The following is a 56,030-nucleotide window of genomic DNA, read 5'->3' as shown; positions in this document are numbered from 1 at the left end:
GAAGGTCCGGTCATAGCCCTGTGCCAGCCAGTCCGCCCGTGCCTGGTCCGGGCTGATCGCCTCGAAACGCAGGTCGCGCCCGATCGCCGCGCCGATCGCGGCGACCTGCTCCGGCGGGGTGACCAGCCCGGGTCCGGTGAGCACGTACTTGGCGCCGTGGTGTCCGTCCTCGGTGAGCGCCGCGACCGCGACCGCGGCGATATCCGTCTCGTGCACCATCCCGGAGGCGATCTTGCCGAAGGGCGAGCGCACCACACCCGTGGTCCGGATGGCGGGTGCCCAGTCCAGCGTGTTGGCCATGAACTCCCCGGCCCGCACGTGCGTCCACTCAACCCCGGCGGCCTGCACCGCCTGTTCCACGGTCACCTCGTCGGCGTGGTGGTAGTCGGCGTCCCCATGGCCGGGTTCGTCCTCCACCACCGCACCCGAGGACAGCGTCACGACCCGCCGCACACCGGCGGTGGTCGCGGTCGCCAGCACGTCGTTCACCGTTGCCGACACAGCGAAAGCAGGTGCCAGGAAGAGCCGATCCACGTTCTTGAACACCCCGGTGAGGGTTTCCGGGGCGGTCAGGTCCCCGCGGAGGACCTCGGCGGCCTCGGGCAGGCCGGCCCGGTCCGGATCCCGGGTGAGTGCTCGCACCGTGTGTCCGGCGGCGAGCAGTTGCCGCAGGACCTCGCCGCCGATGGTTCCGCTGGCCCCGGTGACCAGAATGCGCATGACTCCCCCGTTACTCAAGTTTGAATGGAGCGCAACTGTAGCGACCACCGAGGCCCTGGACAAGCCATGGATTACCGGGCGGACCGGCGCAGCCCGACCACCTGCAGTTCAGCGAATACCGCCACCACTGCCGCCTGGACCAGCACAAACGCCACGCCCAGGCCGGTCGTCGGCAGGGTGGCCGCGACCGCCACGCTGGCCGCGACCCACAGGGCGTTGATCACCACGATCTCCCAGGCGCCGACCCGGCTGAGTTGCCGCCGCAGACCCACGGTGGCGACTCCGGCCGCGAACACGACCAGCACCACACCCGCCCCGAGCAGCAGCCCGGCGAGCAGGCCCAGCAACTCGGCGAGGAAGGAGCTGCCCAGCAGCAGAAGCACACCCATGGCGCCGGTGGCCACCGCGTCCAGCCGCAGGGCGAAGCGGAGCAGACCGGCGGGATTGGCGGTGGCGGCGGAAACCTGAGTGGTCATCGTGACTCCTTGATCGGAAGTTCGGCTGTCCTTGTGGACATGACGATCTCCCGTCACAGGTCAAGCTGTCGATTACCTCAGAGGTAATGCCGCAGGTCAGGAACTCACAAGTCCCTGATCACCCGGCAGGGGTTGCCGACGGCCAGCACCCGCTCAGGCAGATCCCTGGTCACCACGCTGCCCGCGCCGACCACGGTGTTCGCGCCGATGGTCACGCCGGGGCAGACGATGACCCCACCGCCGAGCCAGGCGTTGTCCCCGATGATGATCGGTGCCGCGGTCTCCCAGCGTTGCCGCCGCAGCTCGTGATCCTCGATCGGGTGCAACGAGGTGAGCAGCTGAGCCCGCGGGCCGATGGACACGTCGTTGCCGATAGTGATCGGCGCGCAGTCCATCAGGATCGCGTCGTAGTTGATGAAACTGTTGTCCCCCATGCGAATGAGGTAGCCAAAGTCACACTGGAACCGTGGCATGATCCACGATCCGGCGCCGATCCCGCCGAGCAGCTCGGTCAGGATCTGTTGCCGCGCCTCGTCCTCACCGGAGCGGGTCGCGTTGAACCGGTCCACCAACTGCTGGCAATGCCTGCGCTCGGCGACCAGCACGGGATCGTTGTCGCGGTACAGCTCGCCGCGCAGCATGCGTTCCTTTTGCTCGCTCATGATCACCCACACTAGCCAGCCGGATTGCTGGGCGGGCTCGGATCCCGTGATCGGGAACGCGCGGGCCCCGGGGAGTTCGATCACTCTCGGGGGCGGGGGGGAGGAGGAGTTCGACCACCCGGCTCCTGCGTGGCCCGGCCTAGGGTGCTTGCGTGCCGCGCGGTGTGGATCGGGCGGTTGGCGTCGTGCGACCGACTTGACTCCTCCGGCTAGGTGCGGTGGTCGGCGTGCTGATTAGGGCGCTGCGGTGGGATCCGTGGCGGTGGGATCCGGATCCGTGACCACGGCATCCGCGGCTGCGGTGTCTGAGACCGTGATGGCGGCGCCCGCCTCGCCTCTGGCCGTGCTGGCCGTGCTGGCCGTGGCCATGATGCCTGCGAGCGCGGTGGCGGTGCCCGGCTTACCCGTGAGCGCGGACAGGGTTTCCGTGAAACCGGTCCAGGCTCGTTCGGTGTCGGGGGTTCGGGCGTGTGGGGAGCGGAACCAGTGCAGGAACGCCGCCACGTCGTCGAGGGCCCAGCGTAGGCGGTACAGCTCCAGTGCCGAGCGATCGACCGGGCGGCCGCTGATCTCGGTGTAGTGGGCCAGGTCCTCATCGTCCTGGGCGACCAGCCAGAGGTCGCGTTCGGGGGTGGCCAGGCCGACGGTGTCCCAGTCGAGCAGGATGTGGCGGTTTTCCAGGCGCATCAGGTTGCCGGGGTGGGGTTCGCCGTGGGTGATCACAGGGGCGCCGTGCAGGGTGGCGGCTCCGCGGTCGAACTCGGTCAGGCGGTGGTGCAGGTGGGTGGCGTGCTGGGCGGTCAGGGCGCGGGCGGGTTCGGCGAAGGGGCCGCCGGTCCAGGGACTGTGCAGGGTGGCCAGGGCTGTGGTGAGGGTGGCGCGGGAGGGTAGGGCCGGTGGGAAGATCGGGGTGGTGGCTGGGGGTTTGGTGCAGTGGAGGTGGGCCAGCAGAGTGAGGGTGGCGGTGCGGTCGGGGCGGCTGACGGGGTCGCCGAAGTGGCCGGTGGTGCCGTCCAGGAATGGGAAAACGCTGAGGGCGTAGTGGACTCCGAGGCGGCGGAGGGTGTCGCCCTCGGGGGTGGGCACCGGGGCGGCGATGAAATCCAGGGGGAGGGCGGCCGCGGTGGTCATGGCTTGGTGGAGGCCGTGCCAGGCGGTGGCGGGGGTGGGGCCGCAGTGGGGTTTGGCGGTGAGGTCCGCGACGGTGATGAACCAGCGGCGGGTGTGCTGGTCGGTGACGGTCCAGTGGTGGTCGCCGAAGCCGACGGGGGCGTGGGTGAGGGTGGTGGCGGTGATGTTCCAGGCTTGCAGGGCCTGGTGCAGGGTGTGGTCGTCCAGGTCCGGTGGCCGGGCTTTCATGGCGGGGAAGCTAGCCGGTGGAGGCCGGTCAGGGCGCGCGGTTTTTGGGAGGGCGCATCGCGGTGAGGATGGTGGCGGCTGGGTTGGGCTTGGTGCCTGTGCCGGAGCTACCTCGACGCTGGTGGTTGATGCCGACGCCGGGACGGGGATCGGAGCCAGGCCGGACCGGGCCCGAGGCTGGGATCAGGACTGGGGCTGGGATCAGGACTGGGGCAGGGATCAGGACTGGGGCAAGGACTGGGGTAGGGACCGAGCCTGGGGCAGGGACCAGCGCGGGGCACCCGGCGCTTGGGCAGCGCAGCGCTGCGGGCCGACAGGCCGACGGGGCGGTGCGGCGACGGGGCGGCGGTGTGGCAGGGCGGTGCGGTGCGGCGGGGTAGCGCGGTGGGCCGAGCGGTGGGCCAGGTGCGGCTGCGGGGCCGGGTGGGCTGCGGAGGCCGGGTGTGCTGCTGGGGGGGGGCGGGGGCTGGGGGTCAGGCGGGGTATTGCAGGGCGATGTCGCGTTCGGTTTTGCCGCCGTCGAAGTCGGGGGGCTGGCTGGTGTCCTTGGCGGGGCTGGTTTCCGACAGGGGGATGCGGTCGGGGAGTTTGGCGAACTTCGGGTCCGGCTTGTGTTCGGTCATGGACTCAACCCCTTTCTGTCGAGGTTAGCCGACGCGCAGGCCCAGCGCCGTGACGATGACCAGGGCTTGTTCCGGGTCGATCAGGGCGCCTTCGAGTTCGGCGTTGCGCGGGTCCAGGGCGGACAGGTCGGTGCCGCGGAGGTCGGCTCGGGTGAGGTCGACGCGGTGCAGCAGGGCGTCGGTCAGGTCGACTCGGTGCAGGGTGGCGCTGGGGAGGCGGGCGGCGGTGAGGTCGGCCTCGTGCAGGCGGGTGCCGGTGAAGGTGGCGCGGCTGAGGTTGGCGCCGGGGAGGCCGACGTAGGACCAGTCGCCGCCGCTGACCTTGAACAGCTCGAAGGTGCAGTTGTCGAACATGCTGCCGGTGAGTTTGCAGTCGGTGAAGGTGGTGTCGAAGAAGCGGCTGCGGGTGAAGGTGCAGTTCAGGAAAGCCGTGCCGGTGTGTTCGGCGGCGTTGAAACGACACTGCCGGAAGGTGCAGTCGACAAAACTGGCCTGGCGGCTGGACATCTCGGACAGGTCGACGTCGAGGAAGGCGACTCTGGTGAAGGTCTGGCCGTCGAGGTCCTGGTCGATGTCCCAGTCGCGGTTGTGGACCGTGGTGTCGGTGGCGGGGGCGGGTGTGCCGCCGAGGCGCTCAGCCATGGGCGGGGATGACGCGCAAGCCGGTCGGGCTGTCGGTCAGGGCGGTGATCGGGTCGGGGGCGTCCAGGGTGAGGTTGTACTCGGCCAGGGAGCGGGTGAGGCGTTCGGCGGCGTTGCGACGGCCGGCGGGGCTGACCGCCATCACCAGGCTCACGGTCACCCCGCCGGGAATGGTGTCGACGCGGAAGGTGCCGGCGCGCATGGCGCGTAGCGCGTGCTGGACTAGCTCGACGGGGATGGCGGGTTCCGGTGGCACGGGTTCAGAATGCCCTGACCTGGATCTCAGCCGCGCACGGGGGCGGTGGCCAGGTGGCAGGCGACTTCGATGTCGGCCTGGCCGGTGAGGATGGGCAGGTCGCGGCGGCGGCAGGACTCGGCCACCGGGTCGGCTGCGCCGCTGGCCAGGGCGGGGCATCGGGGGTGGAAGCGGCAGCCGCCGGGCACGCGGGTCGGGTCGGGGGCCTCGCCGGTGAGCACCGTGGGCGTTTCGCCGAGCACGGAGAGCAGCGCCTGGGTGTAGGGGTGCTGGGGGTGGGTGAGGACCTGTTCGACCGGGCCCACCTCCACGATCCGGCCCAGGTACATCACCGCGACCCGGTCGGCGATGTTCCAGGCCAGGCCCAGGTCGTGGGTGACGACCAGGGCGGCCAGGTCGAGGTCGGCGCGGAGGGTGAGCAGCAGGGCCAGGATCTCGCCGCGGACGGAGGCGTCCAGGGACGCGACGGGCTCGTCGGCGATGAGCAGGCGGGGGTGCAGGGCGAGGGCGCCTGCGATGACCACGCGCTGGCGCTGGCCGCCGGAGAGTTCGTGTGGGAAGGAGCGGAAGAACCGTTCGGGTGGGCGCAGGCCCGCCCGGGAGAGGGCGTCGGCGACCTGGTCGGCCTCGTTGCCGGGGGTGCGGTGGATGCGCAGGCCCTCGGCGACGGCCTCGTAGACGGTCTGGCGCGGGTTGAGCGCGCCGGTGGGGTCCTGCAGGATGAGCTGGACCTGGCGGCGGTAGGCGCGCAGGCCCTTGGTGGTGTAGGGCAGCGGCTCGCCCTCGAAGCTGACCTGGCCGCGGGTGGGGCGTTCCAGGCCGAGCAGGGTGCGGGCCAAAGTGGTTTTGCCGCAGCCGGATTCGCCGACCAGGGCGGTGATCTCGCCGGCGTTGACGGTGAGGTTGACCCCGTCCACGGCGCGGGCGGTGGCGCCGTTGCGGGAGCGGAAGTGCACCGCGAGGTCCTCGGCGCGCAGCAGCGGGCTCATCGGGCGGCCTCCGGGGCGGGGATGTGGGCGTGCACGCAGGCGGCGGTGTGTTCGGGTCCGGCGGGCCGCAACTGGAGGTCCTGGGTGGCGCATTCCGGTTGGGCGACACCGCATCTGGGGTGGAACGGGCAGCCGCCGGGCAGGTCCGCGGGGTCGGGCGGGTCGCCGGGCAGGCCGCGTGGGGCCAGCCGGGAGGCCGGGTCGCCGACGGTGGGGAAGGCGGCCGACAGCGCGGCGCTGTAGGGGTGCACGGGGGCGGTGGTGACCTGGTGGGAGGGGCCGAGTTCGACGATGCGACCCGCGTACATCACGGCCAGCCGCTGGCAGGTCTGGGCGAGCACGGACAGGTCGTGGCTGATCATCATCAGGCCGATGCCGCGTTCGGCGACCAGTTCGGCCAGCAGGTCCAGGACCTGGGCCTGCACCATGACGTCCAGGGCGGTGGTGGGTTCGTCGGCGATGACCAGTCGTGGGGAGCAGGCCAGCGCGAGCGCGATCATCACGCGTTGTTTCTGCCCGCCGGAGAGTTCGTGCGGGTAGGCGCGGGCGTGCCGGGCGGGCAGTCCGACCCGTTCCAGGAGTTCGGCCACCGCTCTGTCCACATCGGACTGTCGGCTGGACGCCGCACCCGCGCCGTTGTGCAGCAGGATGGGTTCGGCGATCTGCTCGCCGATGCGCCGCACCGGGTTGAGCGCGTGCATCGCGCCCTGGAACACCACCGAGGCGGCGGCCCAGCGGACCGCGCGCAGCCGTCCCCAGGACATGCCGGTGACGTCCTCGCCGTCGAGGAGGATCTGGCCGCCGATGGTGGTGCTGCGCGGCAGCAGCCGCAGGATGGACATGGCCACGGTGGACTTCCCGCAGCCGGACTCCCCCGCCATACCGAGGGTCTGCCCGGCGTCCAGGGACAGGTTCACCCCGCGCACGGCGGGCACCGGGCCGCGGGCGGAGGCGTAGGTGATGGTGAGGTCGCGGAGTTCGAGCAGGGTCATCTCAGCGTCCCCCCGAGGTCCGCAGCCGTGGGTTGAGCACGGTTTCCAGGGCCCGCCCGCACAGGGTGAAGGCCAGCACGACCAGCACGATGCCGATACCGGGCGGGATCACGTACCACCACGCCCCTGCGGAGACCGCGCCGCTGTTGAGCGCGTTGCGCAGCATCGATCCCCAGGTGACCTGGGTCGGATCGCCCAGGCCGAGGAAGGACAGGGTGGACTCGGCCACGATCGCGCTGGCCACCTGCAGCGTGGTGTCGGCGAAGACCAGCGGCAGGGTGGAGGGCAGCACGTGTTTGGTGATCAGGTGGGTGTGGCCGCCGCCGAGGGCGCGGGCGCGTTCGATGTAGGGCCGGGCTTCCACCGCCAGGGTCTGCGCGCGGACCAGGCGGGCGGCGCTGGGCCAGGAGGTCAGGCCGATGGCGAAGACGATGGTGACCAGGCCGCGGTCGAGCACGCTGCTCAGCGCGATGGCCAGCACCAGCGAGGGCAGCACCAGGAAGAAGTCGGTGAAGCGCATCAGCACCGCCGACACCCAGCCGCCGAAGTGCCCGGCGAGCAGGCCGACCAGGGTGCCGATGAGCATGGTCAGCACCGCCGCGGCCAGGCCGACGGTCAGCGAGATCCGGGCCCCGCCGAGCACCAGCAGCAGCACCGACCGGCCGGTCTCGTCGGTGCCGAGCAGGTAGTCCGCGCCCGGCCCCTGCAACGGCCGGCCGGTGGTCTTGGTGACGTCGAGATCGGCCGGGTCGGTGAACAGTGGCGCGGCCACGGCCAGCAGCGCGAACAGGATCAGCCCGAGCAGGCCGACCAGGCCGCCGCGGTCGGTGCGGAACTGCCGCCAGACGCGGCCCGCGGCCTCGCGGCGGCGGGCCCAGGCCAGGGCACGCGCGGTCTCCGGGGCGCTCACGAGGCACGCACCCTGGGGTCGAGCACCCGGTAGAGCAGGTCGGCGGCCACGTTCATGGCCACCACGGTTCCGGCGAGCACGGTGAACACCCCTTGCAGCAGCGGCAGATCGGGCACGCTGAGCCCGTCGTAGAGCAGCAGGCCCAGGCCGGGCCAGGAGAACACGGTCTCCACGGTCACCGCGCCCTGCACCACCAGGCCCAGCCGCAGGAACACCAGGGTCACCGTGGGCAGCATGGCATTGGGCACGGCGTGCCGGCGGCGGACCGCGTCGTCGGTCAATCCCTTGGCGCGCGCGGTGTTGAGGTAGTCCGCGCCCATCTCCTCCAGCAGCGCCGAGCGCATCACCAGCTGGTACTGGGCGAAGACCACCGCGACGAAGGTCAGGCAGGGCAGCACCATGTGGTGGGCGATGTCGAGCACCTGCGGGAAGAACTCGTCCGGAGTGGACGGATCGAGCATGCCCCGGGAGGGGAAGGCGTTGCCGGTGGCCATCATCAGGATCAGGCCGAGCCAGAATGTGGGCACCGACCACAGGGTCAGCGAGATCCCGGTGGAGAACTGGTCGAAGCGGCTGCCGTGCCGCCAGGCGCTGCGGATGCCCAGGCTCAGCCCGATGACCACCGCGATCAGCGTGCCGGTGCCCACCAGCAACACGGTGGGCCCCAGGCGTTCCAGGATCAGCTCCCCCACCGGGCGGCGGTAGGTGTAGGAGGTGCCCAGCTCGCCTTGGAACAGCCCGCCGAGGTAGTCCAGGAACTGCATCCACAGTGGACGGTCCAGGCCGAATTCGGCGCGCAGCTGGGCGATCTGCTCGGCCCCGACCGGGCGGCCGCGGGTCATGGTCTGCACGGGGTCGCCGGGGATGACCCGGAACAGCAGGAACCCGAGCACCGCCACGAAGAACACGCTGAGCAGCGCGCCACCGAGTTTGCCGAGCAGATAGCGCGCGGTGCCGGTGGACTTCCTGGTTTTCTGGGCGGCTGGGTCCAGCTGCTCGGCCGGGGCGAGCAGGTCGCTCACGCGCTCACTCCCGGTCGTCGGCGCCGGCCTTGCGGCGGCGGGTCACCAGCAGCACGGCGCCACCGCCGAGCACGAGCACGCCGACCACGATGCCGATGATCAGCCCGGTGTTGCTCCCGGATCCGCTGTCTCCGGCGGCGCCTGCCGGGGTGGCGCTGTAGTAGCCCCACATGCCGTTCTGTTCCCGGATGACCCCGCCGGTGCTGGGCTGCAGGGCGAAGGCGGCGAACTTGTCGCTGCGGTAGGCCTCCAGGGCGTTCTCGTAGTACAGGACGATGCTGGCGGCCTGGTCGACGGCGACCTTCTGCATCCGCTTGACCAGTTCGCCGCGCTTGGCCCGGTCGAACTCGCTGAGCTGGGCCTTGTACAGCTCGTCGTAGGTCTTGTCACACAGGTAGGCGTCGGTGGTGGCGCCCTTGCCGTCCGGGCCGGGCCGCTGGTCGCAGGTGTGCAGGCCGAGGATGAAGTCCGGGTCGGGGTTGGTGCCCCAGCCGGAGAAGGCGATGTCGTACTGGCCGCCGGTGGTGCGCTCGTTCATCTGGTTGCTGGAGATGGTCTGCAGCTCCACGCCGACGCCGATGTCGGCCAGCCAGCTCTTGATGAACTCCGCGCCGGTGATGTCGTTGGGCCGGTCGTTGCGGGCGTAGAGCCGGAAGTTCAGCGGCTTGCCGTCGGGGCCGACGCGGATGTTGTTGGCGCCCTTGGCATAGCCTGCGGCGTCCAGGGCGGCGTTGGCCGCGCCCGGGTCGAACTTGGCGCCGGCGGCCTCGGGGGTGAGGTGGAAGTCGGGGAAGACCGGGGGCAGGAATCCGCCGCCGACCTGGCCGAAGCCCTGTAGCACCCGGTCGACCAGGGCCTTGGGGTCGATGGCCTTGGCGATGGCCTGGCGGACCCGGAGGTCCTTGAGCGCGGGGTGCCCGTCACCGATGGGCGCGCCCGCCTTGGTGGCCGCGCCGGGGTTGAGCACCAGTTCGGAGAAGCGGCGGCCGTTGGCCTTGTTCAGCGTGACCGTGCTGTCGCCCTGCAGTGACTGGTACTGGGCCGCGGTGAGCCGGTTGACCAGGTCCACCTCGCCCTTGCGCAGGGCCTGCACGGCGGCGTCGCTGTTCTTGAAGTAGAGGAAGTGCAGCTCGTCGATCTTGGGTGCGCCGCGCCAGTAGTTCTTGTTGGCCTTGAGCTTGACGTGCTGCTCGGGCTTGTGTTCCAGCAGGGTGAACGGCCCGCTGGAGACCACCGGCTGGGTCTCGTTGGTGAAGTCCTTGAGGTTGTTCACCTTGGACCACACGTGCTCGGGCACGATCGGCACGTCCAGGGCGAGCATGGTGGCCTGCGGCGTCTTGGTCCTGATCACCACCTGCTTGCCGTCGGCGGAGGCGGTCACCGACTCGAAGTTGGCGACGAAGTTGCCGTTGGCGGTGGCCGCGACCGGGTCGCGCAGCATCAGGTTGTAGGTGTAGGCGACGTCCTTGGCCGTGATCGGCGCGTCGTCGGACCACTTCGCGTTGTCCCGGAGGGTGAAGGTCCAGGTCAGCTTGTCCGGCGCGGTGGTCCATTCCTTGGCCAGACCTTCGCCGGGGCTGTTGTCCTCGACCTTGTAGGAGGTGAGGAAGTCATACATCAGCCTGCCGATCTCCGTGGAGGACTGCAGGCTGGCCAGGAACGGGTTGAGCGAGTCGATGCCCTGCAACAGCCCCACCCGCAGAACACTGCTCGCGGGTTGCTGCGCGGTGGCGGCTGGCGCTCCCGCGAGCATGGCGGGCGCGGCCATCACCGCACCGGCGAGCATCGCGCCGAGCAGTCCGCGCACCCTGCGTGCCGAGGTCATCGACTTCCCCTTCCAGGCTGGTGCCAAGAAATAACCATCTCGCCACATAACAAGTCAACGAGTACCGCGAAGTACTGACCAGGTCGTAACGTGATCAACCGTGCGCATTCTGATCTCGGCCGATATGGAGGGCGTCACCGGGGTGACCTGGGGCGCCGACGTCAAGCCCGGCACTCCCGGCTGGGAGCGGTTCCGGCCGGTGTTCACCGGTGATGTCAACGCCTGCGTCGCCGGCCTGGCCGCCGGTGGTGCCACCGACATCCTGGTCAATGAGGCCCACTCCTCGCAGCGGAATCTGCTGATCGAGGAATTGGATGTGCGGGCGCGGCTGCTCACCGGGCGGCACAAACCGCTGTCGATGATGCAGGGCATCGACTCCGGGGTGGACGGGGTGGTGTTCCTGGGCTACCACGCCGCGGCCGGTCAGCAGGGCGTGCTGGCGCACACCTACCTGGAAAACTCCATCACCGGGGTGTGGCTGGACGGGGTGCTGGCCAGCGAGGGCAGGCTCAACGCGGCCCTGGCCGCCGAGCACGGCGTCCCGGTGCTCATGATCACCGGGGACGACCGGTGCTGCGCGGACGCCGCCGAGTACGTGCCGGCGGCCGAACTTGTCGCGGTCAAGGAGTGCGTGAGCCGCTATGCCGCGATCTGCCTGCCGCCCACCCTGTCCTGGGAGCTGATCACCACTGGGGCGCGGCGGTCGATGAACCTGGCCGGGCGCCGGGCCCTCGCGCCGGGGCCGCACCGGATCGAGGTGGAGTTCGACGCGGCGCACCTGGCGATGGCCGCGGCGGTGATCCCCACCGTGGATCAGATCGGCGTGCTGCGGGTGGGTTTCGACGCGCCGGACATGACCGAGGCGATGAAGTGCTTCAAGATCGTCACCGCCATCGCGGGCGGGGCGACCGAGCCGGACTGGGGCTGAGTCAGCGGGACCCTGCGGGCGCGGTGACCGGGTAGTCGGGCAGGTCGACGGCGTGCGCGGCGCGCTGGATCTGCTCGTGCATCTTGGCCGCGATCCGGTTGCGGGCGCCCGACGGGGTGAGCTTGAGCAGCCGGAAGGAGAGTCCGCGCAGGCGGCGCTGCCAGGCGGTGTCGGTGATCATGCCCTTGGCGCCGTCCACGCCGAGCTGCTGGTTGACCTCGACGTAGGGCCGCATGATCCGCTCGTAGGCGGCGAAGGCGCTCGGGTGGTCGGCCTGCCTGGCCAGCTCCCCCGCCAGCACGTAGGCGCCGACGAGGGCGAGGCTGGTGCTCTGGCCGGAGGCCGGTGAGGCGCAGTAGGCCGCGTCGCCGAGCAGCACGGTCCGGCCGGTGCTCCAGCGCGGCAGGTGGATCTGGGCGACGGCGTCGAAGTAGAAGTCCGGCGCGGTCGCCATCTCGGCCAGCAGGTTGGGCGCCTGCCAGCCGATCCCGGCGAAGGCGGTGCGCAGGGCCCGCTGCTGGGCCTCGACGTCCCGGCCCACCTGGAGGTCCCCGGCGCCGAACATGAGCAGGCCCTTGGCAGGCTCGCTGACGCCGGTGCGGTAGATGCAGGCGGTGCCGCCGACGCCGTTGTGGAACAGCTCCCAGCGGTCCAGGTCCATGTGGTGCCGGGTGGTGAAGATCGAGATGTAGCGGCCGAGGTGGCGCAGGTAGTCCGATTCCGGGCCGAAGGCCAGCGCGCGGGTGCTGGAGTGCAGGCCGTCGGCGCCCACGACCAGGTCGAAGGTGCGCGGCGCGCCGTGCTCGAAGGTGACCTCGACGCCCTGGCCGGTCTCGGTGAAGGTGGTGGCGGAGTCGCCGTAGACGAACTCGACCTCGTCCCCGCAGGCTGCCACCAGGATGCGGCTGAGGTCGCCGCGCCAGAGTTCGGCGTCGCCGGTGCCGCGGCCGTACATGAAGTCGGCCTCCATGGTGGCGATCGGCTTGTTCTTCTCGGTGACGAAGGTGACGCCGCGGACCTTGGTGTCCACCGACTCGATGGCCGCGCGGATGCCCATCCGCTCGCAGACGGTGATCGCCGCGCCGCGGACGTCGATCTTGTAGCCGCCTTCGCGCGGGGCTGGGGCGCGCTCCACGACGGTGGGGCGGAAGCCGTGGCGGCGCAGCCAGTAGGCGAGGGCGGGACCGGCGATGCTGGCGCCGGAGATGAGCACGGTCTTGGTCATGGCCAGAACCATACAAACGTCTAGCACTGATGTCTAGTACATCTGTCTGAGACGTTCGTCTGGGACATGTGCGAGGATGCCCACCATGACCAATAACCGGGAATCACTGCTGGTGGGGGCCAAGCAGTGCCTGTACGACAAGGGTTATGCCCGCACCACCGCCCGGGACATCGCGCGCGCCTCCGGGGTGAGCCTGGCCGCGATCGGCTACCACTTCGGCTCCACCCAGGAGCTGATGAACCAGGCCCTCTACCTCACGATCCAGGACTGGGGCGATGAGCTGGAGGCCAATCTGGCCGCCGAACTGGACCCGGAAGCCACGGCGCGGCAACGCTTCGAGACCTACTGGGAGCGGGTGCTGGCCAGCTTCCACACGCACCGGCGGATGTGGGTGGCCACCTTCGAGATCTTCCCGCTCATCGACGAACTGCCCCAGGTGCGCGCCAGCCTGGCCCAGGGCATGGAGCACGCCCGGCTCGGCCTGGCCGAGTTGCTGCAGCAGGTCGGCGCGGGCAGCGGGGACGCCCGGCAGGTCGGCGCGGTCCACCAGGCGCTGCTCAGTGGCATCCTGGCCCAGTGGTTGATCGACCCCGAGGCCGTGCCCAGCGCCGCCGAACTCTCCGCGGGGCTGCGCCGGATCGCCAGGGATCTCGCCGATGACTGAGCTGCGGGTGACCCACACCGCCGACCTGGACGCCGGCACCCGGCGCGCGCTGCGGGCGTTGCTGGAGCTGACCTTCGACGGCGGATTCACCGAGGAGGACTGGTCGCACAGCCTGGGCGGCATGCACGCGCTGCTCTACGCCGAGGGCACGCTGATCGGGCACGCCGCGGTGGTGCAACGCCAGCTCCTGCACGCCGACCGGGTGCTGCGCACCGGCTACGTCGAAGGCGTCGCGGTGCACCCCGGCCACCAGCGCCAGGGCCACGGCGGCCGGCTGATGGCGCCCCTGGAACGGATCATCCGCGACGGCTACGAACTCGGCGCGCTCGGCGCCGCCGAGGACGCCCAGCGCCTCTACCGCGGCCGCGGCTGGCTACCCTGGCTGGGACCGACCGCCGCGCTGACCCCGGCCGGGATCGTGCGCACCCCGGAGGAGGACGACGCCATCCACGTCCTGCCCGTGGGTCCGCCACTGGATCGCACGAGCGAGCTGATCTGCGACTGGCGAGTGGGCGACGTGTGGTGAAAGTTCACCCGATCGCCGGATGTACGTAGTTACACCGACGCGGCCACCCCCCGACTGGGACGAGCATTCACCGGTGCCACCAGTCCGGGAGGGATCCGCCATGACCAGCACATTCATCGGCCACGACCTCGGCACGCTGCGCCCCGTCCCGCAGGTGGCGACCTGGGCGCCGACCGGCCACCCCGGTCTGCCCGAAGAACTGCCCGAACCGGGAGTGCTCGGCACCCACGACGGATTTCACTACACCGTCGATCCGGCCACCCCACGGTGGCTGCGCGCCCACCACCCGGAGTCACTGATCCCGGAACCCGGGCTGGACATCCCGCTGGGCCCGGCCCCGCTGCCGCTGACCGGGATCCGCGGCGGCGTCTTCACCCCGAACTCCCGCGTCCTGCTCATCGCCGCCGACCCGAACGCGGTGTTCTGCTTCGACCTGCTGCACGTCCCCGGCCAACCGCGCCCGGTCGGGGTGTGCACCGGCGCCCGCCTGCTGCCCGAGGTGCCGGGCCGGGCCACCGGGCTGGTGCTGCGGCCGTGGTGGCACGGCGGGGAGTACACGCCGCTGCACGTGCTCACCGCGCACGGCGGCGCACACGGACTGGCCGTGCCGGAGCCGATCGAGCTGTAAAACCGCCGACCCCGCGCCCGATGTCCGTAGTTTCCACGACGCACGGGCGCACACCGATGACAGAAGCTTGATGTGGTGGAGTCGCCCGCGCTTGGGGGTGGCGGGCGCCTCCCCATGTCAGCGCCGGCGCGGAAGGACCGTCATGGCCGAGTACAGCACAGAAACCCAGCCGCCCGGCTTGGCGCCCCCCGATGTGTCCGACTGGACCGAGGTCCGCACCGGCTCCGTGTGCTGCGAGCACGTCTGCTGGTACCTGCCCACCAGCACCGCCGGCGGCCCGGCCCTGGGCGCGCACGCCCACGACGGCGAGCACCTTGGCCTGCTCCACCCCGCCCCGCCCGTGCTGGCCACCGCGGGCGGCTTCGGCGCCCCGGTCTCCCACCGCGGCCACCTCGACGTCCCCGTCACCGGCCCCGCGGGCATCTGGCGGCTACGCCCCGACGGCACCGATCAGAGCTGGCTGCCCGCGAAGGAACTGCCCGAGGAGGGCCTGTTCACCTGGTGCGGCAACCAACTCGGCCTGCTCTACACCAGCGCCACCCACCACCCGCGCACCCTGCGCGCCTACGACCCCACCACCCTGAGCCACCTGCCCTACTGGGACATCGACCTGGGCCCCAGTCCCCTGCCGCTGACCGATATCCGCGGCGGCGTCTTCACCCCCAACCGCCGCCTGCTCCTGGTCGCCGGCGGCCCCGAGGGCGTGAACACCCTGGCCTGCTTCGACCTGGTGCAGAACCCCCGGCATCACCGGCGACCGCTGTCCGCCCGGTGCAGCGGAGCGCGGCTGCTGCCGGAGATCACCGGCGAGATCACCGGCCTGGCCATCCGCCCGGTCTGGATCGGCGACACCTATGCCCCGGTGCACATCCTGTCCACCGCGGGCTTCCCCGCGCACAGCTTCCGGGTGCCCGACCCCGACAACCTGTGACCCGGCTTCGGTCGGCGAGTTCCAGCCACCGCACCGATGACCCGCACGCAGCCGGGTCCGCACCGACCGTGATCGTCGCGTCCACCGCTGGTGGCAGGATGGGCGAGTGCCCACTCAACACGCCGTCGTCCTCGGCGGCGGTCTCGCCGGGATGCTCGCCGCGCACGTGCTCGCCGAGCATGTCGACGCGGTCACCATCATCGACCGCGACGAACTGCCCGAGGGCCCCGACCACCGCAAGGGCACCCCGCAGGCCCGGCACACGCACGTCTTCGTCGAAGGCGGCTACGCCGCGCTGGAGGACCTGCTGCCCGGGATCGTCGAGGAGCTGACCGGGCTCGGCGCGCAGCGACTCGACCACCCCACCACCATCCTCATGCGCAACCCCAAGGGCTGGCGCGAACGCCTGTCCCCGGAGGCCGGGGTGATCAGCGCCAGCCGCTCGCTCACCGACTGGGTGGTCCGCCGCCGCGTGCTCGCCCACCCGCGCATCACCGTGGCCGCACCGGCCACGGTGGTCGGTCTGCTCGGTGACCGCCGCCGGGTCAGCGGCGTCCGGCTGCGCGACCGCGGCGCCACCGACACCCGCCGCCTCACCGCCGACCTGGTCATCGACGCCACCGGCCGCTCCTCGCACACCCACGAGTGGCTGGCCGAGTTCAAGATGCCGACCGTGCACCGCGAGCACATCGACTCCGGCATCCGCTATTCCACCCGCGTCTACCAGGCCCCGCCCGGCACCCCGGCCGGATTCCCGATGCTGGTCGTGCAATCCGACCCGCACTCCGGCCGCCCCGCGGTGGCCGGGATGCTCTCGCCCATCGAGCACGACCGCTGGATCGTCACCGTGGTCGGCCCGAAACACGATCCGCCGCCCACCACCGAGGCGGAGTACCAGCCGTTCCTGCGTGGACTGCCCGATCCGGTGCTGGCCGACCTGGTCGCCGCGGCCACCCCGCTGACCCCGCCGCACGGCTTCGCCAACACCGCCAACCACCGCCACTTCTACGAACGCGCCCGGTTCTGGCCGGATGGGCTGCTGGTGCTCGGCGACGCCTACGCCACCTTCAACCCGATCTACGGTCACGGCATGGCCACCGCCGCGCTGGCCGCCCGCGCGCTGCGCCAGCGGTGGCAGCGTCACCATCCGCTGCTGCCCGGTTCGGCCCGCCGCGCCCAGCGCACCATCGCCAGGGTCACCGAACCGGCCTGGCGGCTGGCCACCGCCCAGGACCTGCGGCTGCCGCACACCACGACCACCGGCCGTCCGCCGGGCAAGCTGGCCCGGCTGCACTACCGCTACGCCGACCGGATGGTGGCCGCCATCCCCGGCCGCCCCGGCATCCTGCGCACCAACCTGCGTGTGCTCACCCTGCTCGCCTCGCCGTTGCGGCTGTTCAGCCCGCGGATGATCTGGCAGATCCTGCGCGGCCCGCGCGGCACTTACCTGCCCGAGGTGCCACTGACCCCGGCGGAGCGCAAGCTTCTCACTCCGGCGACCGGAACGACCGCCGATAGCTAGCCGGGGACACCCCGACCAGCAGCCGGAACCGGTCCCGGAACGCCGTCGGTGAGCCAAAACCGACCTGCGCGGCGATCCGGTCCACCGAGTGCCCGGTGGTTTCCAGGAGGTGCTGGGCCCGCCGCAACCGCTCCCGCATGATCCACTGCAATGGGGTGGTGCCGGTCTGCTCGCGGAAGCGGCGGCTCAGCGTCCGGGTGCTCAACCGCGCCTGCCGGGCCAGCTCGACCAGGCTCAGCCGCCGTTCCAGGTTCTCCGCCAGCCACACCAGCAGCGGTTGCAGTGAACCGCCGTCGGGCGCCGGGTCGGAGTGCGCGATGAACTGGGCCTGTCCGCCCGCGCGTTCCAGGGGCATCACCGAGACCCTGGCGATGTCGGCAGCCACCGCGGCACCGTGGTCCTTGCGCACCATGTGCAGGCACAGGTCCATGCCCGCGGCCGCACCGGCGGAGGTCAGGATCTGCCCGTTGTCCACAAAAAGCACATCCGGATCGACCTCGATCGAGGGATAACGGGCCGCCAGCGCGGCCGCGCCCAGCCAGTGCGTGGTGGCCCGCGCCCCGTCCAGCAAACCGGCCTCGGCCAGCACGAACGCCCCCGAACACACCGAGGCGATGCGGACCCCGGCGGCCGCGGCCGTGCGCAGCGCGGCCAGCACCGCGGGATCAGCCGGAACGGTGACATCGCGGACCCCGGGAACTATCACGGTGTCCGCACCGGCCAGCCCGCTCAGGTCCCAGCGGGTGCGCAACTCGAACAGCCCGGCGTCCACCACACCACCGGCCGAGCACACCCGCACCTGGTAGGCGGGATGCCCGTCGGGCAGCCGGGTCCGCTCGAACACCTCGCACGGAATGGCCAGATCCGAGGGCACCACATCGTTCAACGCCACAATGGCCACCACCCGCATAAGGCCACACCCTACCCATCACCGCAGCTCAGTGAAGTGGCTGAAACTCGGTGTTTATTGGCTTTCCAGCCACTCCTCTCCCGGCCCCGCTCCGGCCAAGGTGGTCATCGACCCCAAGAGGAAAGGATCACCATGCTCGTCCAGATCGTCCTGTTCGACGGCGTCGACCCACTCGACGCGATCGGCCCGCACGAGGTGTTCGCGGCCGCGAGCCAGTACACCCCGGGCCCACTCACCGCCGAACTGGCCACCGTTGGCGCGGCCCGGCCGGTGCTCAGCGGAACCGGCGTCACCCTGCACGCCCAAGCGGCCCTGGACCCCGGCCGCGCCGACATCCTGATCGTGCCCGGGACCGCGGGCTCCATGGCCGAGGACGCCGCCGAGATCGCCCAGCGACTCACCGCCGCCCTCACCCCCGAACTGCACCAGGCTTTGCACACCTTCGCCGCCCGCGCGGACACCGTGCTCGCCGCCGTCTGCGGCGGCTCCCTGCTGCTCGGCGCGGCCGGCCTGCTCACCCATCGCCCCGCGGTGACCCACCGCAGCGCCATGGCCCGCCTCGCCGACTTCGGCGCCACGGCCGTCCCCGCCCGGGTGGTCGACGACGGCGACCTGGTCACCGCCGGTGGCGTCACCTCCGGTCTGGACCTCGCGCTGCACCTGGTCGAGCGATTCCATGGCGCACCAACGGCTGTGGCCGTGGAAACCTTGTTCGAGCACGAACGCCGTGGCGTGGTATGGCGGGCCAACGCAGCGACGGCGGGCTGAGCCGATGACGAAGTTCCTGCTCAGCGTGCACGTGCTGGCCGCCATCGTGCTCATCGGCCCGGTCACCGTCGCCGCCAGCCTGTTCCCCCGCTACGCGGGCGCGGCCCTGCGCGCGGAGGCCGGCGCGGTGCCGGTGACGTTGCTGCTGCGGCGCATCACCCGGGGCTACCTGGTCGCCGGGATCGTGGTGCCGGTCTTCGGCCTGGCCACCGCGGTGCAGCTGAAGGTGCTCGGCGATGTGTGGCTGATCGTCTCGATCATCCTGACCGCACTGGCCGCGGCGGTGCTGGCACTGGTGGTCGTGCCCGCGCAGAACACAGTGGTCAACGCCCTGCCCCAGGCTGAGGGCGAGCAGCCGTGGCGCGGGCTGCTGAACCGGCTGCGGATGGGCACCGGCGTGTTCAACCTGCTGTGGGCGGTGGTCGTGGTCCTGATGATCGTCCGCCCCGGCTCGACCACCGGAGCCTGAGATGCGCTTGCTGCGCTACGCCGCCCTGGCCGAGATGATCACCGTCGCCGTCCTGCTGCTCAACCTGGTCACCGTGCACTGGCGCCCGGTCAGCGCCCTGACCGGCCCGCTGCACGGCACGGCCTACCTGGTGGTCATCGCCGCCTGCCTGCTCCGGGAGAACACCCCGCCCCGGACCCGCCTGCTCGCCTTCATCCCCGCCATCGGCGGCTACCTCGCACTGCGCCGCCTCCGGCAGAGCTAGGTCCACCAGCTTCGGCGATGCCTGTGTCCTTCTTGGCTGTGTTGGGTTTTGCGGGTGGAGACGGATTAGTTTCGATTGTCACTGAAATTATCAGAGGCGATGAGCTTTTTTTCTTGCGGGCGGGAAGGCCGGACAGCTCAGCCCGGTACGCCGGTACGGTGGAAGTGGGGCACCATTCGGTGAAGGGGGACAGGCGATGTGGACTGGGACTGAGTGGACTGAGACCGAGCTTGTGGTCTTCGTGGCGGGCTGGATCGGCGCGATCATCGGCATGATCCTGCTGTCCTTGTGGATCATCCGTGATGCGGAGAAGTAGCCGCATGGCGCCGATAGTCACCGAGTTCGCTGGACGACTGGCCGGGTTCGAGTGGGTCACCGACGTGTTCGTCGCGGGGTCACTGGCCACCGGCGACTACATCCCGGGGGTCAGCGATCTTGACCTGGTCGCGCTGGTCGATGGTCCGGTCGACGCGTCTCGACAGGCCGCGCTGGTGGCGGTGCACCGGGACCTCGACGCGGGAGCGGGCGCCGGGCTCGACCTCGGGTGTGTCTACGTGGACTCCGCCGCGCTCGCCGAGGTCGGGGTGCAGCATCCGACCTGGACCCACGGGTTGCTGGTCCAGCGGATCCTCTCCGGTGTCACCAGGGCCGAGCTGGTGCTGCACGGGTATGCCGTGCTCGGGCGGGCGCCACAGGCGGTGTTGCCCGCGGTGAGTGGTGACGATGTCCGGGAGGCGGCCCGGGCCGAGTTGACCGGGTACTGGGCGTGGGCCGCTCGGCGGCCGTGGTTGTGGCTGAACCCCGTTATCGCCGACCTGGGGCTCACGTCGATGGCCCGGGCCCGGCACGCGTTGCGCACCGGGACCCTGCTCACGAAAAGCGACGCGGTCGAGCAGGCTGCCGCACCGGGCTGGCTGATCGATCAGTTGCGGGACCGGCGCCGTGGAGGTGCGATGGCCTCGCCACGGTGGCGGACGGCGTTGATCGCGTGGCGCGATGCTCGTCGTACCGTCGCCGGAGCGCGGACGCCCGGCGGTTGAGGACAGTTCCACGCTGGGCCGGTGGCGAGGGCATCGGCGATCGTGTTGTGGTCAGCCGAAGCGGGCCTCGATGGCGGTGAGGTTTTCGGTGGTCATCGCGGTGGCGGCGGTTCTTGGGAGTTCGCCGGTGGTGCGGGAGCGGGTCAGGATCTGGGTTACCAGGTGGCGCATCTGGGTGCGGACCTTGGTGAAGGACTCGGGGGCGTTGGGGTTGATGTCGCCGAAGAGGGTCCACCACCACCAGGAGTTGGTGGCGGAGTTGGCCACGAAGTCGGGGATGACCACCACTCCCCTGGCGGCCAGGGGCGCTTCCGCCTCGGGGGTGACCGGCATGTTGGCGGCTTCGACGATCAGCCTGGCGGCCACCCGGGAGTGGTTGGCGGTGTTGACGCAGTAGGAGACCGCGGCGGGGACCAGGACTTCGGTGTCCAGGGTGAGCCAGGCTTCTCTGGGGAGTTCCTGGTCGGTGGGGCGGAGTTGGGTGCGGTCGATGGCGCCGAAGGGGTCTCGGGTGAGCAGGAGGCGTTCTACGTCCAGGCCTTCGGGGTTGGCGATGGTGCCGTGCACATCGGCGATGCCGACCACGCGCAGGCCCGCTTCGGCGAGGAACCTGGCCGTGGCGCCGCCCATGGAGCCGAAGCCCTGGATGACCACGCGGGCGCCGTCCTGGGGCAGGTTCAGTTCCGCCATGGCGGTGAGGGCGGCTTGGGCCACGCCCGCGCCGCCGACCAGCTCGTCCAGGGAGATGCCGTCGACCTTGACCGCGAAGGCGTCGGCGAGACGTTGGATGGCGGCGGGTTCGTCGTCCAGGAGTGGGAAGACGGCTTGGATGGAGCTGCGCAGGCCGACTTCGGCGACGACCTCGTCCAGGGTGTCCTGGCGCAGGCCCAGGTCTTCCCCGGTGGTCCAGGACCGTTCCAGGTACGGGCGGACCGCCTGCAGATAGCGGCGCAGGACGGCCCTGGACTCCGGGTCGTAGGGACTGCAGTCGATGCCGCCCTTGGCCCCGCCCAAGGGCAGGTACCGGGCGGCGGGGTCATAGTTGAGGGCCTCTTTGGCGGTCATGCCGCGGGCCAGCCCTCGGACCTCTGCCAGGGTGCAGCCCTCGCGCATGCGCAGGCCGCCACTGCACACGCCGCGGACCAGGCGGTCGATGACCAGGAAACCGCGTTTGCCGGTGATCGGGTCGGTCCAGGTCAGTTCGAGCAGTGGCGGACGCGGACCGGTCTGCTCCTCGGCCGGGGCGACCGGCTGCTGGACGACCTCGACCATGGACCACTCCTCACCACAACGACACCTGGCTGACTAACCAGACAGTCAGCATAGTATCGATCATCGCTGGCCGGTGTCGACCGCCGCCCGCCGGTTCTGACGGGAACTGGACAGGTATATCCAGGTATCAGTCATTATCCCAGAGCCGTGGGCTGTGAGCCTCGACAACCGCCCCTACCCTGCGCAAACACTCTTCCACCGGCATGGCGTCCAGGCGACGGCCGTCACGCAGGCGCAGCGCGACCCGGTGTTCGGCGACCTCCCGGGCGCCCAGGATCGCCTGATACGGGACCAAGCGGGCATTGCGGATCCGGGCGCCGAGCGACCCCTCCCCCGCGCTGATCACCTCGGCGCGCAGGCCCGCCTCCCGGCAGTGGCTCAGCAGGTCGTGCGCGGCGGGTTCCTCCGCCTCTGAGATGGGCAGGATGGCCACCTGGCGGGGGGCCAGCCAGGCCGGGAACGCGCCGCCGTGGCGTTCGATCAGGTGCGCCACCGCGCGTTCGACGCTGCCGATCACGCTGCGGTGCACCATCACCGGGCGGTGCCTGCCGCCGTCGGCGCCGATGTAGTGCAGGTCGAACTGCTCCGGCTGGTAGAAGTCGACCTGGACGGTGGACAGGGTGGACTCGCGGCCGGCGCTGTCGACGATCTGGACGTCGATTTTGGGGCCGTAGAAGGCAGCCTCGCCCTCGGCCTCCGCGTAGTCGATCCCGGCGGAGTCTAGGACCTCGCGCAGCAGGGCGCTGGCGCGCTGCCACAGCTCGGGGGCGGCCACGTATTTGCCGCCGGGGCCGGGCAGGGAGAGGCGGTAGCGGGCGTCCTGGATGTCCAGTGCCGCATAGGCTTTCCGGATCAGGTCGAGGGCGCCGGCGGCTTCGGCGGCGACCTGGTCGAGGGTGCAGAAGATGTGCGCGTCGTTGAGCTGGATGGCGCGCACCCTGGTCAGGCCGCCGAGCACGCCGGAGAGTTCGGCCCGGTACATGCCGCCGAGTTCGGCCATCCGCAGCGGCAGTTCGCGGTAGCTGTGCGCGCGGGAGCGGTAGATCAGCGCGTGGTGCGGGCACAGGCTGGGCCGCAACACGACCTGCTCGCCGCCGAGGTCCATCGGCGGAAACATGTCCTCGCGGTAGTGCGCCCAATGCCCGGAACGTTCGTACAGCTCGCGTTTGGCCAGCACCGGGGAGTAGACGTGCTGGTAGCCGGCGCGGGTCTCGGCGGCGCGGACGTACTCCTCCAGCCGGTGGCGGATGATCGCGCCGTCGGGCAGCCAGTAGGGCAGGCCGGCGCCGATGAGCGGGTCGGAGTCGAACAGGTCCAGCTCGCGGCCGAGCTTGCGGTGATCGGGCATCGTGGTCTCCTCGCTGGCAGGCGAGCGGGTGACCACACGGCGAAGCCCCGGGGCACCCGCCCCGGGGCTTCGCGTCAAGTCAAGCTGTCAGCGCGCCGGGACGATCTCCGGCGTCGTGGTGACGTTGGCGCGCTGCATGCGGTGGACCGTAACAGACCGATCAGACCAGCGCGCTGAGTTTGTCCGCGCTGATGCCCAGTTCCCTGGCCACCGCCTCGTGCATCCACCCGGTGAGGTCCTCTGGCTGGACGGTGCCCTGGCGGGCCACCAGCTGCACGGCCAGGCCGTCGAGCAGGGAGGTCATCCGCCAGGCCGCGCCGCGCGGGTCGGGGCAGACGAACTCGCCGTCGGCCACGCCCTCGCGGATGAGTTCCTCCACCACGGCGCGCCAGCGCAGGTCCAGGTTCTGGGCGACCTTGCGCAGGTTGTCATCGTGCAGGGCGGCGGCCCAGCCCTCGATCCAGAGCACCCAGCCCGCGGCGTCGCCGGTGGGGGCGTAGAAGCGCAGCACCGCGGAGAGCCGGACCAGGGCGCTGCCCGCGGTGCGGAGTTCCTCCAGGCGGCCGAGGTCGTGCTCGGCGGCGGCGGAGAACGCCTCGGTGATCAGGTTCTCGATGGTGCCGAAGTGGTAGAAGACCAATGCCGTGCTGATACCGAGGGACGCGGCGATGTCCGCGGGCCGCGTGGCAGCGATTCCCCTGGTGCGGATGTGTTCGATCGTCGCGCCGAGGATGTCGTGCCGGCGTCCACCGTTTTGCCTGTTCGACACGCGATCACTCTAACCGTTCCGGCCGGTGCGCTCTTGGGTTGGGGGTTGTGGTGGTCGGATGATTAATTTCACTCGACACTGAAGTTATCGGGAGCATGAAGATTTTTGCCACTGCGGAAGGACTTTTGCCAGGGGTGGGGCTGGGTCAGCTCACGGCGTCGCGGATGGCGTTGTAGACGCCCAGGACCGCGCCTGCCAGGGGGACCACCGAGATGAGCAGGGTGTATTCGAGGGCGTCGAGCAGGCGGGCGCCCTGCGGGGAGTGCTTGCCGCGGACGACGCGGCCGGCGTAGCTGACCGAGACTCCCCCGGCGACGGCGAGCACGGCTGCGGTGGCCAGCAGCCACGGGGTGGGCAGGGCGTGGCCGAGCCAGACGCCCAGCACGCCGAGCGCGCCCAGGCCCGCGGCTACTACGACGATGCGTTGCAGGGTGCCGGCGTAGCCGCGGGAGCGCAGGATCCAGGCCAGGCCGGTGACGCCGACCAGCAGCGCGGGCCACATCGACGGCGACTGGGTCAGCACTACCGCGCTGCCGAGCACGAGCGCGCCGAAGGCGGCGAGCAGCCCGGTGAGGATCTCTTCGGCGGCGGTGGTCTGGCCCAGCACGTCGGGGCCGAGGGCGGGTTTCTCGTCGGCGCGGAAGGATTTCATGTCGGCGGGCACGGTGGGCAGCGGGAGCCGGGCGAAGCGCAACGCGATCATGGGGGCGGCGGCGCCCAGCGCGGTGGCCACGGGCAGGGCGACCGCGGCGGCGTGCACCGGGTCCAGGTCGAAGAGCAGCACCGTGGCGGCGGTGAGCGCGCCGAGGGCGGCGGCGGTGGCCAGGGCGCCGAACCAGGCCAGGCGGTGCGCCAGGAGCACGGCGGCGATGGCGGCATGGAGGGTCAGCGCGGCCAGGCCCAGGGCCAGGGAGTCCGCCCGCAGCGGCAGTGGGTTGTGCGGTGGCAGCGCGGTCATCCCCGCTAGGAGGGCCGCGGTGGCGCCGGTGGCGGTGCAGGCGCTGCCCGCGCGCTCGTCGGCGTAGGCCCGGGTGAGGGCGGCGCCGATGAGCAGCAGGGCCACCGCGAGCACGCCGGTGACGATGGGGGCGAAGAAGTTCCCGGCCAGGGCGGCGGTGGCCAGCAGGGTGGCCGCGGTGAACAGGATCGCGGCCGCGGACAGGCCCAGGGTGCGGCCCACGGTGGGCTGCCAGGCGCCGGAGTGGGCGGTGGCGGAGCTGGCGATGGCGTCCACGACGTCGTCGAAGAGCAGCGGGGTCTCATAGCGTTCGCGCGGGCTGAGGTAGAGCACCTCGCCGTCGCGCACGGCCGCGGCGGCCACGGTGAGACCGGGGGCGAGCGCGGCTTCGCCCAGCCGGGACAGGCCCCAGCCCGGACCGGGTCCGGTGGGATGGTCCTGGGCTCCGGCCAGGCGGACCAGCTGGGGCAGGAGTTCGGCGACCGTGCTGGCCATGGGCAGCGCCAGGTCCATCCGGGCGCGCGGGGTCACCACGGTGACCCGCCGTGCCGTCGACGTCATGCGTGTCGTCCCTGTCAGAGCCGGGCTGGTCAGAACTGGAAGTTCTCCGAGCGGGAGGCCGATTCGATCACCGGCGCGAACCGGGCGGTGCTGGCCTCGGCGACCTTGCGCAGCCCGTCGTTGACCGCCTCCACCACGAACTCCCCCAGTGCCCTGGCATCGCCCTGGCGCAGCACCCTGGGGTCGATGGTGACCTCGGTGAGCCTGCCGGTGCCCTGCACGGTGACGCTGACCTCGTCCCGCTGGGAGCGGCCCTGCACCAGCATGGACTCCACGTTGCGCTGGATCCGCTCGATCTCCTCCTGCTGACGGCGGACCCGTTCGAGCAGGTCGTCGACCTGGGGGGTGTCGCCGCGATCGAAGGCGGCGAAGGGATCGGGCTGCATGTGACCGTCCTTAGTGGAGTGTTACTGGGTGACCGAACCGCGCTGGCGCAGCTCGTTCAGCCGGGTCGGGTCGGTGATGTACTGGCGGATCACCTCGGGGGTGAGCTGGTCGGGCGGGACCTGGCCGAAGAGCTGGATGCCCATCTCCACCGCGTACTGGTCGGCCGGGTCGGTCCAGTGCCCGCTGGCCAGGTCGGCGGCGTTGGCGCCCTGGTGCAGCTCGAAGGAGTTGAACCCGGCCGCGGTGCCGACGTAGCCGTAGTGCAGGTTGGACCAGAAGTCGTGCCGGATCTGCAGGTTGGTGCCGTCGACCGAGGTGAGAAACCCGGTCTGCCGGTTCATGCCCATCAGCTGCCGGATCTCGCCCTTGTGGTCCCACGGGCCGCCGGGCCGGACCAGCCAGGTGAACAGGCCGAGGGCGTGTGCCTTGTTGCGGGCGGAGTCCAGGGGCTCCAGCAGCGCGCCCCAGCCGGGGTTGTTCAGCCGGTGCAGGCCGGCGGTGGTCTGGGAGCGGCCGTTGTAGGCCATCTCGTTGCCGATGTAGTCGACCAGGCGCTGGAACGGGGTGCGCGGCGAGGCCGGGCCGTGGTGTGGGAACAGGCCGGTGAGTTCGGCGCCGAGCTGGGCCACGATCTTGCGGGCGGCCAGCACCGCGACCTCGCCCATGGCGTTGGCGTGCACCAGATAGGGCCGGTAGTCGCCGCCGTGGATGGCCGCGGAGACCGAGAGCCGTTCGACGTTGCGGCCGCGTTCGGTGAAGTCGGCGACCACCTTGTCCATGGCGGTGCGGGCCTTGCGCAGCGCGGTCGCGGCTGAGCGCAGCCGGTCGGCCTGCTGGCGCAGCTCCTGTTCGGCGCCCAGCCGCACGGCCACGCTCCAGCGTTCGACGAGGGCGAGGAAGGCGGCGTAGGCCGGGCCGCGCCAGCCGCTATTGGCCTTGCGCGCGGCCTCCAGGGTCGCACTGGCCACTGTGGAGAGTCGATCGGCCAGGCCGAGCAGGCGGGCGGCCTCGGCTTCCAGGGCGGCCGGGTTGCCGGTGACGATGACCTGGAACTGGCGCAGCGCGGCGGCGTAGCCGGCCAGGACCGCCGAGACCGGGCTGACCAGCTGGGTGGTCACGCCGACACCTTGCCGTCACCGTCGCCGTCGATGGCGACCTTGATCGGTGTGTTGCCGACGGTGGCGTTGACGATGGTGTCCCGCCCCGAGGGCGCGGTCACCGTGGCGCTGCCTTCGCCGGTGGTGACCGTGACGCTCACCCCGCCGCCCGCGCCGTGACCGCTGGGGACGGACGGGGCGGGGGCAGGGGGGCCACTCGGGGCGGGAGTTCCGGGGGCCGGTGCGGGCGCGGCCGGGTCGACCGGGATCCACATGTTCTGCCCGTTGCCCGGCGGCGTGGCGCCGAGGGCGGGCGGCTGGTAGCCGGTGAAGTCCTTGGCCGGCAAGGTGGTCGGCTGTTGTCCGGCCGGGGCTGGAACCTGCTGGCCGCCGGGGCCGGAGCCCGCGCCGGTGCCGGGGTCCTTGCCGGTGACCAGGCCGACCAGTTTCTCCAGGTGGCCGATGACCTCGGCCATGGTGGTCAGTTTCGCGGCCAGTTCCACCGCACCGAGGGACTTCAGCAGCGCGCCGAGCGCGGCCAGGAAACCCTTCAACGCGCCGCTGGTGGCGGTGGACAGCGCGACCGCGGCGGCGTAGGTCCACGGGTTGGACATCAGTCCGGACACCGTGGGGTTGATCGCGGCGACGATGCTCTTGAAGGCCAGCTGGGCCTTCTGGATGATCGAGGCGGCCAGGCCGAGTTTCTGTGCGACCTCCTTCACCACCGAGATGATCTTGGTGAAGGAGTCCAGCAGGGTGGTGATCTTCTTGCTGGCCGCGCCGGAGGCCGGGCCGCGCCAGACCTTGCGCAACTGCTCGCCTGCCTGCTTGAGCTGGTCGTAGAGCTGGGCGAACTCGTTGGCCTTGGCCAGCAGATCGGTGACCTGCTTGAGGATCTGGCTCGGGTTGCCGTTGATGATCCAGTTGAGGAAGGTGCCCGGCCCGCCGCCGGTGGCCGTGGCGTCCATGGCGGCGCTGACGGGAAAAGTCATCGCGGTCACGCGGATCTCCTCTGCTTCGCCGGTGCCGGGTTCAGGACGCCGAGATCGGGCGGTACACCCTGGTGTCGGCGAGTCCGCTGAAACTGGGCTGCACCAGGCCGTGGTTGTAGAGCTGCCCGCGGTCGCCGGCCACGGCGATCACCGGGTCCGGGCCGCGGTCGAAGGCCAGCACCACGATGTCCCCGGAGCGGACCCCGCCCGGCACGTCGCCGAGGTCGCGGGCCAGTCCCGCGTACACCCCGATCACGCCGGTGGCCTGCTGGTTCGCCGGTCCGGCGTCCAGCCAGCGGGCGAAGGCGACCGCGTCGGCGAAGCTGCGCTGCTGCTGATCGCCGATGCCGGCGGAACGCAGGTAGCCCAGGACGTTGTCCACCGAGCCGGGTTGCGCGGTGGCCGAGAGGCTGGCACCGGTCGCGGCGGCGGCCAGCCTCTCAGCACTCGGAGAACTCCACAGGGTGGAGGACACCGCGGCCAGTTCCGTCTGCCGGCCCGCGTAGGCGTCGGCGATCCGCCGGTCCTGATCCTGATAGGTGTCCGCGACCTTGCGCACGTTGTCGTTGAACTCCTGCAACAACGACAGCAGCGTGTTCAGCGAGCTGACCTGACTGGCCTCCAGCTTGGCGTTCATCGCGGCCACAGCGGCGCCGAGGGTGGAGAAGTCCGAGGGGTTCACCTTCATCGAGCGCAGCGCGCTGACGGTGTTGGCCGCCTGCATGATGATGCCGCTGAGGTTGCCCGCCACGGACCGCATCTCCTCGGGGCTGGCGTCGAACCCAGGCAGGCTCACGGCCATCTCACCCTCCCACGTCTGCCGGTCACGTTCTCCGTGGTGAGCCTAAGTTCGGCAGGGCCTGCGCACAGACGGCAAAAGTACCCACCACCGCGACGGCCGAAGTGACCAGAATCGGGTGCGTGCAGACCGCGCGGAAGAGTCGACGCCTGCCCGAGCCCGCGGCCGGGGAGATCACCCTGCAGTCCCCGCCCATGCTGGCCAAGGGCGGCAACCAGGGCATGATGGGCCTGCTGTTCATGCTGCCGATGATGCTGGGCATGGGCGCCATGTCCTTCGTCTACATCGGACGCGGCGGCGGCGTGATGACCTATGTCTTCGGCGGTCTGTTCGTCGTGGTGATGATCGGCATGATCGTGATGTCCCTGGCTCAGGGGCGCTCACAGAACAAGGCCAAGATCAACGAGGAGCGGCGGGACTACCAGCAGTACCTGGCCAATCTGCGCAAGCAGGTCCGCGAGGTGGCCGGTGCGCAGCGGGCCTACCTGGTCGAGGCCCATCCCGAACCTGGAGATCTCTGGACGTTCGCCGCCGGGGACCGGTTGTGGGAGCGGCGGCGCTCGGAGCCGGAGTTCGGGCAGTTGCGGGCCGGGCGCGGACCGCAGCGGCTGGCCACGCCGTTGCGCGCGCCGCAGACCGTGCCCCTGGAGGAGCTGGACCCGGTGTCCTCGACCTCGCTGCGGCATTTCATCCGCGCCTACTCCACCGTGCCCGACCTGCCGGTGTCGGTGTCGCTGCGCTCCTTCGCCCGGATCGGCATCAGCGGGCAGCGACCGGTGGTGCTGGATCTGGCGCGGGCGGTGCTGGCCCAGGCGGTGGTGTTCCACTCCCCCGCCGACCTGCGGATCGCGGTGTGCGTGGCCGCGGACCGGCGCGGTGAGTGGGAGTGGGTGAAGTGGCTGCCGCACGCCCAGGACGCCACCGCCGCGGACGCGGTCGGCCCGGCCCGCCTGGTCGCAGGCGATCTCACCACCCTCGCTGATCTGCTGGGCAAGGATCTCGGGGACCGGGCGCCGTTCACCAAACGGGCCGGGATGGGTTTCGAGCAGCCGCACATTCTGCTCATCGTCGACGGCGGACGGACCTTCGGCGATCCGCGACTGGCTCCCGCCGGTGGGCAGCACGGGGTGACAGTGCTGGATGTCAGTCACGAGGTGCCCCTGGACACCCCCGGCACCGAAAGCCTGCGGTTGCACGTCTCGCCGCAGCGGATGGGCATGGTCACCGGCGAGGGCTCGGAGGCTAGGGTCGCCTACCTCGGTGAGCCCGACGTACTGGACATCGCCGCCGCCGAAGCCCTCGCCCGCGCGCTGACCCCGCGCTTCCAGGGCGTGGCCGTCACCGCCGAAGCACCGGTCAACACCTCCTTCGGCCTGGCCGGACTGCTCGGCCTCGGCGATCCGCGCGACGTCGACCCGGCGGTCACCTGGCGGCCGCGCACCCCACGCGAACGCCTGCGCCTGCCCCTGGGACTGGATCCGGAGGGCAGGCCGATCGAGCTGGACCTCAAGGAGTCCGCCGAGAACGGCATGGGACCGCACGGCCTGGTGGTCGGCGCGACCGGGTCCGGCAAGAGCGAACTGCTGCGCACCCTGGTCACCGGCCTGGCGGTCACGCACTCCTCGGAAACCCTGAACCTGGCGCTGATCGACTTCAAGGGCGGGGCGACCTTCGCCGGTATGACCGGGCTGCCGCACACCTGCGCGGTGATCACCAACCTCTCCGACGACCTCACCCTGGTCGACCGGATGGCCGACGCGCTCAACGGGGAAATGCTGCGCCGCCAGGAACTGCTGCGCGCGGCCGGAAACTTCGCCTCGGTCCGGGACTACGAACGCGCCCGCGAGAACGGCGCGCCCCTGGCCCCACTGCCCTCACTGCTGCTGATCATCGACGAGTTCAGCGAACTGCTCTCCAGCCGCCCGGAGTTCGTCGACCTGTTCGTCATGATCGGCCGCCTCGGCCGCAGCCTCGCCGTACACCTGCTCCTTGCCTCGCAACGCCTGGAGGAAGGCCGGTTGCGCGGGCTGGAAGCGCACCTGTCCTACCGGATCGGCCTGCGCACCTTCTCCGCGGCGGAAAGCCGCACCGTGCTCGGCGTGCCCGATGCCTACCACCTGCCCGCGATCCCCGGCTCGGCCTACCTCAAAAGCGACACCGAGACACTGCAACGGTTCAAGGCCGCCTACGTCTCCGGCGACCTGCCACCGCGAGAGATCAGCGACAGCGGCACCAGCACCGCCCCGGGCCGCCAGGTGCTGTTCTACTCCCTGGACCGGGTGGAGATCGTCGAACCGGCCCACGCCGAGACCGCCGCGGTGGTGCAGGCCGCCACCGGGGAGACGATCATGGGTGCGATGGTCGACCGCCTGGTCGGCAAGGGCCCGGCCGCGCACCAGATCTGGTTGCCCCCGCTGGACGAACCGCCGACTCTGGACCACCTGCTGCCGCCGCTGGGCGAGGATCCCGAACGCGGACTGTCTCCAATCGGCTGGGGCGGCAACGGGAAACTCACCGTGCCACTGGCCATTGTGGACAAACCCTTCGAACAGCGCCGCGACCTCATGTGGGCCGACCTGGCCGGTGCGGGCGGGCACGTGCTGCTGGTCGGGGCGCCGCAAAGCGGCAAGAGCACCTTCCTGCGCAGCCTGCTCGGCGTGCTCGCCCTCACCCACACCCCCGCCGAAGTCCAGTTCTTCCTCCTGGACATGGGCGGCGGCGCCCTCGGCCCGGTCGCCGGACTACCGCACGTCAGCGGCTACGCGGTCCGCCGCGACGCCGACTCCTGCCGCCGCCTGGTCGCCGAACTCAGCACCCTCCTGGCCCAGCGCGAAGCCCTCTTCGCCCAGCACGCGGTCGACTCGATGGCCACCTTCCGCCAGCGCCGCCAGGAGATCCGGGAAAGCGAACTCGGCGACCGGGAGTTCGGCGACGTGTTCCTGGTCGTGGACGGCTGGACCACCGTGCGCGAGGAGTACGAACACCTGGAAGAGGCGATCACCCGGCTGGCCGCCCGCGGCCTCGGCTTCGGCATCCACGTGGCCATCGCCGCCAACTACTGGATGGCCGTGCGGCCACCGCTGCGCGACTCCATCAGCACCCGCTACGAACTCCGCCTCGGCGACCCCGGCGACTCCGCCATCGACCGCCGCGCCGCCCAGAACGTCCCAGCCGACGCACCGGGCCGTGGCCTCACCCCGGACAAACTGCACTTCCTCGGCGCCCTCCCCCGCATCGACGGCGTGCAGACCGCCGACTCCACCACCGCGGGCACCGGCGACCTGGTCAAACAGATCACCGCCGCCTGGACCGGCGACCCCGCGCCCAGGGTCCGGCTGCTCCCCCACGAATTCCCGGCCAGCGAACTGCCCGATGTGGCGGCGCACCCGGGTAAGCAGATCCCGTTCGGCATCGCCGAAGCCGACCTCAAACCAGTGTTCCTGGACTTCCAGACCGAACCGCACTTCCTGGCCTTCAGCGACGTCGAAGGCGGCAAATCGGGGCTGCTGCGCACCATCGCCGACGGCATCATGGCCCGCTACACCCCGCAAGAGGCCGCGATCCTGGTCGTGGACTACCGCCGCGGCCTGCTCGGCGCCGTCCACGGCGACCACCTCCTCGGCTACGCCGGCAGCGCGCCGGTCCTCGAAGGACTGCTCACCGAGGTCACCCAGGCCATGCGGGCCCGCCTGCCCGGCCCCGAGGTCACCCCCGACCAGCTGCGCCGCCGCGACTGGTGGAGCGGCCCCGAACTGTTCGTGCTCATCGACGACTACGAACTCGTCGCCACCCAGGGCGGCGTCGGGCACCCGCTGCTGCAACTGGTCGAATTCCTGCCCCAGGCCAGGGATATCGGCCTGCACGTCGTGCTCGCCAGGGGCAGCGGTGGCGCGGCCCGCGGCATCTATGACCCAGTGCTGATGCGTATCAAGGAACTCGGCTCCCCTGGCCTGATCATGTCCGGCTCCCGCGACGAAGGCGTGCTGCTCGGCGATGTCCGCAGTTCCCCGCAACCGCCGGGACGGGGCCAGCTTGTCTCACGGCGCAACGGAAACCAGCTCGTCCAGGTCGCCTGGACACCCGGAAGTTGATCTCTGTGGGTACAAGTACCGGCAGCGCAACCGGCACTTGTGCCGTTGGGCGGCAACATCGTCGGACCTAGGCTCGAAACCAGGAAACACCCCGGTGAATGAGAGGAGGTGGTTCGCCCATGGCCGGTCCCGGCTTTGAGGCAGATGCCGCCGCGATGACCAAGGCGATCAGCGGCTTCCACCAGTCCGCCACCGCCACCAAATCCACCATGTCGGGTCTGCAGAGCGACCTCGGCTGGGCGCTGAGCAACAGCTACCAGGGCAACCAGGCCGCGGCCTTCCAGCAGCTGCACACCACGCTGCAGGAGAAGATGGCCAAGGCCACCGGCGCCCTGGACCGGATGTCCAGCCTGATGACCGACGTGAGCCGGAACTACAACACCGGTGACAGCAACGCCACCGACGACATCAACAAGGTGGCGGGCGCCGCGGCCAACAGCGCGGCCGGATCCGTCTTCAACCGCCTCGCCGGCGGGGCCTGAACCCGGAGAGGGAGAGACGCCAATGCATTCCCAGGGCAACGGCGGAGATGTCGTCTCCGTCAACTTCAGCCAGCTCGCCAACAGCTCGGAGTCGCTCAGCAACCGCGCCAACGCGCTGGAACGGCACATGCACGAGCTGGACGGCTCCCTCGCCTACCTGCGCAACACCTGGTACCAGTCCGGCAGTGCCGCGGGCGCGCAGGCGCAGCAGGCCGAGAACGACCTGCGGGCCGCGATCGGCGAGATGGTCGCGGTGATCCGCAACTTCTCCGCCAACACCGGCAAGGCCATGACCGACCAGATGGCCATGGAGCGCACGAACGCCAACCTGTTCCCCGGCGGCTGATACCCCCGCCTGCCGTCGGCCCCGGTCCAGGGTAGACCCGGAAACTTCACCCTGGACCGGGTTGGCGGCCCGCGTGAGAACCAACAGCAATCGAAGGGGGCAGGGGTGAGCACCGAGAACAACTCCTTCGCCGTGCACCTGGCGTCGCTGGTGGACTTCGCCCGCGAGCTGGGCACCCAGCTCACCGGCATGTCCCAGCCGCTGGCGCACCTGGGCGGCCTGGCCGAGCGCGAGGTCCAGCTAGGCGCGTTCACCGAGGCCAGCACCCTGGGCACCCAGCATCTGGCCGCGGCGGAGGAGATGCACGCGTTGCTGGGCCGGGCCGGGCAGGCCATCGACTTCGCCGAGGACGTCACGCACACCATCGCCGAGGCCTACCGCAGGCTCGACCAGCAGGCCGGGCAGTCGCTGCTGAACCTGGGCAACGTGTTGCATATCAACGATCCGCGCACCGATCCCGGGAGGATGTGAGACCCGTGGAGATCGTCAGCGCGACCGACTTCGCCCGCTACAGCCATCGTCAGCTCTACGACATGCTGCACGCCGGGCAGCCCAAGACCATGCGCGCGGCCGCGGACTCCTGGGACGCGGTGGGTTCCCGGCTGCACGAGCAGGCGGGCAACCTGGAACAGCAGCTCAGCCGGTTCCGGCACCAGTGGCGTGGTGGCGCCGCCGAGCAATACCAGGCGATGATCACCGACCTGGCCGCCGGACTGCGCCGCACCGCCGAGGCCGCGCACGCCATGCGCAACCTGGCGCACGATTCGGCCGAGGCGCTCATCCGCGCCCAGGCCACCATGCCGCCGCCCACCGAGGTCCCCGAGGTCTCCGCGGCGACCCTGCGCCTGGCCGGCACGCCGATCCAGCTCGGTCCCGGCACCTCCCCCGAACTCGCCGCCAGGGTCGCCACCCAGCAGGCCGAGGCGGTCGCGGCGGTGCGTCAGCAGCAGCAGGCGGCGCAGGTGGCCAACGCCAGTCACGCGCGGGCGGTGCTGATCATGGAGGACCTCGCGAACCGCTACCGGGTCGCCCAGGCGTCCATCCCCGACTCCCCCGCCGGTCAGGTCCCGTCCGGGACTCCCGGCGCCGATCATCCCGGTTCGGGCGCGACGCAGTCCCGGCCGCCGTTGTTCGGCGGCATGTTCACCGCCGGGCTGGCGGCGGCCTCGGCCGCGGCGGCCGGCCGGTTCGCCGGGACACTGCCCAAAATCCCGGACTGGGCGAGGAAACCCGATCCGCAGACCGGTCTCCCCGCACCCGGCGCGGGTGCGGAGGCGGCCAAGCTCGGCGCGGGCGCGGCAGCGGGCGGCGCCGGCCTCGCCGCGGGTCTGGGCAAGCTCGGCGGTGGCGGCGGTGGCGGACTCGGCAAGGTCGCCGGGGCCGGTGGCCAGGGGCCGCAAGCGGCGGCCGGACTCGCCGGGGCGGTCGGCGCCGCCGCGGCCGCGCGTGGGATCGCCGGTGCGATGGGCGCGGCGGCCGGTGCGGCGCAGGGCATGGCAGGCGGCATGCCCATGATGCCCATGATGCCGATGGGCGGTGGGCAGGGCGGCGATATGGGCGGTGGCCGCCGGATCCCGCCGTGGCTGGTCGAAACCGAGGACGTGTGGGGCGAATCCTCGGTGATCACCCCGCAGGTGATCGGCGAGGAACCCGAGAACCGTCCCGAACCACCCTCGTCCTTCCGCTACTAGGAGGCGCCGGCGATGACCAACCCCCTCAACGACCGCCTCACCGACCAGCAGATCGCCCAGCACGCCTACGACGCCGGGTTCCGCGGCGACCGGCTCAACACCGCGGTCGCGGTCGCGCTGGCCGAGTCCAGCGGCCGTCCAGGGGCCCAGGGCGACCTCACCCTGCAGAACGCGACCTGGGGCCCGTCGGTGGGGTTGTGGCAGATCCGCTCGCTCAACCCCGGCCGCGGCACCGCCCTGGAGCAGACCCAGCGGGACCGGGTGGCCAACCTGGATCCGGCCACGAATGCGACCAACGCCTTCGCGATCTCGGGCAACGGCACCAATTTCGGGGCCTGGTCGACCTTCACCAACGGCGACTACCAGCGGTACCTCGACCGGGCCCGCACCGCCTCCGGCCTGGTCACCGGCACCCCGGTCCAGCCGGTCCAGCAGCACGAACCGGCTCCCGCACCAGCGCCCGCACCCGCCCGGCCAGCCGCTCCGGCACCGGCGCGGGGTGGCACCGGGCAGTCCTTCCACGCCAGCGGCGGCACCCTCGGCCCACTGGCCCGGACCCTGCACTCCGGCGCGGCCGAGCTGCGCACCCTGCGCGGAAACCTGACCTCGGCCCCGCTACCGGCTGACGCCTTCGGCCAGATCCCCGAGTCCGGCCAGGCCGCCCAGGCGCACACCGCGACCCGCAACCGCCTGGCCGGGACCCTCGGCGAGGCGGCGGAGGAGATCGATCGCACCGGCACCAACGTGACCACGGCGCGGGAGAACTACCTGCGCCAGGACCGCCATCACGCCGATCAGTACCGCAAGCTGATCCTCGATCTGTTCACCCGCGATCCGCGCTGACCCGCGCGTACGGCCGCCAGCCGGGGGTTCCGGTCTGCGCCACCCGCTGGGCCGCGTCGCTGAGCCGTTCGTCCCTGCTGTTGAGGGCCTGCCAGTAGCGGCGGCCGTCGGCGGTGAACTCCTCGATCGGCACCGGGGTGCCGTCGGCGCGCAGCACGGTCAGGTCCTCGAAGGTCACCGTGCCCTCGATGCAGTAGGCGCCGTCGGCGCGTCCGCATTCGTTGAACCAGTACAGCTCACGCGGACCGGTGCCGGGTCCACAGTGGACGGTGAGGCTGGGTTCGGCGGGCCAGTCCTCGGTGAGTGACGGCTCGTCCAGGAACCGCCACCCGTACATCTGTCCCGACCAGGTGAGCCCGGCGAAGAACTCCTCCACCGCGGCCAGGTCGACCAGGGGCAGCACCGGCCCGAAACCCCCGTCCGGCAAGGATTTCCGCAGCAGCACCCGCACTCGCGCGGGCGCGTTCAGGCGCAGGATCCGCCGGGCGTCGGGGTCGATCGGGCCGGTTTCCGGCAGGGCGAGCACGTGCAGCAGCAGCTCACACCACTGCGCCGAGGGCCCGATCCGCAGACCGAGCACGTCGGCTTCGTTGAGCGCTGTCTCCACGGCCGTCCTGGCCTGTTCGTCCCACCGCATCGGGCCATCCTCCGGCACCGGCGCGGTGGCCGCTAACCAATTCGCCAGCCGCGCGCCCGTCCGCGTCGCGCCGCCGCGGTGGCCACCACCGCGACCCCGGCCGCCAGCACCCCGAGCACGGCCAGGGCCCCGGCCAGCCGGTCCTGCCTGGGCGGTTCTGGGGGTCCGGCCGCGATAACCACGGTCGGTGTGGGTCCGGCGCTGGGCCGCTCCCCCACCACCGGTGCCGCGATGCCCTCGGGCAGTTCCGCGGTCACCGCCGAGTACGCGTCCAGGACACCCCAGCCCAGTAGCGGATCGTGTGCCCCGCCCGCGCCACCGGCGGTGACCAGCAACCGGGTCCGCACCTGTTCGGCGGTCAGGTCCGTCCGGTAGCCGCGCACCAGCGCCGCCGCCCCGGCCACATAGGCCACCGCGAACGCGGGCGCGCCCACGCCCCAGCGATGCCCGCGTCCACCGGCGGACACGCTCACCAGGTCGGCCCCTGGCGCGGCCAGGGACAGGTGTTCGCCGGATTCCGCCGACACCGGTGATCCGTTCGCGTCGATCCCGCCGACGGCCAGGACTCCTGGCAGCGCACCGGGGTAGGTGCGGGTGCCCGGCTTGTCTCCCGCCGCCGAGGCCACCACGACCACGTTGCGGGACAACGCGTTGCGCACCGCCGCGGACAGTGCGCCGCTGCCACTGGCCGAGGGGCTCACCACCGCGATCACGGTCGCCCCGCCTTCCACGGCCCGGGTGATCCCGGCGGCCAGGGAGTCCGGATCGCCCTGGGGGACCCGCACGGACAGTACTTGGCTGCCCGGCGCGATCCCGGCGAAGGTGGTGCCCGGATCCGTTGGCGCGGCGATGATCCCGGCCGCGAAGGTGCCCCGCCCGTCGCAGTCGCTCTGGGCTTCCCGCACCCGCCCGGCGAGCTGTCCGGCCGCCTCCACCCCGCCGGGCGCGACCACCGCGATCCGCTGTCCGGCCCCGTCGGTCAGCGGCCACACCCGCTCCGCCCCGACCAGGCGCTGCGCCCAGTTGACCGGACCGGTGTAGTTCCCGGCCGGGGCCGCGCACTGCTGGGCCACCGCGACCGGCGCGAACCCGAAGGCGCACAACGAACACACCGCCACCAGTCCGGCCAGGCGGCGGCTCATCGCGGCACCCACAAGGTCACCCGGGTGCCGCCGGAGGGCCGCGAGTCGACCGTGGCCGTGCCGCCGACCTCACCCAGCCGCGCGGTGATCGACTCCCGGATGCCGAACCCGGCGGGCCGGTCCGCCGGGCTGAACCCGGTGCCGTAGTCCCGGGTGGTCACCGCGATCCCGCCATCCCGTTCCTCCACTCGCACCACGACCTCGCCGCCACCGTGTTTGACCGAGTTCCGCAGTGCTTCCCTGGTGGCGTCCCGGATCGCGGCCCGCCGCACCTGGGTCAGCGAGTCGTTGATCTCCGAGAGCACCAGCCGGGCCCGCAGCCCGTCCCCGGCCATATCGGCCACCAGTTCGGCCAGGTCCTCGCTCAACCGCACCGCCGCCGCGCCCACCCCTGGCCGTTCCAGGGTGCGCCGTAACCGGGCCGCCTCCCGCCGGGCCAGCTGCCGCAGCTCGGACAGCGTCTCGGCCGTCCGGGTGGTGTCGGCCGGGGTGGCCATGGCCATGACTTCCAGTGCCTGCAGCACGGTGTCGTGGATCTGCCGGGCCCCGCGTACCCGTTCGGCGTCCCGGCCGCGGATGATGCCGACCGAGATGGCCAGCCGCACCGCGAGCCCGACGTAGAACAGCAGGCAGGCGCCCACCACCACCGCCAGGAGGAAGTCCACCGCCCAACCGGCGGCCAGGGCCCACTCCCCCGGTGGCAGCAACAGCATCGCGCCGAGCACCGCCACCGCGGCCCCGAACACCACCCCGCGCAGCACCGTCCACAGGAACACCAGTCCCAGGAAGTAGGCGCCCACCACGGTGATCGCGTCCAGGAACACCGCTCCGGTGCTCAGCAGCCACACGCCGAGCACCGCGCTCATCCCCAGCGCCAGGTCGGCCCACAGCGCCGCGTGCACGGCTTCCTTGCGCATGCCGCTGTGGACCACGAACCGCACCGCCACGGCCAGGTTCAGCCCGAGCGCCAGCACCGTGAACACCGCGACCGGCCACGCGGCGGCAACGCCTTGACGCACCAGCACGATCGCGCCCAGCAGCGGCAACCCGACGAGGCGGGCGAGCACCGCCACCAGGAGCACGTAGCGGGCCGAGCGGGTCAGCACGCTCTCCACCGGCGTCCGGCAGTAGGAGCCCACCATCAGCCACATCCGCTCCGCGCCGGACATCCCGGCCGGGTCGACGACCTGCTCGACCCGGTCCTCCGGCGGCGCGGCCACCGTGTGCATCCCGCTGAGCATCAGTCCGGACAGGTAGGTCGAGATCCCGACGGCGGGCGCCATCAGCTACGGCCCGCCCAGTCCGTCGGCGTGCTGTGCGCCAGTCCTTCCTCGATCGCGTACCGGGTCAGCTCCGGCCGCCGCCTGCACCCGGTCTTGTCCCGGATCCGGTCCAGGTAGGACCGTACGGTGCGCACGCTGATCGCCATCGCCTCGGCGATGTCCTGATCCCGCTCCCCCGCGGCCAGCAACGCCAGCACCTGACGTTCCCGCACCGACAACTCGATCACCGGACCGTTGTTGCGATCGCGGGAGGCATTCAGCACGTAGGAGGCCAGGATCGGCGAGACGTAACTGTTCCCGGCCGCGATCTCCCGCACCGCCCGCAGAATCTCGTCCCCGTCGCTGTCCTTGGACAGATATCCCCTGGCCCCGGCCGCGATCGCGCCCAGCACCTCCGACTGCCCGGCGTGCGCCGAGACCACCAGGACCCGGTGGCCCATGCCGACGACCTCCATCACCGCGGCCGCGTCGCGCACGCCCGGCAACTTCAGGTCCAGCACCACCACCGAGCCCGATCCGGTGCGCCGGGCGGCGAACTGGGCCACCGACTCGGCGATGCCGTCCACCTCGATATCGGGGGCATCGGCCAGCACCCTGGCCACCGCGGCCCGGTACAGCGGGTGATCCTCGATCACCCCGACCCTGATCGGCTCCCTGTTCACCGTGCCATCACCTCCTGCGCCCTGGCGCGGTCGAGGACAGGGCCGGTCCGGAACAACGCCAGCACACTCGCCGGCACGGGTTGCCGCGCCACCGCCCCATATCCCAGCGCCTGCACCGATTCCCCACCTGTGATCGGAAATTTCCAGCCCGCATCGGTCACCAGGAACACCGCGCCGGAGGAGGCCCCCGGCGCGGGCTGGTCGGCCACCAGGGCGCCGGCGCCACCGGGCACCCGCGCCACATCCGCCACCCGGCCCCGTTCGTCCACAGTGGACTGTTCGGTCGAGGTGCCGCCGTAGGTCAGTTTCGCTCCGGTGGCCGCGAAATCGGTCGCGCACACCGTCCGCGGCAATCCGCCGAGGGAGACCGGTTCCGGCCGCCGCAACGGATAGCCGGTCGGTTCCCGCTCGGCCGGGGTCTCCGCCCGCGGCGCCTCGGCCAGTTCGGCGGCGGGCACCGCCAGCACCCGGCTCCGCCGGTCCGGATAGGCCGCGGCATTGCCCGGCGCGGCCAGCGCCAGCCGCGCCTCGGTCTCACTCACCGGCGACACGCCATCGGCGCGCACCAGGTAGAAGCCGTCCGCGACGCTCTCGGCCCGCAGCACCTGCCCGACCCGGGTGTCCACAGTGCCCAGTCGCGGCCCCGGCGTACCGGCCTGCCGCACCGCCACCACCGCCAGATCCCGGCCGACCGGTACCGTGTTCAGCCAGTTGCGCGCCACCGGCAACGCCTGCACCGCCTCATAACCCAGCGCCGCCGCGGCCCGGTCATCGGCCAGCTTGAACCGGTGCCCGCCGGTCAGCAGGAATCGCTCCCCGCTGCCCAGTCGCACCAGAAGTCCTTGTCCCGCACCGAGTTCCCGGCCGCCCGGCGATCCTCCGATGGAGACACTCGACCCCGGTTCCACGTTCGCGGGCAGATCGGCCGAGCCACGCGAGCAGGTCGTCCACGGCCCGCTCAGCAGCCGCCCCGGCTCCGGCAACGAGTCCGGCGCGCCCGGGATGCCCACGGTGACCCCGCGCGGCAGATCCGCCAGGGTCTTGGCGGGCACGGTCACGGTGCGATCCCCGTTGCCCCCGGAGAGCAGCCGGGCCGAGGCGAAGTTGAGCACCGGGTGCAGGACATCGCCCTCACCCAGCACGAACCGGGCGCCGGTCTCCTTCTCCACGATCACCTGGCCGCCCTGTTTCCACTCCGCGGCACGGGCGGGGCTGAGCACGCCGATGATCCCGAACACCGCGGTGACCAGCAGCGCCACCGCCAGTCCGAGCACCGTGCCCAGCAGCAACCGCCTGCCCGGCGACACCGGGTGATTGGCGTCCCCGGCCACCAGCGCGGACACCAGTCGCCTGCGCAGGAACTGGTAGGCCTGCACCTGGTCCTTCTGTGTCCACACCGCCGCTGCCCCCTCGCGCCATTCTCTGCTGGGCCATACTATCGATCACCACTGTCACTTCCTGTGGTTCGTTGGCCGGAATCCTTGTGCCGCAAGGCTTTCCCAAACTCTCGGTGGTGCATGCGGATGAGCGTTCCCTCGACCGGTCGGCGGGGACGGGTGGTGCCGTTGGGCGCGGGCACAATTGCCGTGGTGGAAATCGCGGCGCTGGCCGTGCTGGCCACCGCGGTCCCCTTCGGACCGGTGAGTATCGCCGCCATCACCGTCGCCACCCTCGCCCTCGCCGTTACCCTGCTCCGGATCCGCGGCCTGCCGCCGTACCGCTGGGCAGCCCTCTACCTGCGCTTCCTTCGCCGCAGGCCCCGGCTGGCCGCCCGCGAGGCGGCCACCCCGCTGCGGGCCCTGTTACCGGACCTGTCCGTGCATACCCAGGTGGACCGGGCGGGCAACAGGGTAGGAGTGGCAACTCTTGAGGCAGCGGCCTCTTTCTGCACGATGGTGCGGATCGCACCGGCGGCACACCCTACGCCGGACGCGCTGATCCGCCTGCTCCAAGAGGTCTACGAGCGTTCCGACATCCGGCTCAGCAGCGCCCAGCTGGTGGTGTGGGCACTGCCCGGACTGCCGGCCAGCACCGGCGCGGCCACCCCGATCCGGGTGCACTGGCTGTCCCTGCGCTACCGCCCCGCCGAGGCCCCCCTGGCCGCACTGGCCCGCGGCGGCGGCCAGGAAGGCAGCAGGCGGGCCGTGGCCAGCGCCGCACACCGCCTGGTGAGCCGCCTCGCCGAGGCCGGATATCCGGCGACCGCCCTGGACACCCTGGAACTGCACCAGGAACTCCTGGTCGCCGTCGGCGCCGACCCGGAGGTCGTCTCCGGCCCGGTCGCGCACGACGGCACCGCCCGGCACCGGGTCACCGAGTCCTGGCGGGACGTCTCGGTGGGCCGGCTGCGCCAGGCCTGCTTCGTGCCCAAGGACCCGGCCGACGCGGTGGCCCTGCTCGGCCGCTGCGCCCCGGAGGCGATGTTCACCTGCACCTCCTACACGCTGTCCCGCACGGCCCGCGGCGACCTGGTCGCCCAGGCCCGCGCCAGGGTCGGCGTGGCCGCCGGTGGGCTGTGGCTGAGTCCGCAGCGGGCCTCGCAGAGCCTGGGCGTGCCGGTGGTCCCGGTGGACGGGCGCCAGGACGAGCACACCAAAGCCACCCTGCCGCTGGCCCTGACCCCGTAACCGGTCAGGCAGCCAGGTCCAGCCATTCCCCGACCGCCAGCACACGTGCCCGCCCGCCGGCGTGCGCACGGAACTCCCGCTCCGGGTCGGTGACCTCGACGTAGCCGGGGATCTTGTCCGGTTGCTCGGCCTCGTAGTGCATCGGCACCGCGTGCCGGGCGTCGAGGATCACCGCGGCCGCGGCGGCCTGCCTGGGGTCCATCGCGGCCGGCAGCGGGCTCGGCGGCTGGAGGTGCGGCGCGTCGACCACCGCGCCGTTGGCGGGCAGGAACACCGCGTCAACCGGGCTGAACCGGCGGGCGATGAGCCACCAGTAGCCGTGGAACATCGTGTCGCCGCCGTGGAAGACCCGCTGCCCGTCGGCCTGCACCACCCAGTTCAGCTGCGGGTCGCCCAGCCCGTCGACGGCGGGGACCGCGGTGACCCGGAACGGCCCGACCTCACAGGTGGACCAGGCGGGCACGACCTCGGCGGCCAGTTCGTGCCGGGCCAGTGCGCGTTCGGCGGGCAGGGTTGTCACGTTATCCAGGTCGTCGCCGTGGCCGGGCGCCGGTCGCAGTACCGGTGCGCCCGGGGTCAGCACGTCGGCGAGTGCGGCCGCGTCGGTGTGATCGCGGTGCAGGTGGGTGAGCAGCGCGGCAGTGACCTTCCCACTCGGCCTGACCAGTCCCGCACCGGGCTGCCACCCGGTGAACAGCGGTGACAGGTCCCGCACGTAGTCGATCACCAGTCGCCCGCCGCCCGCCTCGATCTCCACGCCGGCCCAGCCCAGTCGTCGCACCCGCATCTCGCACTCCCTCGTTCCGGTGACTGCCGGGGAAGTTAGCGTACGGGCGTTCTCTAAATCAATAGCGAACGCGCGTACGCTATCCTCGTCACATGTCGCCACGACGTTCAGCGGTCGAAGCGCAGGCCACCCGCGGCCGGATCCTCGACCGGGCCGCCGAGATCGCCTCCGAGGAGGGCCTGGACGGCATCACCATCGGCAGGCTCGCCGAGGAGCTGGAGATGAGCAAGTCCGGGGTGCACAAGCACTTCGGCACCAAGGAGACACTGCAGATCTCCACCCTGGACAAGGCGTTCGTGGACTTCTGGCACCGGGTGGTCGAGCCCGCGCTGGCCGAGCCGCCGGGTCTGGCGCGGCTGCGCGTGGTGTGCGCGAACTCCGTGGACTATCTGGAAGCGCCGCTGCTGCCCGGTGGCTGTCTGATGACCGCGGCGCTCACCGAGTACGACGGCCGCCCCGGCCGGGTCCGCGACGCGGTGGCCGAGGTGTGGTCGCGCTGGCGGGACCAGCTGCGGGCGGACCTGGTCGCGGCGGTGGACAACGGCGAGTTGCCCGCCGGGTTCGATCTCGACCAGGCGCTGTTCGAGATCATCGCCGCCGGGCTGGCGTTGAACGCGGCCATGCAGCTCCAGCACGACCAGGCGGCCGCGGGCAGGGCCCGCCGCGCGATCGAACGAGCCCTGGACCAGTCCTGACCCGCACGATCCTGTTGCCGCGCAACGCCTATCCGCGCAGCCGCCAGGCCAGTGCGGTGTGCCTGCGCCCGGCCCCGACCGTGCGCACCACCTGACCGATCGCCCGCCGCGAGCCGACCAGCACCACGATCCGCTTCGCCCGGGTCACCGCGGTGTAGAGCAGGTTGCGCTGCAACATCATCCACGAACTCGTGGTCAGCGGGACCACGACCACCGGGTACTCGCTGCCCTGGCTGCGGTGGATGGTCACCGCGTAGGCGTGGGTCAGCTCGTCCAGTTCGCCGAACTCGTAGTCGACGTCCTCGTCCTCATCGGTGCGCACGGTCAGCTTCTGCTCATCGTTGTCCAGCGCGACCACCACGCCCAGGGTGCCGTTGAACACGCCGTTGGCGCCCTTGTCGTAGTTGTTGCGGATCTGGGTCACCTTGTCCCCCACCCGGAACACCCTCCCGCCGAAGCGCCGTTCCGGCACCTCCGGGCGGCTGGGCGTCAACGCCTCCTGCAGCACCAGGTTCAGCGCGCCCGCCCCCGCCGGACCGCGGTGCATCGGGGCCAGCACCTGCACATCCCGCCGCGGGTTCACCCCGAACTTCTTCGGCAACCGCCGCGCCACCACATCCACGGTCAACTCGGCGGCCGCCTCGGCTTCCTCCACCGGGAACAGAAAGAAGTCGTCCAGGCCGTCGGTGATCGGCTGTTCGCCCGCGTTGATCCGGTGCGCGTTGGTGACCACCCCGGATTGTTGCGCCTGCCGGAAAACCTGGGTCAGCCGCACATGCGGGATCGGGCTGTCCGCGGCCAGGAGATCACGCAGCACCTCCCCCGCCCCCACCGACGGCAACTGGTCCACATCGCCGACCAGCAGCAGGTGCGCGCCGGGCCCGATGGCCTTGACCAACTTGTTGGCCAGCAACAGATCCAGCATCGACGCCTCATCCACCACGACCAGATCCGCGGGCAGCGGGCGATCGCGATCGTAGGCCGCGTCACCGCCGGGCCGCAGCTCCAGGAGGCGGTGCACGGTCGCGGCCGGGTGCCCGGTCAGCTCGGTGAGGCGTTTGGCCGCGCGGCCGGTCGGCGCGGCGAGGACCACCCTGGCGTTCTTGGCCCGCGCCAGGGAGACGATGGAGCGCACGGTGAAGCTCTTGCCGCAGCCGGGGCCGCCGGTGAGCACCGCGACCTTCTCGGTCAGCGCCAGCTTCACCGCTTCTTCCTGTGCCCCGGCCAGTTCGGTGTTGTTCTGCCGCCGCAACCAGTCCAGGGCCTTGCTCCAGTCCACCGCGGCGAACTCCGGCATCCGGTCCTCCCCGGTGCGCAGCAGCCGCAGCAGCGAGGCGGCCAGGCTGATTTCCGCGCGGTGGAAGGGAACCAGGTAGATCGCGCCAACCGGAGTTTCCGCGTCCTCGCCCGGCACCTGTTCGCGGACCACGCCTTCCTCGGCGATGAGTTCGGCCAGGCAGTCGATCACCAGTCCGGTGTCCACCTGGAGGATCTTGATCGCCTCGCTGATGAGTTCTTGTTCGGGCAGGAAGCAGTTGCCGTTGCCGGTGGCCTCGGACAGGGTGAACTGCAGGCCCGCCTTGACCCGTTGTGGGCTGTCGTGCGGGATGCCGACCGACTTGGCGATGGTGTCGGCGGTGCGGAACCCGATCCCCCACACGTCGGTGGCCAGCCGGTAGGGCTCGGTGCGCACCACGTCGATGGACTTCTCCGCGTACTGCTTGTAGATCCGCACGGCGAGGGAGGTCGACACGCCGACCCCCTGCAGGAAGATCATCACTTCCTTGATGGCCTTTTGTTCCTCCCAGGCGGCGGCGATCAGCTTGGTGCGCTTGGGTCCCAGCTTGGGCACCTCGATCAGCCGCTGCGGGGTCTGCTCGATCACGTCCAGGGCGTCCACGCCGAAGTGGGTGACGATCCGGTCTGCTAGGACTGGTCCGATGCCCTTGATCAGCCCGGAACCCAGGTAGCGCCGGATGCCCTGGATGGTCGCGGGCAGCACCGTCGTGTAGTCCTCGACGTGGAACTGCTTGCCGTACTGCGGATGTGAGCCCCACCGCCCGCGCATCCGCAGTGATTCACCGGGTTGCGCGCCCAGCAGCGCGCCGACCACGGTCAGCAGATCGTTGGCGCCGCGCCCGGTGTCCACCCTGGCCACGGTGTAGCCGGTGTCCTCGTTGGCGAAGGTGATCCGTTCGAGCACGCCCTCCAGCACCGCGTGCTTGAACGGTTCGCCGCCGGTCATCCCCGCCACCCCTCACCGTGTCCACGCCGGGACAACACCTATCACAGCCCCGGCTGCCCCACGGACACGGTGGCCGGGCAGCGGGGTGCCGCGCTGGTGACGTTGACACACTGATCGCATGACAGGTCTGACCGCCGAACTCGTGGTCGAGGGGCACGTCCCGCAGACCCCGGCTATCGCGCCGAACGGGCAGCTGCTCTGCTACGTTCTCGCTCCCACCAGCCGAATCGGTGACCACCTCGACACCACACTCTGGCTCGCCGACCTCGAAGGCGACGGTGGGTGGCGCCGGGCGACCAGCGACACCGCGACGGAGTCCCGGCCTCGCTGGTCCGCGGACTCGCGCACGTTGTACTTCCTGTCCGACCGCGCCGAGCGTGGCACCGCGCAGGTGCACCGGCTTACCCGCGCCCATGACGTGGTGATCGCGTTGACCACCTGGCGCGCCGGCATCATCGACCACCTGCCGCTCGCCGATCCCAACCTGGTCGCGCTGCTCGCCGAGGACGAGCCCACCGAGCAGGACACGCGCCGCGTCCAGGACCGCGATGACGCCATTGTCGTCGGTGAGCGCGAACCGCGTGCCCGGCTGCGCCTGCTCGACCTGCGCACCGGCCAGGTCAGTACCCCGAGCGTGTTCGGCCACCGGCACGTCGTCGAACTGCGGCAACGACCCGACGGTGGCCCGCTCGCCGTGCTCACCCAGGCCAGCGCCGACAAGGACTACGGCCCCCGCACCAGCCGACTGCACCTGTTCGACCCCGCAACGGGGACCGCGGTGGACCTCGGACCGGTCGAGGCCGACGCACACTCGCTGACCTGGTGGCCAGGCGAGGACGGTTGGCACCTCGGCTATGTCGCACTCACCCCACCGGTCCTGCACGCCGGCACCGCCGTGTTCGACCTGGCCCTGGGCAGCCACGTCCGACGCAACCGCACCGCCGGCCTGCCGATGTGCCCCACCGAACTGTGCCAGACCGACGCCGCCCCGCTGGTGGTGTTCGCCGACGGCCTGAACACCACCGTGGCCCGGCTCGACCCCGACGGTCCCACCCCACTGTCGCAGCACCCCGGCCGCCTCGACGCCCTCACCACCACCCCCGCGGGCACGGTGATCGCGGTACTGACCGGCACCCGTTACCAAGCCACGAACGTTCACCTCGGACCACCGGCCGGGCCGCTGCGGAAGATCACGGACACCCGACCCGAACTGGACGGCATCACCTTCGGCACCCAGCGAGCACTGGCCTATCGTGCCGCCGACGGCCTCGATCTGGACGGCCTGCTCGTACTGCCAGCCGGGAAATCCGCTTCGGACGGCCCGTTCCCGCTTGTCACGATCGCACACGGCGGCCCCTACGACCGGTACGCCGATCGGCTCCAGCTGTTCTGGTTCCCCAGCGCGCAGTGGCTGGCCACCGCTGGCTACGCGGTGTTCCTGCCCAACCCGCGCGGCGGCCAAGGCCACGGCCACCAGTTCGCCGCCAGCGTCGCAGGCCGGGTCGGCCAGGAGGAATGGACCGACATCCAGACCGGCATCGACCTGCTCATCGCCGAGGGCATCGCTGATCCCGATCGGCTGGGCATCGCCGGCGGGAGCCACGGCGGCTTCCTGGCCGCCTGGGCGATCGGGCAGACCGAGCGGTTTCGCGCCGCGCTGGTCAGCGCTGGTGTCGTCGACTGGGGGATGCTCGCCGCGACCGGGGAGAACGGACAGTTCGAGGCCGCGCTCGGCGGCAGCACCGGGTGGCACGGAATCGGCCCACACCGGCATGACGCGGTCAGCCCGGTCTCCTTCGCCTGCCGCGTCCGCACCCCGGTGCTCATCCTGCACGGGGCCCAGGACACCAACGTCCCCCTCGGCCAGGCCGTGTACTTCCATCGGGCACTGCGCCACTTCGGCGCCGAGCACGAGTTCGTGATCTACCCCAGAGAGGGCCATTCGATCCGGGAACGCAACCACCAACTCGACCTGCTGCGCCGCACCCGGGCCTGGTTCGACCGCTGGCTCCGACCCTGACCAATGACTCCAGGTAATAGATTGACCACATAACGTTGGAGACAGCTGTCCTTACGGTTCGCGGCGCCTGTCTAGCGTCGCATCATGGGTCGATCACGCGGCGCGGCCATCCGCCTGGTCCGCGAACTGATGTCCTGGCCGGAACTGCACGACCGGCTGGCCGCCGAACAGTCTGGCGCGGCGCGTGGCCGGCCCAGCCCCGCGGATGTGCTCAGCCAGCTGCTCAACCTCAACAACGCCTACCAGGTCCCCGCGGCCAGTGGCCTGATCTCCTTCAGCGCCAAGACACAAGGCAACCCCGGCGGCAAACCGGTGCCGGTGCTGCAGGTGCCGCCGCCCCCGGCCGGGCCACCGACCACCCCGTACTTCACGCCGAGTGGCTGACCCCGGCCCGCCGGGCCACGTGCAGCACCGGGGTCACGTCCACGCCGGTGATCTCCGGCAGCGCGCCCAGGGTGCCGGTCAGCAACTCGTAGAGGTCCTCGCCGTCCCGGCACACCACCGCGACCAGGAGGTTGCTCGGCCCGCTGGTGGTGGCGGCCATCCGGGTGGCCGGGTGCGCGGCCAGCACCTTGGCCACCTTGCCGAGCCCGGCGGGCTGGATGGTCAGCCACAGCAACGCTTCCAGGTGGTAGCCGAGCAGGCGCGGGTCGACCTCGGTGGTGATGGCGATGGCGCCCTCGCGCAGCAGGGCGTCCACCTTGCGGCGGGCGGTGGACTCCGAGACGTTGCTGTGCCGGGCGAGTTCGGTGAACCCCATCCGCCCGTCCTTGACCAGCAACGCGGTCAGCCGCCGGTCCACCTCGTCCAGGGCGGGCAGCGGCCGGGTCGCCGGCAACGGGACCACCTCGCCCAGCCTGGCCTTCTCTTCGGCCGACAGCAGTGGAGCCTGCCAGCCCAGCGCGTCCGGGAAGATCCACAGCAGCCGCCGGGTCTGCCAGGAGTCGATCGAGGAGGTCTTGGGCAGTTCCTTGAGCAGCAACAGTTTCAGCCGGTCCGGGGTGCTCACCCACAGCGTCGCGGCGATCTCGTCGCCGCCTTCCAGGATGAGCACCTGCCACGCCTCGGGCAGCGCGGCCAGGGCCTCGGCCACCGGCGGCGTCCGGCCGGGGCGGCAGCGCACGCGCAGGACCAGGCCGGTGAGGTCGGGGTCGAGCACCGGGTTGGGGATCGCGCTCACCCGCACCGTGCCACCGGCCAGCAGCGGCGCGAGCCGCCGGGTGACGGTGCGCTCGGACACCCCGGCCGCCGCCGCGACACTCGACCAGGTGGCCCGGCCGTTCACCTGCAGCGCGGCGACCAGTCTGCTGTCAAGATCATCCATATGCGTTCGCCGGTTCTCGTCGACTGGGACCGCCACTGTGCGGGATTTCGTCGTTTCAGCGTACTGGACGACCGGTTCCAGGCAAGTCCGCGCTGAAGTGGAGGGCGAACACCAGGACAACGGGAGGCCGAAGTGGCACAGGTGAACAGGCGGATGGCACTGGGACTGGCCGGTGGCGCGATGCTGACCGCCGCGGTGCCGGGGGTGGCCGCGGCGGCCGGCGCGGACGTGGTCGCGACCACCCCGCTCGGCAGGCTGCGCGGCGTGCGCGCGGGCGAGATCACGGTGTGGCGCGGCATCCGCTACGCCGAGCCGCCCACCGGGGAACACCGCTTCACCGCACCCCGCCCGGTGCGGCCGTGGAGCGGGATCAAGGACGCCACCGAGTTCGGCGCGGCCGCCCTGCAACTGGCCGGACCGCCCCGCCCGCCGGGTCCGCAGAGCGAGGACTGCCTGTTCCTCAACGTCTACTCCCGCGGCACCAGCGGTCGCCGGCCGGTGGTGGTGTGGATCCACGGCGGCGCGTTCACCAGCGGCGCGGGCAGCGACTACGACGGCACGGTCTTCGCCGAGCGCAACGACCTCGTGCTGGTCACGATCAACTACCGCTTGCACGCCTTCGGCTACCTGCACCTGACCGGGCGGCCAGGGTCGGGCAACGCCGCGCTGCTGGACCAGATCGAGGCCCTGCGCTGGGTGCGGCGAAACATCAGCGGCTTCGGCGGCGATCCGCGCACCGTCACGGTGATGGGCGAGTCCGCGGGCGGCATGTCCATCGGCAGCCTGCTGGGCGCGCCCGCCGCGACCGGCCTGTTCCGCCGGGCGGTGACGCAAAGCGGCGGCGCCCGCCCGCACTTCACCCCCGACCAGGCCCAGCGCACCACCGACTATGTGCTCAAGCAGCTCGGCATCCCCGGCCCGGACTCGCCCAAGCTGTTCACCGTGCCCGCCGCCGACGTGGTCGCCGCGGCCGCCACCGCCACCCAGGCCCCCGAACTGAACGGTGAGGTCTTCCACCAGGTCCTGGACGGCCACGTGCTGCCCACCCACCCGCTGCGCCGCATCTCCCCCGCCGTCGACCTCATGATCGGCACCTGCCGCGACGAGTCCAAGCAACTCGCCCAGCTCTTCCCGCTCTTCGCCCCCGGCCTGGAAGCCAAGCTCGAATCAGTCGTCGGCGACGTCCGCTTCGCCCAGATCCAGGCCGCCTACCGCAAACACAGCCCGGCAGGCCGCGACCCGCGCCTGGACCTGGTCAGCGACACCTTCGTCGGCCTGCCCTCGATCTGGCTGGCCGAAGCCGCCCACCGCGCGGGCGCCCGCGCCTGGACCTACCGCTTCGACTACGAGGACGCCTCTCCCCTGGGTCCGGTGCACGCCTCCGACCTGGCCTTCACCTTCGGCAAGGTCCGCCAGGACCAACTGCACCCCCAGGCCAACCTCAAGTTCGCCCAGCGCCTGGCCACCCAGCTCAACGACTCCCTCAGCGCGTTCGCCCGCTCCGGCGACCCCCGCCTGCCCGACCTGCCCCGCTGGCGCCCCTTCGAGCCCGGTGCCCGCGACACCATGATCTTCACCCGGCATCCCTATGTCCGGGAGGACCGGGTGCCCGCCGAGATCCGCACCGCCTGGACCGGCGTGCCACCCACGGCGTTCTGATCGCGAACTGCACAGCCAGACTGTAGAGTTGCGGGTATGCGACTCACCAAGTACGGCCACGCCTGCGTCCGGGTCGAGCACGAGGGCGAGACCATCGTGCTCGACCCGGGCGCCTTCACCGAGCCCGAGGCGCTCACCGGCGCCACCGCGGTGCTGATCACCCACGAGCACTTCGACCACTTCGACGGCGACCGCCTGCGCCAGGCCCTGGACGCCAACCCGGCACTGCGGGTGTGGACAACGGACTCGGTCGCGGCCCAGCTCACCGGCCTGGCCGGCCGGGTCACCACGGTCGGGCACGGCGACCGGTTCGACCTCGGCGCGGTGGAGGTCGAGGTGCACGGCACCTGGCACGCCGAGATCCACCCGGACCTGCCCCTGGTGCCCAACAGCGGATTCCTGCTCGGCGGCACGGTCTTCCACCCCGGCGACGCGCTCACCGTGCCCGACCGGCCGGTGGACACCCTGCTGCTGCCGCTGCACGCGCCCTGGTCCCGGGTCGCGCACCTGATCGACTACGTGCGCGCGGTCAAGCCCCGCCAGGCCTACCAGGTGCACGACGTGCTGCTCAGCGACATCGGCCGCACCCTGACCAGCAGCATGCTCGGCGAACGCGGCCCCGGCACCGGCGCGCCGCTGACCCTGCTGGCCACCGGCGAGAGCGTCGAACTGCCCGCCTGACCCCGGCGGTGATCATCGCGACGGATACGCTGCGTCCGGTGATCGCTACGGATCGGGGGTTCGGTGGGCTTCGCGGTGGTGGACGTCGAGACCACGGGCTTCGCCGCAGGCCGCGACCGCGTCATCGAGATCGCCGTGGTCCAGGTCAACGCCCAGGGCGCCATCACCGGCGAGTGGTGCACCCTGGTCAACCCACGCCGTGACCTGGGCCCGCAGCACATCCACCGCATCACCACCCGCGAGGTGCTGCCCGCGCCCACCTTCGAGGAGATCACCGGCGACCTGGTCACCCGGCTGACCGGCCGGGTCCTGGTCGCGCACAACCTGACCTTCGACGCCAGATTCCTGCAGGCCGAACTGAACGCCGCCGGCCTCCTGCCCCCGGCCGATGCCCTCGACGGCCTGTGCACCATGACCCTGGCCCCGCGCTACCTCACCACCGACCGCCGCAACCTGGCCGCCTGCTGCGCCGCCGCGGGCATCCCGCTGACCAACGCGCACTCGGCCCTGCACGACGCCCGCGCCACCGCGGCCCTGCTCGCGCACTATCTTGCCGCGGGCCACGACGACTGGTCCCCGCTGCTCGAAGCCGCCCGCTCCCGCCCGTGGCCGCTCACCCTCGCCCTGGACACCCCGGTGGTGCACCGGAGCGCGCCCGGCCATCCGGTCGCCCGCCGCCCCCGCCGGGAAGGCGCCCCCAGCTACCACCGGGCGAGCCGGAACCCGGCCGCGTTCCGCACCGGCACGGCACCCGGCCCCGCCCCCGTCCCCAGCCCCGCCCCCGTCCCCCGCTCCGCTGAGGAGGACCGCCCCGCTGGCGCGGAGCTGCCCGCCGGATTCCGCCTGGACGCCGGCGACCGTATCGCCTTCACCGGCCAGACCGACCAACCCCGCGAACGGCTCCAGGCCCACGCGGCCGCCGCCGGGCTGATCACCCACCCGGAGAACGTCTGCCGCTGGACCAAGGTCGTGGTCGCCGCGGACCCGGATTCCCTGTCCACCAAGGCACGCAAGGCCCGCGACTACCACATCCCGATCATCACCGAACCGGTGTTCGCCCGACTGCTCGCCGAGCTGCGCACACCAGGATGACCAGCAATCCCAACGGATAGGCGTTCTGGTACCGCGGTTCCAGCCCGCCCGCGGTCAGCCCGGCCACCGCGATCGCGAGCAGCCGCCAAAGCCAGCCGCTCAGGGCAGGACGTAGTGGCTGGGGCGACCGGCCCGGTGCACAAGCCGCGCGCCCAGTTGTTCGGCCTCGATCCGCTTCATCAGGGTGAATCCGCTGGGCTCGCGCACGGCCACCGCGTGCCAGGGGGTGAGCCAGGCGTCCGGGGTGCGGCCGAGCAGCAGGCCGAGCTTGGCCGCGCCGCAGGGCTGCGGATGGATGGACAGCCGCACCGCGTCCGGGAACCGGGCGCCGACCAGCTCGCCCCAGGCCCGGCTTCGGGCGACCACGCCATAGGCCCGGTGGCGGCTTTCCCGTTGCAGCGCCGAGCGAGTGCCCGCGTAGCCGGGGCCGTACCGGTCCTCCAGCAGGAAGCGGACAATGCCCAGGTACATGGCGCGCAGGTCGGCGTCGGCCCGGATCCGCGCACGCAGTTCCGCGATCGGTTCGGTGTACTCCGCGTCGAGCAGGCGGCGCAGGGATTCCGGGCCGGAACCGGGCGCGTAGTCGTCCACTGTGTACAGATCGAGGTGGGCCGACCCGGTGGCGCGGATGAGCGCGGCCATCTCCTGCTGGTAGGCGGTGATCGCCTCGTCCGGCACGCCGATCAGGTCGCCGAAGACCCGGCCGTCGGAACAGATGGTGAGCCGGGCGCCCGGCGGATACAGCCCGGTCAGCTCCGCGCACAGGTCGCTGAGGAAACCGACGGCGAGTTCCTCGGCCAGGTCGGGCAGGTGGCCGAGCACCTTGTCCCGGTTGGGCGATTTGGCCGGAAAGGCGGGCAGGACGAACTGAATCGGCCGGTTCTGCCCCATTGCCCGGATCACCGCGGGCAGGTGCGCGGAAAGGCACCGGGGGCACGGACTCGGTCCGCACGGCCCGCCATTGCGTGCTTTCCGCTGGTGCGCAAGCACAAGTTCGAGCACCCGCGTGGCCAGCCGTGCCGGTGTCGTGGAGGACAACATGCAACTCATTAGAATTTGAACAATTCGGCGGGGGCCACTGACACCTCGCCATGACCGCGGGACATGGTTCGACCGGTCAGGGGACGATCAGCGGCTACGCGGCCAGGTCAGCGCGTCCTAGCATCGAGATCATGGACGTGGAGATCCGGCACCTGCGGATGATTGGGGCCATCAGCGAGGCGGGCAGTCTCAGCGGCGCGGCCACCCGGCTCGGCCTGACCCAGCCGGCCCTGACCCGCCAGCTACAGCGCCTGGAACGCGCCTTCGGCGGCATGCTGTTCCACCGCGACCGCAACGGGACCCGTCCGACCGCGCTGGGCGAGCTGGTGGTGCAACGGGTACGGGTCCTGGTGCCCTCGGTGGACGAGCTGATCGAGGAGGCCCGCCAGCACGGCGCCCCGCTGTCCGATGGCCCGGCCCGGATCCGCGTGGTGGCCCACCCGACCCCGCTACCGGGTCCGATCACCGAGCACCTGCACGAACTGGCCCCGGAGGCCGACATCACCCTGCGGCAGGAACGCTGCGGCCAGACCGCGATGGAACTTCTGGCGGGTGGCGCGGCGGACCTGGGTGTGCTCGCCGAGCACCCGGGCATGCCCCTGGACCGCCCGCCGGGCGTGACGGTGCACACCATCGCCACCGAACCGCTGTTCATCGCCGTCGCAACAGGACATTCGCTAGCAAACGAATTCGAGATCTCGCTGGCCGACCTTTCCGAGGAGAACTGGATCCTCCCCCAGGGCCTGGAAATCCGCTGCGCGGAATACCTCCGCGGCATCTGCGCCAATGCCGGTTTCATCCCCCGCATCGCCTACCGCCTGGACAGCTTCAACGCCCGCGACTTCCTCCGCCGCGGCCTGGGCGTCATGCTCGCCCAAGCCACCTTCCGCCTGGAGGAGGGCATCTCGGTCCGCCCCTTCGCCGGCGCCCGCCCGGACTTCCGCCACATCCTGGCCTTCCGCACCGACAGCCCCCTGGCCGCCCTGACCGACACCCTGGTCAGCAGCGCGATCCGCGCCTACTGGGCCAAGGCGGACCAGGCCCCGGTCTACCGAAGCTGGCTGTCCCGCACCGACGAGCTGGCCGGCTGACCCCATCCGCCACCGTCCCAGCATCCCGGCCGTTCCGGACCCGACACCGCGGTCGTTCCGAGGCAAACGATCGAACCCGTACCACCGCATCAGCCACGCCGCACGGCCCGCGTGATCCACGCCAGGCAGCACGCACCACCATCCGCCCACACGCGCCAGCGACCACCCTGCGCCATCCGTGCCCCGAGGCCCGTCTCAGACCGTCCCCGGCCGCGCCGGCCGCCCGCCGCGCCCATTGCCCGCCACGTCGCTTCACCACCGCGGCGAGCACGGCTGCCCACCGCTCATCCCACGGCACCCGCAGGCCTCATCCCATGGCACCCGCACGTCGCCACCAGCCCGGCACCTCGCGCCGCCACCGCCAGGAAGGCGAGCCCGCTCGCACGCCCCGACAGCGACATCCGGCCTACACCGCCCGGTGCCATCGCAGGTCCGGACCTGCGTCCACGCCGCCGTCCCTGACCGCCACTCGCAAGACCCACGCACCTACGTGGCAGGCGACACACTCTGACGAGCGACTCGGCCCCACCGCCGCGGATGACACAATCCGCGCCATGACGATGAACGGGCGCCTGTACGAGATCCGCTCTGGCCGGCACACCGCGGTGGTGGCCGGAGTGGCCGCCACGCTGCTGTCCTGGCGGGTTGACGGCGTCGAGCGGCTGCTCACCCACGCCGCTGACGAACTTGGCGACAGCTATCAGGGCAAGACCATCGTGCCGTGGCCGAACCGGATCGAGGACGGGGCCTACACCTTCGGCGGGGTGCGGCACCAGGTTCCGCTGAACGAGCCGGACCGGGGCGCTGCCCTGCACGGGCTGCTGAGCTGGACTGAGTGGTCGCTGGTCGAGCACACCGAGGACCGCGTGGTGCTGACCCAGGACCAACGTCCGCAGTACGGCTATCCGTTCGCACTCTCCTTCCGTATCGAGCACCAGGTTGACGCCGATGGCGTCCGGATCACCTTGCAGGCCACCAACACCGGCTCGGCACCGGCGCCCTTCGGCGCGGCGCACCACCCGTACCTGGCCACCACCGGACCGGTCGAGCTGACCGTGCCGGCGGCCACCTACTACC

Annotated in this window: 54 protein-coding genes and 1 pseudogene (2 of these 55 running past the window's edge); 25 read left to right on the top strand and 30 right to left on the bottom strand. The window is 71.5% G+C overall.

What is annotated here, in order from left to right:
* The 11 genes and pseudogenes from ACTOWY_RS19015 to ACTOWY_RS18965 form a co-directional block, all read right to left on the bottom strand.
* Positions 1–720: the 5' portion of an NmrA family NAD(P)-binding protein gene (locus ACTOWY_RS19015; protein WP_441310979.1), read on the bottom strand. Its footprint begins 153 nt before the window's first position; 720 of the gene's 873 nt are visible here — the first part of the coding sequence; its start codon is at positions 718–720; its stop codon lies off the left edge, out of view.
* Between the two features lie 71 nt (positions 721–791).
* Positions 792–1,196: a hypothetical protein gene (locus ACTOWY_RS19010; protein WP_441310978.1), complete on the bottom strand. Its 405-nt coding sequence runs from the start codon at positions 1,194–1,196 to the stop codon at positions 792–794.
* Positions 1,197–1,300: 104 nt separating this feature from the next.
* A complete protein-coding gene (locus ACTOWY_RS19005; protein ID WP_441310977.1) occupies positions 1,301–1,858 on the bottom strand; it encodes a sugar O-acetyltransferase in 558 nt (185 codons plus the stop codon).
* A 234-nt stretch (positions 1,859–2,092) separates the two neighbouring features.
* A complete protein-coding gene (locus tag ACTOWY_RS19000) occupies positions 2,093–3,217 on the bottom strand; it encodes a phosphotransferase family protein (RefSeq protein WP_441310976.1) in 1,125 nt (374 codons plus the stop codon).
* Positions 3,218–3,690: 473 nt separating this feature from the next.
* The gene (locus ACTOWY_RS18995) at positions 3,691–3,840 is read right to left on the bottom strand and encodes a hypothetical protein (RefSeq protein ID WP_441310975.1); all 150 of its coding nucleotides are present in this window, start codon (positions 3,838–3,840) and stop codon (positions 3,691–3,693) included.
* A gap of 24 nt (positions 3,841–3,864) precedes the next feature.
* Positions 3,865–4,482 carry a pentapeptide repeat-containing protein gene (locus ACTOWY_RS18990; RefSeq protein ID WP_441310974.1) on the bottom strand — a complete coding sequence of 206 codons (618 nt, stop codon included), beginning with the start codon at positions 4,480–4,482 and terminating at the stop codon, positions 3,865–3,867.
* Positions 4,475–4,738, bottom strand: coding sequence for a hypothetical protein (locus ACTOWY_RS18985; protein WP_441310973.1), 264 nt, complete (start codon positions 4,736–4,738; stop codon positions 4,475–4,477). Before ACTOWY_RS18985 ends, ACTOWY_RS18990 begins: the two co-directional genes overlap by 8 nt.
* A 113-nt stretch (positions 4,739–4,851) precedes the next feature.
* Positions 4,852–6,719: pseudogene (locus tag ACTOWY_RS18980) on the bottom strand (dipeptide ABC transporter ATP-binding protein); the annotation flags it as partial.
* Between the two features lies 1 nt (position 6,720).
* A complete protein-coding gene (locus ACTOWY_RS18975; protein ID WP_441310972.1) occupies positions 6,721–7,629 on the bottom strand; it encodes an ABC transporter permease in 909 nt (302 codons plus the stop codon).
* Positions 7,626–8,621, bottom strand: a complete 996-nt coding sequence (locus ACTOWY_RS18970) for an ABC transporter permease (RefSeq protein WP_374205739.1) — start codon at positions 8,619–8,621, stop codon at positions 7,626–7,628. The genes ACTOWY_RS18975 and ACTOWY_RS18970 overlap by 4 nt, the downstream gene beginning before the upstream one ends.
* Positions 8,622–8,655: 34 nt before the next feature.
* Positions 8,656–10,476 (bottom strand): ABC transporter substrate-binding protein, encoded by a 1,821-nt coding sequence (locus ACTOWY_RS18965; protein ID WP_441310971.1) that lies wholly within the window; start codon positions 10,474–10,476, stop codon positions 8,656–8,658.
* Positions 10,477–10,576: 100 nt separating this feature from the next.
* Here ACTOWY_RS18965 and ACTOWY_RS18960 point away from each other — a divergent pair, with 100 nt between their 5' ends.
* Positions 10,577–11,404: a M55 family metallopeptidase gene (locus tag ACTOWY_RS18960; protein ID WP_441310970.1), complete on the top strand. Its 828-nt coding sequence runs from the start codon at positions 10,577–10,579 to the stop codon at positions 11,402–11,404.
* Between the two features lies 1 nt (position 11,405).
* Here ACTOWY_RS18960 and ACTOWY_RS18955 read toward each other — a convergent pair whose 3' ends face one another.
* Positions 11,406–12,629 carry an FAD-dependent monooxygenase gene (locus tag ACTOWY_RS18955; protein ID WP_441310969.1) on the bottom strand — a complete coding sequence of 408 codons (1,224 nt, stop codon included), beginning with the start codon at positions 12,627–12,629 and terminating at the stop codon, positions 11,406–11,408.
* Between the two features lie 85 nt (positions 12,630–12,714).
* Here ACTOWY_RS18955 and ACTOWY_RS18950 point away from each other — a divergent pair, with 85 nt between their 5' ends.
* The 5 genes from ACTOWY_RS18950 to ACTOWY_RS18930 all read left to right on the top strand — a co-directional run bounded on the left by ACTOWY_RS18950 (position 12,715) and on the right by ACTOWY_RS18930 (position 16,900).
* Positions 12,715–13,293, top strand: a complete 579-nt coding sequence (locus ACTOWY_RS18950) for a TetR/AcrR family transcriptional regulator (protein WP_441310968.1) — start codon at positions 12,715–12,717, stop codon at positions 13,291–13,293.
* Entirely contained in the window at positions 13,286–13,819 is a 534-nt protein-coding gene (locus tag ACTOWY_RS18945; RefSeq protein ID WP_441310967.1) for a GNAT family N-acetyltransferase, read from the top strand. The genes ACTOWY_RS18950 and ACTOWY_RS18945 overlap by 8 nt, the downstream gene beginning before the upstream one ends.
* 100 nt (positions 13,820–13,919) lie before the next feature.
* Positions 13,920–14,447: a hypothetical protein gene (locus ACTOWY_RS18940; protein ID WP_441310966.1), complete on the top strand. Its 528-nt coding sequence runs from the start codon at positions 13,920–13,922 to the stop codon at positions 14,445–14,447.
* A gap of 142 nt (positions 14,448–14,589) precedes the next feature.
* The gene (locus ACTOWY_RS18935) at positions 14,590–15,378 is read left to right on the top strand and encodes a hypothetical protein (protein ID WP_441310965.1); all 789 of its coding nucleotides are present in this window, start codon (positions 14,590–14,592) and stop codon (positions 15,376–15,378) included.
* 106 nt (positions 15,379–15,484) lie between these two features.
* Complete coding sequence (locus ACTOWY_RS18930) at positions 15,485–16,900, top strand: NAD(P)/FAD-dependent oxidoreductase (protein ID WP_441310964.1); 1,416 nt, start codon at positions 15,485–15,487, stop codon at positions 16,898–16,900.
* On the opposite strand, the gene ACTOWY_RS18925 is transcribed toward ACTOWY_RS18930, so the two are convergent.
* Entirely contained in the window at positions 16,866–17,810 is a 945-nt protein-coding gene (locus ACTOWY_RS18925) for a GlxA family transcriptional regulator (RefSeq protein ID WP_441310963.1), read from the bottom strand. The two genes, ACTOWY_RS18930 and ACTOWY_RS18925, sit on opposite strands and share 35 nt — an antisense overlap.
* A gap of 132 nt (positions 17,811–17,942) precedes the next feature.
* Between ACTOWY_RS18925 and ACTOWY_RS18920 the strand changes: the two genes are divergently transcribed.
* The 4 genes from ACTOWY_RS18920 (at position 17,943) to ACTOWY_RS18905 (ending at position 20,331) form a co-directional block, all read left to right on the top strand.
* Complete coding sequence (locus ACTOWY_RS18920) at positions 17,943–18,578, top strand: DJ-1/PfpI family protein (protein ID WP_441310962.1); 636 nt, start codon at positions 17,943–17,945, stop codon at positions 18,576–18,578.
* Positions 18,579–18,582: 4 nt separating this feature from the next.
* On the top strand, positions 18,583–19,047 hold the full coding sequence (locus ACTOWY_RS18915) for a hypothetical protein (RefSeq protein ID WP_441310961.1): 465 nt from the start codon (positions 18,583–18,585) through the stop codon (positions 19,045–19,047).
* A gap of 1 nt (position 19,048) precedes the next feature.
* The gene (locus ACTOWY_RS18910) at positions 19,049–19,291 is read left to right on the top strand and encodes a hypothetical protein (RefSeq protein WP_441310960.1); all 243 of its coding nucleotides are present in this window, start codon (positions 19,049–19,051) and stop codon (positions 19,289–19,291) included.
* A 320-nt stretch (positions 19,292–19,611) separates the two neighbouring features.
* Positions 19,612–20,331, top strand: a complete 720-nt coding sequence (locus tag ACTOWY_RS18905; RefSeq protein WP_441310959.1) for a nucleotidyltransferase domain-containing protein — start codon at positions 19,612–19,614, stop codon at positions 20,329–20,331.
* 51 nt (positions 20,332–20,382) lie between these two features.
* Here ACTOWY_RS18905 and ACTOWY_RS18900 read toward each other — a convergent pair whose 3' ends face one another.
* From ACTOWY_RS18900 to ACTOWY_RS18865, 8 genes are all read right to left on the bottom strand, one after another.
* A complete protein-coding gene (locus ACTOWY_RS18900; protein WP_441310958.1) occupies positions 20,383–21,603 on the bottom strand; it encodes a Glu/Leu/Phe/Val dehydrogenase dimerization domain-containing protein in 1,221 nt (406 codons plus the stop codon).
* A gap of 127 nt (positions 21,604–21,730) precedes the next feature.
* Positions 21,731–22,987, bottom strand: a complete 1,257-nt coding sequence (thrS, locus tag ACTOWY_RS18895) for a threonine--tRNA ligase (RefSeq protein WP_441310957.1) — start codon at positions 22,985–22,987, stop codon at positions 21,731–21,733.
* Between the two features lie 124 nt (positions 22,988–23,111).
* Complete coding sequence (locus ACTOWY_RS18890; protein WP_247757122.1) at positions 23,112–23,720, bottom strand: TetR/AcrR family transcriptional regulator; 609 nt, start codon at positions 23,718–23,720, stop codon at positions 23,112–23,114.
* 145 nt (positions 23,721–23,865) lie between these two features.
* Positions 23,866–25,239 carry a type VII secretion integral membrane protein EccD gene (eccD, locus tag ACTOWY_RS18885; protein ID WP_441310956.1) on the bottom strand — a complete coding sequence of 458 codons (1,374 nt, stop codon included), beginning with the start codon at positions 25,237–25,239 and terminating at the stop codon, positions 23,866–23,868.
* 29 nt (positions 25,240–25,268) lie between these two features.
* Entirely contained in the window at positions 25,269–25,625 is a 357-nt protein-coding gene (locus tag ACTOWY_RS18880; RefSeq protein WP_247757126.1) for a YbaB/EbfC family nucleoid-associated protein, read from the bottom strand.
* A gap of 21 nt (positions 25,626–25,646) precedes the next feature.
* A complete protein-coding gene (locus tag ACTOWY_RS18875) occupies positions 25,647–26,744 on the bottom strand; it encodes a polymorphic toxin type 44 domain-containing protein (RefSeq protein WP_441310955.1) in 1,098 nt (365 codons plus the stop codon).
* On the bottom strand, positions 26,741–27,715 hold the full coding sequence (locus ACTOWY_RS18870) for a WXG100 family type VII secretion target (protein ID WP_441311010.1): 975 nt from the start codon (positions 27,713–27,715) through the stop codon (positions 26,741–26,743). Before ACTOWY_RS18870 ends, ACTOWY_RS18875 begins: the two co-directional genes overlap by 4 nt.
* A 40-nt stretch (positions 27,716–27,755) precedes the next feature.
* On the bottom strand, positions 27,756–28,511 hold the full coding sequence (locus ACTOWY_RS18865) for a WXG100 family type VII secretion target (RefSeq protein ID WP_441310954.1): 756 nt from the start codon (positions 28,509–28,511) through the stop codon (positions 27,756–27,758).
* Positions 28,512–28,636: 125 nt separating this feature from the next.
* On the opposite strand from ACTOWY_RS18865, the gene eccCa reads away from it, so the two are divergent.
* The 6 genes from eccCa (at position 28,637) to ACTOWY_RS18835 (ending at position 35,967) form a co-directional block, all read left to right on the top strand.
* A complete protein-coding gene (gene eccCa, locus ACTOWY_RS18860; protein WP_441310953.1) occupies positions 28,637–32,605 on the top strand; it encodes a type VII secretion protein EccCa in 3,969 nt (1,322 codons plus the stop codon).
* Positions 32,606–32,724: 119 nt separating this feature from the next.
* Entirely contained in the window at positions 32,725–33,087 is a 363-nt protein-coding gene (locus tag ACTOWY_RS18855; RefSeq protein WP_441310952.1) for a WXG100 family type VII secretion target, read from the top strand.
* 22 nt (positions 33,088–33,109) lie between these two features.
* Positions 33,110–33,433 (top strand): hypothetical protein, encoded by a 324-nt coding sequence (locus ACTOWY_RS18850; protein WP_441310951.1) that lies wholly within the window; start codon positions 33,110–33,112, stop codon positions 33,431–33,433.
* Between the two features lie 105 nt (positions 33,434–33,538).
* On the top strand, positions 33,539–33,904 hold the full coding sequence (locus tag ACTOWY_RS18845) for a hypothetical protein (RefSeq protein WP_441310950.1): 366 nt from the start codon (positions 33,539–33,541) through the stop codon (positions 33,902–33,904).
* A 5-nt stretch (positions 33,905–33,909) separates the two neighbouring features.
* Positions 33,910–35,124: a WXG100 family type VII secretion target gene (locus ACTOWY_RS18840; protein WP_441310949.1), complete on the top strand. Its 1,215-nt coding sequence runs from the start codon at positions 33,910–33,912 to the stop codon at positions 35,122–35,124.
* A gap of 12 nt (positions 35,125–35,136) precedes the next feature.
* Positions 35,137–35,967, top strand: coding sequence for a hypothetical protein (locus ACTOWY_RS18835; protein ID WP_441310948.1), 831 nt, complete (start codon positions 35,137–35,139; stop codon positions 35,965–35,967).
* On the opposite strand, the gene ACTOWY_RS18830 is transcribed toward ACTOWY_RS18835, so the two are convergent.
* Genes ACTOWY_RS18830 through eccB form a run of 5 tightly spaced genes read right to left on the bottom strand, consistent with a single transcriptional unit; the run spans position 35,948 to position 41,088 of the window.
* Positions 35,948–36,604: a hypothetical protein gene (locus ACTOWY_RS18830; protein ID WP_441310947.1), complete on the bottom strand. Its 657-nt coding sequence runs from the start codon at positions 36,602–36,604 to the stop codon at positions 35,948–35,950. The two genes, ACTOWY_RS18835 and ACTOWY_RS18830, sit on opposite strands and share 20 nt — an antisense overlap.
* A 32-nt stretch (positions 36,605–36,636) precedes the next feature.
* Positions 36,637–37,746 (bottom strand): S8 family serine peptidase, encoded by a 1,110-nt coding sequence (locus tag ACTOWY_RS18825; RefSeq protein ID WP_441310946.1) that lies wholly within the window; start codon positions 37,744–37,746, stop codon positions 36,637–36,639.
* Positions 37,743–39,029, bottom strand: coding sequence for a sensor histidine kinase (locus ACTOWY_RS18820; RefSeq protein WP_441310945.1), 1,287 nt, complete (start codon positions 39,027–39,029; stop codon positions 37,743–37,745). The genes ACTOWY_RS18825 and ACTOWY_RS18820 overlap by 4 nt, the downstream gene beginning before the upstream one ends.
* Entirely contained in the window at positions 39,029–39,691 is a 663-nt protein-coding gene (locus tag ACTOWY_RS18815) for a LuxR C-terminal-related transcriptional regulator (protein WP_185004862.1), read from the bottom strand. The genes ACTOWY_RS18820 and ACTOWY_RS18815 overlap by 1 nt, the downstream gene beginning before the upstream one ends.
* Entirely contained in the window at positions 39,688–41,088 is a 1,401-nt protein-coding gene (eccB, locus tag ACTOWY_RS18810) for a type VII secretion protein EccB (protein ID WP_441310944.1), read from the bottom strand. Before eccB ends, ACTOWY_RS18815 begins: the two co-directional genes overlap by 4 nt.
* 126 nt (positions 41,089–41,214) lie before the next feature.
* Here eccB and ACTOWY_RS18805 point away from each other — a divergent pair, with 126 nt between their 5' ends.
* On the top strand, positions 41,215–42,318 hold the full coding sequence (locus ACTOWY_RS18805) for a type VII secretion protein EccE (protein ID WP_441310943.1): 1,104 nt from the start codon (positions 41,215–41,217) through the stop codon (positions 42,316–42,318).
* 4 nt (positions 42,319–42,322) lie between these two features.
* On the opposite strand, the gene ACTOWY_RS18800 is transcribed toward ACTOWY_RS18805, so the two are convergent.
* The gene (locus ACTOWY_RS18800) at positions 42,323–43,105 is read right to left on the bottom strand and encodes an MBL fold metallo-hydrolase (protein WP_441310942.1); all 783 of its coding nucleotides are present in this window, start codon (positions 43,103–43,105) and stop codon (positions 42,323–42,325) included.
* Between the two features lie 92 nt (positions 43,106–43,197).
* Here ACTOWY_RS18800 and ACTOWY_RS18795 point away from each other — a divergent pair, with 92 nt between their 5' ends.
* The gene (locus tag ACTOWY_RS18795; RefSeq protein WP_441310941.1) at positions 43,198–43,800 is read left to right on the top strand and encodes a TetR/AcrR family transcriptional regulator; all 603 of its coding nucleotides are present in this window, start codon (positions 43,198–43,200) and stop codon (positions 43,798–43,800) included.
* Between the two features lie 28 nt (positions 43,801–43,828).
* Here ACTOWY_RS18795 and recD2 read toward each other — a convergent pair whose 3' ends face one another.
* The gene (gene recD2, locus ACTOWY_RS18790; RefSeq protein WP_441310940.1) at positions 43,829–46,045 is read right to left on the bottom strand and encodes an SF1B family DNA helicase RecD2; all 2,217 of its coding nucleotides are present in this window, start codon (positions 46,043–46,045) and stop codon (positions 43,829–43,831) included.
* Between the two features lie 118 nt (positions 46,046–46,163).
* Here recD2 and ACTOWY_RS18785 point away from each other — a divergent pair, with 118 nt between their 5' ends.
* Positions 46,164–48,065, top strand: coding sequence for a S9 family peptidase (locus tag ACTOWY_RS18785; protein WP_441310939.1), 1,902 nt, complete (start codon positions 46,164–46,166; stop codon positions 48,063–48,065).
* 84 nt (positions 48,066–48,149) lie between these two features.
* Positions 48,150–48,449: a hypothetical protein gene (locus ACTOWY_RS18780; protein WP_441310938.1), complete on the top strand. Its 300-nt coding sequence runs from the start codon at positions 48,150–48,152 to the stop codon at positions 48,447–48,449.
* On the opposite strand, the gene ACTOWY_RS18775 is transcribed toward ACTOWY_RS18780, so the two are convergent.
* Positions 48,433–49,389 (bottom strand): Lrp/AsnC family transcriptional regulator, encoded by a 957-nt coding sequence (locus ACTOWY_RS18775; RefSeq protein WP_441310937.1) that lies wholly within the window; start codon positions 49,387–49,389, stop codon positions 48,433–48,435. The genes ACTOWY_RS18780 and ACTOWY_RS18775 overlap by 17 nt on opposite strands.
* A gap of 132 nt (positions 49,390–49,521) precedes the next feature.
* On the opposite strand from ACTOWY_RS18775, the gene ACTOWY_RS18770 reads away from it, so the two are divergent.
* From ACTOWY_RS18770 to ACTOWY_RS18760, 3 genes are all read left to right on the top strand, one after another.
* Positions 49,522–51,048 (top strand): carboxylesterase/lipase family protein, encoded by a 1,527-nt coding sequence (locus tag ACTOWY_RS18770; protein WP_441310936.1) that lies wholly within the window; start codon positions 49,522–49,524, stop codon positions 51,046–51,048.
* A 36-nt stretch (positions 51,049–51,084) separates the two neighbouring features.
* A complete protein-coding gene (locus tag ACTOWY_RS18765; protein ID WP_441310935.1) occupies positions 51,085–51,729 on the top strand; it encodes an MBL fold metallo-hydrolase in 645 nt (214 codons plus the stop codon).
* A 63-nt stretch (positions 51,730–51,792) separates the two neighbouring features.
* Positions 51,793–52,821, top strand: coding sequence for an exonuclease domain-containing protein (locus tag ACTOWY_RS18760; RefSeq protein ID WP_441310934.1), 1,029 nt, complete (start codon positions 51,793–51,795; stop codon positions 52,819–52,821).
* A 99-nt stretch (positions 52,822–52,920) separates the two neighbouring features.
* Here ACTOWY_RS18760 and ACTOWY_RS18755 read toward each other — a convergent pair whose 3' ends face one another.
* Positions 52,921–53,712 carry an L-tyrosine/L-tryptophan isonitrile synthase family protein gene (locus ACTOWY_RS18755; RefSeq protein WP_441310933.1) on the bottom strand — a complete coding sequence of 264 codons (792 nt, stop codon included), beginning with the start codon at positions 53,710–53,712 and terminating at the stop codon, positions 52,921–52,923.
* A gap of 281 nt (positions 53,713–53,993) precedes the next feature.
* On the opposite strand from ACTOWY_RS18755, the gene ACTOWY_RS18750 reads away from it, so the two are divergent.
* Positions 53,994–54,953, top strand: coding sequence for a LysR family transcriptional regulator (locus tag ACTOWY_RS18750; RefSeq protein WP_441310932.1), 960 nt, complete (start codon positions 53,994–53,996; stop codon positions 54,951–54,953).
* 554 nt (positions 54,954–55,507) lie between these two features.
* Positions 55,508–56,030, top strand: the 5' portion of a protein-coding gene (locus ACTOWY_RS18745) for an aldose 1-epimerase family protein (RefSeq protein ID WP_441310931.1). Its footprint extends 410 nt past the window's final position; 523 of the gene's 933 nt are visible here — the first part of the coding sequence; the start codon lies at positions 55,508–55,510; its stop codon lies beyond the right edge, outside the window.

The sequence above is a fragment of the Crossiella sp. CA198 genome, from assembly GCF_052078295.1.
Classification (GTDB): Bacteria; Actinomycetota; Actinomycetes; order Mycobacteriales; family Pseudonocardiaceae; genus Crossiella.
The sequence above is the reverse complement of the archived record's forward strand: the minus strand, read 5'-3'. Positions and strand labels throughout refer to the sequence as shown.

What these genes read in the sequence shown, in the direction of transcription:
- recD2 (WP_441310940.1), bottom strand. Translation starts at nt 46,045, where the DNA reads ATGACCGGCGGCGAACCGTTCAAGCACGCGGTGCTGGAGGGCGTGCTC.
- ACTOWY_RS18935 (WP_441310965.1), top strand. Translation starts at nt 14,590, where the DNA reads ATGGCCGAGTACAGCACAGAAACCCAGCCGCCCGGCTTGGCGCCCCCC.
- ACTOWY_RS18830 (WP_441310947.1), bottom strand. Translation starts at nt 36,604, where the DNA reads ATGCGGTGGGACGAACAGGCCAGGACGGCCGTGGAGACAGCGCTCAAC.
- ACTOWY_RS18755 (WP_441310933.1), bottom strand. Translation starts at nt 53,712, where the DNA reads ATGGGGCAGAACCGGCCGATTCAGTTCGTCCTGCCCGCCTTTCCGGCC.
- ACTOWY_RS18965 (WP_441310971.1), bottom strand. Translation starts at nt 10,476, where the DNA reads ATGACCTCGGCACGCAGGGTGCGCGGACTGCTCGGCGCGATGCTCGCC.
- ACTOWY_RS18910 (WP_441310960.1), top strand. Translation starts at nt 19,049, where the DNA reads ATGCGCTTGCTGCGCTACGCCGCCCTGGCCGAGATGATCACCGTCGCC.
- ACTOWY_RS18780 (WP_441310938.1), top strand. Translation starts at nt 48,150, where the DNA reads ATGGGTCGATCACGCGGCGCGGCCATCCGCCTGGTCCGCGAACTGATG.
- ACTOWY_RS18955 (WP_441310969.1), bottom strand. Translation starts at nt 12,629, where the DNA reads ATGACCAAGACCGTGCTCATCTCCGGCGCCAGCATCGCCGGTCCCGCC.
- ACTOWY_RS18820 (WP_441310945.1), bottom strand. Translation starts at nt 39,029, where the DNA reads ATGGCGCCCGCCGTCGGGATCTCGACCTACCTGTCCGGACTGATGCTC.
- ACTOWY_RS18835 (WP_441310948.1), top strand. Translation starts at nt 35,137, where the DNA reads ATGACCAACCCCCTCAACGACCGCCTCACCGACCAGCAGATCGCCCAG.
- ACTOWY_RS18850 (WP_441310951.1), top strand. Translation starts at nt 33,110, where the DNA reads ATGCATTCCCAGGGCAACGGCGGAGATGTCGTCTCCGTCAACTTCAGC.
- ACTOWY_RS18925 (WP_441310963.1), bottom strand. Translation starts at nt 17,810, where the DNA reads ATGCGGGTGGTGGCCATTGTGGCGTTGAACGATGTGGTGCCCTCGGAT.
- ACTOWY_RS18915 (WP_441310961.1), top strand. Translation starts at nt 18,583, where the DNA reads ATGACGAAGTTCCTGCTCAGCGTGCACGTGCTGGCCGCCATCGTGCTC.
- eccD (WP_441310956.1), bottom strand. Translation starts at nt 25,239, where the DNA reads ATGACGTCGACGGCACGGCGGGTCACCGTGGTGACCCCGCGCGCCCGG.
- ACTOWY_RS19010 (WP_441310978.1), bottom strand. Translation starts at nt 1,196, where the DNA reads ATGACCACTCAGGTTTCCGCCGCCACCGCCAATCCCGCCGGTCTGCTC.
- ACTOWY_RS18995 (WP_441310975.1), bottom strand. Translation starts at nt 3,840, where the DNA reads ATGACCGAACACAAGCCGGACCCGAAGTTCGCCAAACTCCCCGACCGC.
- ACTOWY_RS18870 (WP_441311010.1), bottom strand. Translation starts at nt 27,715, where the DNA reads ATGACTTTTCCCGTCAGCGCCGCCATGGACGCCACGGCCACCGGCGGC.
- ACTOWY_RS18795 (WP_441310941.1), top strand. Translation starts at nt 43,198, where the DNA reads ATGTCGCCACGACGTTCAGCGGTCGAAGCGCAGGCCACCCGCGGCCGG.
- ACTOWY_RS19000 (WP_441310976.1), bottom strand. Translation starts at nt 3,217, where the DNA reads ATGAAAGCCCGGCCACCGGACCTGGACGACCACACCCTGCACCAGGCC.
- ACTOWY_RS18825 (WP_441310946.1), bottom strand. Translation starts at nt 37,746, where the DNA reads ATGAGCCGCCGCCTGGCCGGACTGGTGGCGGTGTGTTCGTTGTGCGCC.
- ACTOWY_RS18775 (WP_441310937.1), bottom strand. Translation starts at nt 49,389, where the DNA reads ATGGATGATCTTGACAGCAGACTGGTCGCCGCGCTGCAGGTGAACGGC.
- ACTOWY_RS18765 (WP_441310935.1), top strand. Translation starts at nt 51,085, where the DNA reads ATGCGACTCACCAAGTACGGCCACGCCTGCGTCCGGGTCGAGCACGAG.
- ACTOWY_RS18945 (WP_441310967.1), top strand. Translation starts at nt 13,286, where the DNA reads ATGACTGAGCTGCGGGTGACCCACACCGCCGACCTGGACGCCGGCACC.
- ACTOWY_RS18905 (WP_441310959.1), top strand. Translation starts at nt 19,612, where the DNA reads ATGGCGCCGATAGTCACCGAGTTCGCTGGACGACTGGCCGGGTTCGAG.
- ACTOWY_RS18940 (WP_441310966.1), top strand. Translation starts at nt 13,920, where the DNA reads ATGACCAGCACATTCATCGGCCACGACCTCGGCACGCTGCGCCCCGTC.
- ACTOWY_RS18785 (WP_441310939.1), top strand. Translation starts at nt 46,164, where the DNA reads ATGACAGGTCTGACCGCCGAACTCGTGGTCGAGGGGCACGTCCCGCAG.
- ACTOWY_RS18805 (WP_441310943.1), top strand. Translation starts at nt 41,215, where the DNA reads ATGAGCGTTCCCTCGACCGGTCGGCGGGGACGGGTGGTGCCGTTGGGC.
- ACTOWY_RS18920 (WP_441310962.1), top strand. Translation starts at nt 17,943, where the DNA reads ATGCTCGTCCAGATCGTCCTGTTCGACGGCGTCGACCCACTCGACGCG.
- ACTOWY_RS18800 (WP_441310942.1), bottom strand. Translation starts at nt 43,105, where the DNA reads ATGCGGGTGCGACGACTGGGCTGGGCCGGCGTGGAGATCGAGGCGGGC.
- ACTOWY_RS18750 (WP_441310932.1), top strand. Translation starts at nt 53,994, where the DNA reads ATGGACGTGGAGATCCGGCACCTGCGGATGATTGGGGCCATCAGCGAG.
- ACTOWY_RS18880 (WP_247757126.1), bottom strand. Translation starts at nt 25,625, where the DNA reads ATGCAGCCCGATCCCTTCGCCGCCTTCGATCGCGGCGACACCCCCCAG.
- ACTOWY_RS18855 (WP_441310952.1), top strand. Translation starts at nt 32,725, where the DNA reads ATGGCCGGTCCCGGCTTTGAGGCAGATGCCGCCGCGATGACCAAGGCG.
- ACTOWY_RS18900 (WP_441310958.1), bottom strand. Translation starts at nt 21,603, where the DNA reads ATGGTCGAGGTCGTCCAGCAGCCGGTCGCCCCGGCCGAGGAGCAGACC.
- ACTOWY_RS18990 (WP_441310974.1), bottom strand. Translation starts at nt 4,482, where the DNA reads ATGGCTGAGCGCCTCGGCGGCACACCCGCCCCCGCCACCGACACCACG.
- ACTOWY_RS18950 (WP_441310968.1), top strand. Translation starts at nt 12,715, where the DNA reads ATGACCAATAACCGGGAATCACTGCTGGTGGGGGCCAAGCAGTGCCTG.
- ACTOWY_RS19005 (WP_441310977.1), bottom strand. Translation starts at nt 1,858, where the DNA reads ATGAGCGAGCAAAAGGAACGCATGCTGCGCGGCGAGCTGTACCGCGAC.